Source organism: Frigoribacterium sp. Leaf263, from assembly GCF_001422285.1.
Classification (GTDB): Bacteria; Actinomycetota; Actinomycetes; order Actinomycetales; family Microbacteriaceae; genus Frigoribacterium.
In genome coordinates, this window is record NZ_LMMO01000003.1 from 745,207 (window position 1) to 802,877 (window position 57,671).

Genomic DNA, 57,671 nt, shown 5'->3' on the forward strand with positions numbered 1-57,671 from the left:
AGCGCGCGGACCACGTCGGGACTCAGTCCGCGGACCCTCGTCAGGTCGACCGGCATGCCGATCACCCGCCCTCCGCGGGCTGCCCGGGATGCACCCGGGGCTGGTCATCGCCCTCGGCGTCTGACGCGCCCTCGGCGTCCGGGTCTCCGCCCTCGGCCGGGTCCTGGGGATGCGGGGTCCGGCCGGGTCCGGCATCGACCGCGACCTCGTCGGTCGGCGCCCTGCCGGTCGCGGTCAGCACGGGGGAGCCGTAGTGGACCACCTTCGTGAGGGTCATCTCGTCGAGCAGCTCGGGCCCGTAGCCGAAGCCCGCCCCGCTCTCTCCGCGAGGCTGGGCGGAGCCGCCGGGGGCCCCGCCGAAGACGGCGTTGATCTTGACCGTGCCCACCGGCAGCTCGGCCACGGCGCGGTTGGCGTTCGCGATCGAGCCCGTGAGCACGGTCGCGGCGAGTCCGTACCGGTCGGCCGAGGCGAGGGCCAGGGCCTCGTCGAAGTCGGCGACCACCTGCACGGGCGCGACCGGGCCGAACGTCTCCTCCTGCATGATCGTCATCCTCGGACCGCAGTCGACCAGGACGGTCGCCGGGTACCACGCGCCCGGCCCCGACGGCACGGCGCCGCCCACGAGGGCGGAGGCGCCGCTCGCCAGGGCCTCGTCGACCTGGCGCTGCACCTCGTCGCGGAGCCGACGGTCGACGAGGGGGCCGAGCTCGTGCCGTCCGTTGCGACGCGTCGCCTCGGCCGCCAGGGCTTCGACGAACGCCGGCGCGATCTCGCGATGCACGAAGACGCGTTCGACGCTCGTGCAGATCTGACCCGCGTTGGCGAACGCGCCGACGGCGGCCTGCTCGGCGGCCCACACGGGATCGACGCCCGCGTCGACGATCAAGGCGTCATCGCCGCCGTTCTCGAGCACGACATGGGCGCCGGTGAGGGCGGCGACGCGGGCGATGCGGCGGCCGGTCGCGGTGGAGCCGACGTGCGCGATCGCGTCGACGTCGGGCTGCTCGGTGAGGGCGGCGCCGACCGCGCCGCCTCCGGAGACCGTCATGAGCACCTCGGGGGGCAGGACTCCGGAGAGGACCTCGCCGAGCATGCGGCCCACGTGCGGGCAGCGTTCGCTCGGCTTGTGCACGACGGTGCTGCCCGTGACGAGCGCCGCGCCGATGAGACCGCACGCGACCGCCACGGGGTCGTTCCAGGGCGTGATGACCGCGACGACGCCTCGGGGCTGATCGATGGTGAAGTCGGCCGCGTCGCGAGCACCCACGAGACTGCGGCCGCGGTGCAGAGGACCGATCTCGGCGTACTGACGCAGGGTGTCGGCGCCGGCGAGCACGCCGCCGAGAGCGTCGTCGAAGGGCTTGCCGGTCTCGCGTCCGTTCAGTGCCGCCATCTCGTCCGCACGCTCACGGAGCGCGGTCGCGGCCGCGTGCAGCAGGACCCCGCGGTCCGCCGCCGGGGTGCGCATCCAGGCATCCTGGGCCGACCGGGCCCGGCGCACGGCGTCGGCGACCTCCTCGCGGCCGGCCTCGACGACGCTGCCGACGAACGAGTCGTCGCGCGGGTCGAGCACGGTCAGGGTGCCGGTGCCGGTGCCGGTGCCGGTGCCGACCGCCGCCGCCGGGACGGCGTGCGGGGCCCGCTCGGCGAGACCGGTCGGGCCCGTCGTCGGGCGACTCACATCGGCACCGGGGTGCTGGGGGCGAAGGTGCTCATGAGGGCGTCCTCTCGTGTCGGTGCCCCTGCCCTACCCCGGCAGGGTCGGCCTCACACGTCACGATCCGCGTCGTCGCCGGCACGGCACGCAGGAGGCGCGGGTCGGGTGGGCGATCCCGCCCCGTCGACCCGCGCCTCCTCGGTCCGGCTACGCCTCGCGACCGGCCGGCATCTGCGTCTTCCGAGGGTCGGTCTCGGCGAGTCCCTCGAAGATCGACTCGATCCTCGACAGCACGTCGGCCTCGAGCGTGACGCCCGACGCCTTCGCGTTCGACTCGACCTGCTCGGGGCGCGAGGCGCCGATGATCGCCGAGGCGACGTTCTCGTTCGAGAGCACCCAGGCGAGGGAGAGCTGAGCCTGCGTGAGGCCCAGGTCGTCCGCGATGGGCTTCAGCTGGGCGACCGCGTCGAGCACGTCGTCGCGCATCCAGCGCTCGATCATCGCCGCGCCGCCCTTCTGGTCCGTCGCGCGGCTGCCCTCGGGCAGGGCGGCGCCCTTCGCGTACTTGCCGGTCAGCACGCCCTGGGCGATGGGCGACCAGACGATCTGCGAGATGCCGAGCTCCTTCGAGGTCGGCACCACCTCCTCCTCGATGACGCGCCAGAGCAGCGAGTACTCGGGCTGATTCGACACGAGCTGGATCTTGAGCTCGCGGGCGAGGGCGTGCGCCTCGCGCAGCTGCTCGGCGTTCCACTCCGAGACGCCGATGTAGAGGACCTTTCCCTGGCGCACCAGGTCGGCGAAGGTCTCCATCGTCTCCTCGAGGGGCGTCTCGACGTCGTAGCGGTGCGCCTGGTAGAGGTCGACGTAGTCGGTCTGGAGCCGCCTGAGCGACGCGTTGATCGACTCGGTGATGTGCTTGCGGCTGAGCCCGGTGTCGTTGTGCCCCTTGGGGCCGGTGGGGCCGTAGACCTTGGTGAAGATCTCGACCGACTCGCGCCGCTCGCCCTTCAGGGCCTCGCCGAGCACGACCTCGGCCTGGGTGTTCGCGTAGACGTCGGCGGTGTCGAACGTCGAGATGCCGACGTCGAGGGAGGTCCGGACGCAGGCGGCCGCCGTGTCGTTCTCGACCTGCGAGCCGTGGGTGAGCCAGTTGCCGAAGGTGAGCTCGGAGACCTTGAGGCCCGAGTTGCCGAGGTACCTGAATTCCATGGGGTGTGCTCCTTGTCGGGCGCGCTCCGATGCGCGCCGCCGTGCACGGTAGTCCGCACACCGTGGTTTGGCGACGCGTGTCGGCGGGCACGGGAGCATCGACAGAGAGAGGATCACCGTGAGCTGCGAACGACGTCGGCCCGTGCCCGGACTCCCGCCGCTCGGCGAGACGCTCCCCGACGTGCGGCGCATCGCCGTGCTGCGCGGCGGCGGGCTCGGCGACCTCGTCTTCGCCCTGCCGGCGATCGCCGCGCTGAGGGCGAGCTACCCGGGCGCCTCGGTGACCCTGCTGGGGTCGCCCGTGCACCGTGCGCTCCTGGCGGGCCGGCCCGAAGTCGTCGACGAGGTCGACGTGCTGCCCGTCGTGCCGGGCGTGGGCGATGCGTCGGGTACCGAGGTCGACGACGCCGCCACCGAGCGCTTCGTCGCGCGGCACCGCGCCCGGGGCTACGACCTCGCGGTGCAGGTGCACGGCGGCGGCCGCAACTCGAACCCCTTCCTGCTGCGGCTCCGGGCACGGCACACGATCGGCACCCGCACCTCCGACGCGGTGCCGCTCGAGCGCACGATCCCGTACGTCTACTACCAGCACGAGGTGCTGCGGGCCCTCGAGGTCGTCGCGCTCGTCGGGGCGGCCCCCGCCGGAGGCACCGTGCTGGCCCCGACCCCGGCCGAGCTCGAGCGCGGTGCCGAGCTGCTCGGCCGCTCGGGCCCCGACGGTGACGGCCGGCCGGTGGTCGCCCTCCATCCCGGGGCGAGCGACCCGAGGAGGCGCTGGTCGCCCGACCGCTTCGGTCACCTCGCGGCCCGGCTCGCGCACCACGGCGTGCGGGTCGTCGTCGTCGGCGAAGGCGAGGACGTCGCCCTGGCCGACCGGATCGTGGCCGTGGCGCGCGCGCGGGAGCCGCGCCGCGCCTCCCTGGTGGGCTCGCTCGCCGGCCGGCTGAGCCTCTCCGACCTCGTCGGGGTGCTGGCGTCGGTCGACGCCTTCGTGGGGAACGACAGCGGTCCGCGGCACGTGGCGGAGGCCGTCGGCACGGCGACGAGCTCGGTGTTCTGGTTCGGCAACGTGATCAACGCGGGTGCCCTCGGCCGCACCCTGCACCGCGTCGCCATGGCGTTCACCACGGCCTGCCCCGTCTGCGGCGTCGACATCACGCAGGTCGGGTGGACGGCGGAGCGCTGCGAGCACGACGCGAGCGTGGTCGACGCCGTCACGCTCGACGAGATGTGGGAGAACACTCGGGAGGTGCTCGACGGGGTGCTCGCCGACCGCGGGGAACGGGCCGAGCGCGAGGCCGTCGAGTGCGACCTCGACGAGCGCGAGGCCGTCGAGTGCGACGACGACGAGCGCGAGGTCGTCGAGTGCGACCTCGACGGGCGCGAGGTCGTCGACGGGGACGACGCCGGGGACGGTGCCCCGGGCCCGGCCCGGGGCGAACCGGTCGCCGAGACGGCGGCCCGCCCCGGGGGGACGCAGGTCGACCCGACGTACGGCCTGCGGGGCTGACCCCGCCGACGGCCCGGGGCGCGGGCCGTCGACGGGGTCGGGGTGACGCCTAGCGGGCGTCGACCGAGAACTCGACCGGGCCGTCGACGCCGATCATCGTGAGCTGGTAGGTCGACACGACGCCGGCGGGGGCGGGGACCCGGATCGTGCTGCGGTAGCCCTCGAAGCGACCGCCGGCGACGCAGTCGCCCGCCGCGTCGTGCACCAGGTAGGCCCCGAAGAACGGGCCGGTGATCGAGACCGAGGCGACGCCGTCGCGGATCTCGCCGACGACGACCTCGCCCGGCGTCGGCGTGACGGGCACCACGGGGGGCTGCTCGACGTCGCCGACGCGGTCGATGACGATCTCGTGGCTCTCGACCACGGTGTAGTCCTCGCGCAGGGCGAGCGTGTATGACGTCTGCTCGCCGGCCGGGGCGCTCAGCGACACGCGGTCGGTACCCGAGGCGCCGAAGCGGCCGCCGCCGGCCCAGCGGCCGTCGGCGTCGGAGACGCCCCAGTTGGCGCCGGCCGGTCCGGTGAGGGCCACCTGGGCGTAGCCCTGCCCGACGCTGGTGATCTCGAAGGACGCGCGGGCGTCACCGGGCGTGCCGGGCTGCTCGGGCTCGACCGGGGTCTCCGGCTCGACGGGGAGCTCGGGCTCGACCGGCACCTCGGGCGTCGGCGTGACGGGGTCGCCCGCCGTGCGGTCGATCACGATGTCGGCCTTGTCGACGACCTCGTAGTTCTCCCTGAGCTCGAGGGTGTACCGGGTCACCACGCCCGCGGGCACGTACAGGCTGATGTTGTCCGTGCCCGCCGACGAGAACACGCCGCTGCCGGCCCAGCGGCCGTGAGCGTCGACGACGCCGTAGCTCTTGCCGGCCGGGCCGGTGAGGACGACCTGCGCGTAGTCGTGCCCGATCGACGTGACGTCGTACGTCACGAGGCCCGCACCGGGGTCGGCCGGCGAGTCGTCGGTCGGGGGAGCGACCTCGCGGGGGTCGACGCTCCACTCGAAGTCGACGCGGTCGACGACCCGGTTCTCGTCGTCGAAGAGCGTCGCCGTCATCTGGAACGTGTACGCGCGGCCGTTCGCGATGCCGAGCTGGATCGTGTTGTGGCCCGACTCGTCGAGCAGCACGCGGCGGTTCTGGCCGTCGTCGTAGGTGAAGTCGACCATCGAGTTCGGCGTGCCCTGCACGTCGACGACGAGGAGGCCGCTGCTGACCTGGGTGGCGGTGAGGACGGGGACGGCGACGCGGCCCTCCTCGGCGGTGGCGGCCGCGGTGGCGGTGCCGGCGGTCGGCGCGGGCGCGGCGAACGCCGGGCCGGCCACGAGTGAGGCGAGGACGACGCCGGTGGCGCCGATCGTCGCGAGGCAGGCTTTCTTGGGGGGCATGGTGCTCCTTGGATCAGGCGTGCCGGAGTGGCACGCTGATCAGAATGCTACACATCGCATGTCGGCTGGTCGCGCGGACGCCCTCTCGCGGCCCCCGTGGTGTGGCCCGGCGAGGCGCCGGCCCGGGGTGCTCCGCATCGTGTCCCAGACGCGTGGCGCTCAGGGCCAGCTGTCCTCCTCGGGGTGGGTGACGACGAGTTCGCGGATCTCGCTCGTCGCGGGCATGCCGAGCACGTACAGCACGGCGTCGGCGACGTCGGCCGGGTCCTGCAGACGGGAGTCGTCCTGCGGCTTGTACTGCTCGTCGCGCGCGTCGAAGAAGCGGGTCCTCATGCCGGAGGGGATGAGCGTCGTCACGCCGACGACGCCCTTCAGCTCGGCCGCCAGCGAGCGGGTGAAGCCGACGACCCCGAACTTCGACGCGCAGTACGCAGTCGCGTCGCCCACGGCCTTGATGCCGAGCGACGAGGCCACCGTCACCACGCGCCCGCGGGACTCGCGGAGGTGGGGGAGGGCCGCCCGGACGGTGGACACCGTGCCGAGGAGGTTGACCGCGACGATCTTCTCCCAGGTCTCCGTGCTGATGCCGTCGAGGGGCGCCGGGGTGTCGATGCCGGCGGCCGTGACGACCGCATCGAGACCGCCGTGCGCCGCGGCCGCGGCGATCACGGCCGCCTCGACGGCCCTCGAGTCCGAGACGTCGACCTGGTGCGCGTCGATCCCCTCGGGGACGCCGTCGACCACGAGGTCGACCACGATCGGAGTGCCTCCGGCGAAGTGGACGGCACGGGCGACGGCCGCGCCGAGGCCGCTGGCGCCGCCCGTCACGAGGACGCGTCCGGGGCCTCGGCGGGCGGCCCGCGCCTCGGTGGGCGTGGGGACGGTGGTCGGGTCGGTCGTGGTCATGGTGGTTCCTTCCGGTGGGTGCACGACGTCACGGTGTGCGCGACGCGATGCGGGTTCGAGGGCGGGTGCCGGTCGCGGCGGGTCAGGTCGCGGCGGGCCAGGAGGCGCGGGTCAGGAGGCGCAGGTCGGGAGGCTCGGGTCATCCCACGCGGGCGAGGGCCGACGCGAGACGGGTCGTCGAGCGCCCCGGGTGGAACGGCACGGTGACGGTGCGCCCGCCCCAGCCCGCCACGAGCGACGCCTCGGGCAGGGTCTCGGCGTCGTAATCGCCGCCCTTGACCCAGACGTCGGGCCTCAGCCGGTCGAGCACGGCGTGCGGGGTGTCCTCGTCGAAGACGATCACAGCGTCCACGCACTCGAGCGCCAGCAGGAGGTCGACCCGGTCGCCCTGGCTCATGATCGGGCGCTCGGGGCCCTTCAGACGGCTCACCGACGCGTCGCTGTTCACGCAGACCACGAGGCAGTCGCCGAGCGCCCGGGCTGCTGCGAGCGTCCGGGCGTGGCCGGCGTGCAGCAGGTCGAAGCAGCCCCCGGTGGCGACGACCGTGCCGCCGCCGGCGGCGACGCGCCGGCACACGGCGAGGGCGTCGGCACCGGGCAGGACGACCGGTTCGGGAGGTGCGTCGTCCGCAGAACGGTCACCGCGCCTCCCGAGCGCCGACAGATCGAGAGCCGCCACCCCTCCGGCGGCGAGGAACGCCGCCGCCGCGTGGACGGCGCGGCCGAGCGCCTCGTCGAGGGGGAGCCCCTCGACGAGCGCCACGGCGAGGGCCGACGCGAGCCGGTCGCCGGCACCGCACGGGTCGACCGTGCCGATCGCGGGGGCCGGCACGTGGGCGGCGACCGCGGCGGTGTCGTGCGTGACGAGCACGGCGCCGCGCGACCCGAGCGTGACGGCGACGCTCGCGACGTCCCAACGGCGGCGGAGCGCCGCCCCGGCCGCCCCGGCCGAGGGGATGTCGTCCACCTCGGCCCGGTGCAGGGCCTGCGCCTCGCCCTGGTTCGGGGTGACGACGGTGCAGCCGGGCACGGGGCGCGCACCGCGGGGGTGCGGGTCCCAGACCACCGGCACACCCCGTCGGGCGGCCGTCCGCAGGGCGGCGCGGAGGGGCTCCGCGGCGGTGAGCCCCCGACCGTAGTCGGCGACGACGAGGGCGTCCGCCCCGAGCACCGCCTCGAGCATCTCGTCGGTGACCGTCGGCGGGGCGACGGGACCGCAGTGGTCGTCGACGCGGGCGATCGCGTGTCCGCCCTCGGCCCGGAGCCGTGTCTTGGTCGGCGTGCCGGCGCCGAGCGGACCCGCGACGACGGGCACGGCGCCCAGCGCGGCCCGGAGCTCGGCGGCGCCGTCGTCGTCCGCGAGGGCTGTGACGAGCGTGACCTCGACGCCGTCGAGGGCGAGCATCGCGGCGACCAGCCCGGCGCCGCCGGCACGTCGACTGCGTGCCGAGACGTCCACCACGGGGACGGGTCCGTCAGGACTGAGCCTCGTGGCCGTGCCGATCACGTCGACGTCCAGCAGGGTGTCGCCGACGACCACGACCCCGCTCACGGTCGCCCTCCGAGGCCCGTGCCGCGGCGATCGGGGCCGGCGACCCCGGTGCGCTCGATCTCCGCGTCGAAGACGAGGCAGAGGGCGTGGACCGCGATGAGCTGAGCCTCCTGCACGTTGGACGACGGCCCCGGCAGGGTGACGGCGTCGTCGCAGACGGATGAGAGCGGGTTCGGCCCGGGTCCCGTCAGCGCCCAGGTGGTGACGCCGATCTCCCGAGCGGCCTCGGCCGCCTCGACGAGGTTGCGGCTCGCGCCGCTCGTCGACAGCAGCACCAGGACGTCGCCCGCGCGACCGTGCCCCTGCACCTGCCGGGCGAAGACCCGGTCGTAGCCGTAGTCGTTGCCGATCGCCGTCACGGCGCTCGACTCCGCGTGCAGCGAGATGGCCGAGAACGACGGCCTGTCCGCGGCGAAGCGTCCGACGAACTCGCTCGTCAGATGCTGCGCCTCGGCCGCCGACCCGCCGTTGCCCGCCGCGAGCAGTCGGGCGCCGGCGCTCAGACGCGCGGCGAGCTCGACGCCCCAGTCGCGCAGATGGTCGGCCTCGTCGCCGAGCGCCCGGAGCACCGGGACGAGCGTGACGAGGTGCTCGCGCACGAGATCGGCGTGATCGGGTGTCGTGGTCGTCGGCGTCCCCGGAGGCGCGGCCTCCGGCGCCTCCTGGGGGCGGATCCCCGGACTGGTCGCGGTGCGCACGATGGTGAGGGGCCGGGTGCGGATGATCGAGGTCACAGGGTCGCTCCTGTCAGAGGCTCCCGAGCCGCCCGGGCCTCGGCGGCCGAGCGGCGGATGGTCGAGCGGTAGCTGGTGGCGGTCACTCCGGCGATGCGGTCCCACGAGTAGCGGGCCACTGCTCGCCGACGGCCCTCACGGCCGTAGCCCGCGGCCGTCGCGGGGTCGTCGAGCAGCGCCGAGAGCGCACCCGAGATCGCCTCGGGGTCCCGCGGCGGCACGAGCCGTCCCGTCGTGCCGTCGACCACGGTGTCGATGAGTCCGCCGACGCTGGCGGCCACGACGGGGACCCCGCAGGCCATCGCCTCGAGCGGGACGATGCCGAACGGCTCGTACCAGGGGGTGCAGACGAGCGCGTCGAGCGAGCGGAGCACGACGGGCAGCTCGCGCTGCTCGACCCGTCCGCGGAAGTCGACGCGGTCGCTCACGCCGAGCTCCGCTGCGAGCGCGGCCAGCGCCCGATACGTCGGGTCGTCGCTCAGCTGCGCGCGCGGGGGCCCGCCGATGACGAGCAGCTCGGCGTCGCGGCCGTCGGCGACCAGCCGGGCGAGGGCGGAGATCGCGTTGCCGTGGCCCTTGCGGGTGACCAGGCGACCGACGGTGGCCATCCTGACGGGGCGTCCCCGCGCCTCCTGCGGGCCGTCCGGGGTGAAGAGGCCGCTGTCGACGCCGCAGGGCGCCACGTCGATCCGGTCGGCGGGGACGCCGATGTGCCGCAGCTCGAAGACCTCGTCCGAGCAGGTGGCGATGACCGTGTCGACGTCGGCGCCGACGCGGGGCTCGAGCCACTCGCGATCGGGCGGGCTCGTGTCGAGCAGACCCTGGTGGCGCCGCTTGACGTGTCCGAGGGCGTGGAACGTCTGCACGACGGGCACCGGATCGCCGCCGCCGGCTCCTCGGATCGCGCGACGGCGGGCGGCGGCGACCGCGGCCAGACCGCTCATCCAGAAGTGCGCGTGCACCACGTCGGGGCGATCCTCCAGCCACGCTCGCTCGAGCCCGTCGGCGAGGGCGCGCATGTGGGGCAGCAGCTCGTCCTTGGGGAGGGGCGAAGCGGGTCCGGCGTCGACGTGCACGACGGTGACCCCCGACGGCATCTCGACGCGTTCCGGCAGGTCGGTGCCATCGCGCCGCGTGTAGACGACGACCTCATGGCCGCGCCGCACGAGGGCGGCCGAGAGCTCGGCGACGTGCACGTTCTGCCCCCCGGCGTCCACCCCGCCGAGGACGGCGAGGGGGCTGGCGTGCTCGGAGACCATGGCGATTCTCATGCGGGTGTCCTCTCCGTCGCCGGGATGGCGGGTCGGTCGGTGCGGTCGAGGCGGTCGGTCCGCCGGCGAGGCGGCCGTCCGGGGGCGGCGCGCGGCCCGCCCGCCACGACGCCGCCGAGGACGGCGTCCCAGTCGGTCAGGAAGCGCGCGAGGCCGAAGCGCTCGAGGGCGTGGGTCCTCGCCGCCTCGCCTGCGGCCCGGGCGGCGTCCGGGTCGGCGATCAGCTCGCGGGCGGCGCGCACGAGCTCGTCGAGGTCCGTCGAGAGGGCGCCGGCGTCCGGCGGGACGGCGCGCAGAGCCTCCGTCGTGGCGAGCGCGACGACCGGCATCCCCGCCTGCATCGCCTCGATGAGCGACAGCCCGAGGCTGGTCCAGCGGATCGGGTGCAGGTAGACGCGGCACCGAGCCAGTCGTCGGTGGAGCTCACGCGTCGGGAGGTCGCCGACGACCTCGAGCCGATCGGGCCCGAGTCCGGTGACCCGCGGAAGGTCGTCCGCCCCCATGCCGAAGACGTCGAGCGGGGCCGCTGCGGCGAAGCTCGGCAGCAGGTCGGTGCCGGTGACCCTCCCTCGGCGCACGGGGTCGTTGACGACGACGCCGAGTCGCGCGAGCTCGCCCGTGTAGAGGGGGCCCGGGTCGACGACTCCGTGCTCGACCACGGTGGTGGGGGCGTCGCCGCAGTCCCAGAACAGGGCGTTGAAGTGGGTGACGTGCACCACGAGCACGTCGTCGCGCTCGGCGAGGGGGTGTCGACTGTCGGGGACCGCGACCCTCGGGGCGTTGTGCTCGACGAAGACGGCCGGCACGCGCCCGGGGCCGTGGCCGAGGGGGCGGCCGAGCAGACGCTCGGCCTCGGCGAGCTCCTCGGTGCGCTGCAGCACGACGAGGTCGACGTCGGCGTCGTGGAGCGACTCCGGGGCGACCTCCGTCACGGAGTCCGGCCAGTCGCGACCGGCCCGGCCGAGTCCCCACGCGCCTCCTTCGCGGGTCGTCGGCAGCAGGTACTCGTGGTCGCCGCGCACGAAGGCGTCGGTCCAGCCGCCGTGCACGTGCCAGAGCAGGATCGTCAGGCGTCCGGTCATCGGGCGGCCTCCTCGGATTCGATCGGGCGGGACGCGCCCGCGGTCGTGAGGGGCCTCGTCCGGAGGGGAGCCGAGGAGGCGCGGGTGGCCTCCTCGAGGCCGTGGCGCCCCGGTCGTCCCGCGAGTCGCGTCACGGCCTCGGCCGCATCCGCGGCGGTGACGCCCGTCAGGCACGGATGCCCCGCGACGGGGCACTCGCGCGCGCGACTGCCCCGGCAGGCCGCCGACTGATCGCCGAGCAGCACCACGGGCACGCCGTAGGGAGCCCAGCGCGAGGCCGGCACGACGGGGGAGAAGAGACTGACGACGGGGGTGCCCACGGCGGCGGCGAGATGGGCAGGGCCGGTGTTGCCGGTGACGACGGCCGCCGCTCGCTCGAGGACGACCGCGAGGACCCCGAGATCGGTGCGCCCCGACAGGTCGACGCCGACTCGGCCCGCGACCGCGCGCGCCAGCGGCGCCTCGGCGGCTGCTCCCGTCACGACGACGATCCAGCCGGCCGAGGCCAGCGCCTCGACGGTCTCGCGGTTGCGGTCGACCGACCAGGCGCGCGAGGGGACGGCCGCCCCGGGATGCACGACCACGAACGGGGCGCCGCCGACGGTCTCGGCGAGCAGAGCCACGGCGGCTGCCCGCGCCGCTTCGCCCGGCTCGACGGCGAGGCGACCGTCGTCGCCCGCGGGCGATGCGAAGCCGGCCGCCTCGGCGATCCGTCGGGCCCGCTCGGGCTCGGGCTGATCCTCGTCGAGCGTCTCGCCGGGTCGGAGGCGGACGTCGAGCAGGCTGCCCGCGTAGTCGACGGAGGCTCCCGTGATGCGGACGACGCCCGCCAGCCGGAGCAGGAGGGCCAGCGGCAGGGGCGACTGGTGGAACGAGGTCAGGATCACCGCCTCCTCGGGGTCGACGTCGGCGAGCAGCTCGGCGAGCTCGTCGAGGCGGGCGTCCGAGACGGCGGGGGCCGGGTCGACGATCCACGGTGCCGCCCAGGTGAGGACCCGGTCGACGCCCGGCAGGAGGCGGGCGGCGGCGGCGCCCTGCGGACCGGCGAGCACGGTGACCTCGACGTCGGGCTGCGCCGCGACGGCGCGGATCGCGGGACCGGAGATCAGCACGTCGCCGGCGCTGTCGAGTCGCGCGACGAGCACGCGGCGGGTCATGCCGCACCGCCCGCGGGAGGAGCGGTCGACGCGAGGCCGTCGGGCACGAGGCCGCGGCCGGCGGTGTCGGCGGATGCCGGCCCGACGACGGGGCGGACGCCGCGCCCGGTGAGGTGCGCGACGGCGAGGTCGACCGCCCGCCGGATGTCGGCGGCGACCACGTCGGCGTCGTCGATCTCCTCCTGCAGGGTCACGGCCGTGGGCACGAGCACGGAGCGGGCCCCCGCGGCGCGCGCTGCGACGACGTCGCTGCCGATGTCGCCGATCACGACGCAGTCGCCCGGCTCGACGCCGAGCGCGTCCGCCGCGGTCAGCACCAGTCCCGGCGCCGGCTTGCGGCAGCCGCAGCCCTCCGACGCGGCATGAGGGCAGACGGCCCAGAAGTCCAGCCGACCGACGAGCTCGTCCACGCGGCGGTTGACCGCGTCGACCCGCTCCCGGGTCAGCGCACCCTCGCCGACGGCGGACTGATTGGTGACCGCTCCGACGGCGAGACCGGCCCGACGGACGGCGGCCACCGCCTCCCGGGCACCCGGCATGAGGACCACGCGGGCGGGGTCGCCGTTGCGCACCACGTCGACGACGAGCGTGCCGTCGCGGTCGAAGAGCACCGCACCGGCACGCGAGGAGGTGCGGCTCGAGCTGGTCATGACCGGTCCCTGCCCCGGGGCGCCCGCCGTGAAACGTGCCCCGGTCGCCTTCTTCTCCGAGCCCTCCTCCTCGCTTCCGCCCCGCCGCCGTCGGCGCCGCGCCGCAGGAGGAGGGCGCGCGCCACCCACGCCCTTGCGCCCTTCTGAGCGCTGCGCAACCCCTCGACACGTCGAGACGCCCGGTGGCAGCGTGGCCGCATGCGACGACTCCCCGACGCCGACGGCGCTCCCGAGCTCCTGGCCCTCAGGGCCCTCAAGCTCGGGGATCTGCTGGTCGCCGTGCCCGCCCTGAACGCCGTCGTCCGCGAGCGTCCCGAGCACCGGATCGTGCTCGCCGTCCCCGGGTGGCTGGAGCCGATCGCGGATCTCGTGCCCGGGCTCGACGTGCTCTGGCCGACACCGGGTCTCGACCATCCGCTCGGCATCGCGTCCGGGCGCCTCGACACGGTCATGAACCTCCACGGGAACGGCCCCGAGAGCCGGCGTGCGCTCGAGCAGCTCGACGCACGGGTGCGCCTCGGCCACGAGAGCCCCGGATGGACGGGCCCGACGTGGGAGGACGGCGTCCTCGAGCGGCATCGCTGGGCGCGGCTCGCGACCGAGCACGGGATGCCCGCCGACGAGGGCGACATCAGCATCGACCGGCCCTGCGTCCCGAGCCCCGCCCCCGGGGCGGTCGTCGTGCACGTCGGAGCCTTCTACGCCTCGCGGCACTGGCCGGTCGACCGCTTCGCCCGCGTCGTCCGGTCGTTCCGCGACGACGGGCATCGTGTGGTGCTGACCGGCAGCACCGCGGAACGGGCGCGGGCGCTCGATGTGGCCGCGTCCGCCGGTCTGACGGACGTCGAGGTGGCCGAGCACGTCCTGGCGGGCGCCATCGACCTCGCGCAGATGGCGTCCCTCGTCGCGGACGCCGCGCTCGTCGTGAGCGTCGACACCGGGGCGGCCCATCTGGCCTCGGCCTACTCGACGCCCTCCGTCGTCCTCTTCGGTCCGGCGCCGCCCGAGGAATGGGGGCCCCCGGCCACCGGGCCGCACGTGGTCCTCACCGACGCCGCCTCGCGCGTCGGCGACACGTTCGGCTCGGAACCGGATCCGGCGCTCCTGGCCGTCTCCGCCGCGGACGTCGTGTCCGCTGGTCGCGACGTGCTCCGCCGGGCGGTCCGATGAGCGGCGACGCCGACTTCTTCGCCTCTCTGACGGCCGACCTGCAGTCGGAGCCCGACCTGCGCGTCACCGTCCAGCGGGCCGTCGGCTACGTCCGGGCGCTGACGCGCTGCGACGACGCGGCGGTCAGGCTGCATCACGTGGCCGACGACGGACTCCCGTGCATCGTCGCCACGACGCGACGGGGCGAGCTGCTCGACCGGCTGCGCGATCATCATCCGTCGCCCGGCGTCGGGATCGCACGGCGAGGCGGCCGCGCGGCGGCGGACGTCGTCGCCGTCGGACGCGCACGCGAGCGGTCCGACCTCGTCGACGACACCTCCCTCGACGGACGATGGCCGGGCTGGTCGCGCGACCTCGCCGCCTCAGGGGTCGGGACGACGCTCACGCTGCCCCTCGCGGCGCGCGGAGACGACATCGGACTCCTCACCCTGTACGCGGCGATCCCCGGGGCCCTCCGGCGCGTCGACGACGAGCCTCTGCGACTCCTCGTGCGGCAGGTCGCCCTGGCGCTGGCCGCCTTGCGCGCCGCCGAGGACCTCGCCAGCGTGCGCGAGTCCCGGACCCTCGTCGGGCAGGCGCAGGGGATCCTGATGGAGCGCCACGGCCTCGACGCCGACACCGCCTTCGCGGTCCTCCGCCGATACTCGCAGCGCGGCAACGTCAAGCTGAGAGAGGTCGCCGCGCGGCTGGTCGAGACGCGGTCGCTGCCCGACGAGACGAGATCGGCGCCACCGGCGGAGGCGTCGGACGGGCCGCCGGCGCGTCGTCGAGCTGGTCGCGCAGCCGGGCGAGCACCTTCGTCAGCAGACGGGACACCTGCATCTGCGTGACGCCGAGCATCCGTCCGATCTCGGCCTGACTCAGCTCGTCGACGAAGCGCAGACGGACGATCACGCGGTCACGCTCGGGAAGGGCGGCGATCGCGCGGTCCAGCTCGCACCGCGCCTCCGCGTGCGGCCACGGGTCGTCGTCCGCGATGGTCTCGCCGACCGTGACACCCGACTCGGGGTCCACGACGACGTCGAGCGATCCGGCGAGGCGGTCGGCACGGGCCCGCAGCGCCTCATCGACCTCGCCCTCCGGCTCGCGCAGCTCCGCGGCGATCTCGGCGACGTCGGGGATCCGCCCGAGCGACTGCGCCAGGGAGGCGCGGGTCGTCAGGGCGGCGGAGCAGAGCTCCTGCAGACGGCGAGGGGGCCGCACGAACCACGTCGTGTCCCGGAGATGCCGCTTGACCTCGCCCGACACCGTGGGTGCCGCGAAGGCGACGAAGTCCTCGCCCACGGTGCAGTCGAAGCGGAGGGCCGCCTTGACGAGCCCGAGCCGCGCCACCTGACGGAGGTCCTCGCGTTCGACCCCCGCCGATGCGTAGCGGCGCGCCACGGCGTCGGCCACATCGAGGTGCGTCTCGACGACCCGGGCGACGAGAGATCGACGGGCGGCCTCCCGGTCCGTGGGCGGGTCCGCCTCCGAGAGGGCGTAGAGCGCGAGCGTCTCGACGCGGCGACGCTCCTCGCTCGGCGTCCGGGCCGACGAGACCCGATGAGCGTCCCCGGAGGGGACGACGGCGGTGGTGCTGGTGACGGTGGTGACGCTGCTGACGCTGCTGCTGGAGGTCCGCACGGCGTGGTCCTCGATCCTGCTGAGGCGGGGCGGCTCGTTGCTTGGCCGCCGTCGTGGTGGGTCGACCGAACCACCTCCCTCCCGGCGGAGCACCCCCCTTGCCATGACGATGCGCCGGGGGCTATCTTCCCGTCGGCCGTCGTCCCGCTCAGGCTTCCCGTACCCCGGGGTCCGCGCATCGGCCGACCGGGCGACGTGACGGGTCGCGAGCCCGCCGATCGGCGTATCGTGCCCCGCATGAGCACAGACGACAGCACCCCGTCCACCGCCCCCGACGGCTCCACCGAGAACATCACCGACGAGCAGGAGACCTACACGGACGACCTGCCCGACGGCAAGAAGGCCGGTCTCGTCGACGACGACAAGGACTCCGAGTCGACCGACGACTGACGCCGGGCACGACGGAGGCGCGGTGAGGGTCGGACCCTCGCCGCGCCTCCGTCGTCTCTCCGCTCCGGCGCCCCCAGGCGCCGGGCCTCGGGCGGACGAGGTCACCGGGCTCCGAGGGGATCCAGGAGAGCGCGCAGACGGACCTCGGCCCGGCGACGGTGCGGGAGTCGCGAGCGTCGCTCGACCAGGCGGTGGATCTGCGCCCAGGCGACCGAGTACGAACGGCAGAGCTCGTCGACCCGCCGTCGGTCGGTGACGCTCCACCCCGAGGCGCGGGCGATGTCGAGCGCCGTCCGCGCGGGGGTCGTGACCTGCACACCGGCCAGATCGACGATCTCGTCGCCGTCGATGGTCATCTCGCTGATCGCGACCCGACCGTCAGGACCCCGGTGGCGGGCCGCCGGGGGCACGATGCCGAAGTGCCGCCACGGTGGGCCTCCCGAGGCCATCAGGATCCACGCGGCGCTGTCGCGGGCGGCGATGACGTGACGACCGAAGAGGCCGGCGACCGAGGAGGCGCGCAGCACCGGATCATCCGGCGTCGCGATCTCCGCCCAGCAGTCCCCGATCGGGTAGACCTCCCCGTCGAGCGCGGCGACCCGCAGCTCCGTCTCGGAGAGCTGGGCCGCCGTCAGCAGGCGGGGGAGCGGGGCGGGCACGTCGCCAGCCTGCCCCACGGACGGCGAGACGACGAACCGCCCGGTCTCTCCCTGTGGAGAGCCGGGCGGCGTCGGTGCGGATCAGGAACCGAGTGCGTCGAGCCAGACCTTGCGGGCGTCGAGCGCCTCGCGGGCGTCCTTGACCTTGCGGGCGTCTCCGCCCGCCTCGGCTGCGGCGAGCTCGTCCTCGAGCTTGGAGATGGCGTCCTGCAGCTGGCTGGCGAGACCCTCGGAACGCGCCTTGCGCTCCGGATTGTTCTTCTGCCAGAACTCCTCGTCGAGCGTCCTGACGTGCGACTCGACCTTGCGGAGGCGATCCTCGACGGCACGCAGCTGCTCGCGCGGAACGCGGCCGATCTCGTCCCAGCGCAGCTGGATCGACGTCAGGGACTCCCGGGCGGCGACGCGGTCGCTGACCGTGAGGATCCGCTCGGCCTCGTCGAGGAGCGCGAGCTTCGCCTGGAGGTTGCCCTCGTACTCGACGTTGTCCTGAGCCACGACCTCGCCCTTGGCGGCGTAGAGCACATCGCCGGCGCGCTTGAAGCGGGCCCACAGCGCGTCGTCGTACTTCTTGCCGGCCCGGCCGGCGCGCTTCCAGTCGTCGAGCAGTCGACGGTAGTCGGGGATGCCGTCGGCGCCCTTGGCCGCGAGGGCGTCGGCCGACTCGACGAGCGCCTGCTTGCGCTGGCGCGCCTCACGGTGCGTGGCGTCGAGCTCGGCGTAGAACGCCTTGCGGTTCTGGTCGATCGTCGAACGCGCGGTCCGGAAGCGCTTCCAGAGCTCGTTGCCCTCGCCTTTGGGGATGCGCGGACCGTCCTGCTGGTGCTTCTGCCATCTCGCGAAGATCTCGTCGATCGTGGCGGTGACCTGCTTCCACTGAACCCGGGCCGGGTCCTGGGCGGCGAGCGTCTCGGCCTCGACGACGAGGGCGGTCCGCACCGCGACGGCCTCGGCCAGCGCCTCCTGAGCCTCGGCGCTCTGCTTCTGGGTCAGTTCTCCGACGGTCGAGTCGAGCGCGGCGACACGGGTCCGGAGCGCTTCGAGGTCACCGACGGCGCTCGGCTCGACGAGCAGCGCCTTGAGCTGGTTGACCGTCTTCGTCACGTCCGACGCCGAAGCGCCGCGAGCGACCCGCTGCTCGAGCAGCGTCACCTGACCGTTGAGCTCGGTGTACTTGCGTTCGTAGTAGGCGAGCGCCTCGTCGGGCGTCGCGTCGGGGTACTGACCGACAGCGCGTTCGCCCTCGGACTCCCGGACGTAGACGGTGCCGTCGTCGTCGACGCGGCCCCAGGGTGCCTGATCGTCAGTAGCCACTGTTGTCCCTTGCTGGATGTGCTCGTCACGAGGCCCAGGACGGGCCTCGATGATGGGACCCCAGCCTATTGCACCGGCGGCGACCGCGGCCTATTCGATGGTGGCGGCCGTGATGGTGGTCTCGACGACCGGGGGACCGTCCGTGGACTCCTGGCCCTCGGCCGGCGGCTCCACGCCGCCGTCGGCGATGGACGACGCGAGGCCGTCCAGGCCCGCGGTGACCGAGCCGACGACCGTGTACCCGCCGGTCGACGTGTCGAGGGTCGTCTCGCCGTAGGTGATGAAGAACTGCGTGGACTGCGAGTTCGGGTCGTCGCCTCGCGCCATCGCGATGGTGCCGGCCGGGTACGTCCCGTCGGAGGGCACGTTCTCGAGGGGGCCGAAGGTGAAGCCCGCGTCGCCCGTGCCGTCGCCGTTCGCCGAGCCGCACTGCAGGAACTCGGCCGAGGGGGCGTCGCTCAGCCGATGGCAGGCCGTGCCGTCGTAGAAGCCGCTGCGGATCAGGTCGACGAGCACCGACGTCGCCTGGGGGGCCTTCGTGCCGTCCAGGCTGATCTCGAGCGGGACGTCGTCGTTGAGGACGATGCTGCCCGTCCAGACGCGGTCCTCCGCGATGTCCGAGCTCGGCACCTCGCCCGTCGAGGTCGCCGAGGGGGTGGGCGTCGGAGCAGCGGTCGAGGCCGGCTGCTCGGCGCCGGGACCGGACGACGTGTAGACGACCTGCGAGACGACGGCCAGGGCGATGACGACGACGGCGACGATCCCCGCACGGACGTCGTCCCGTCGGCGGCGCGCCGTCTGCCCGGCGTGGATGCTCTTCCGGGCCTCGTCGAGACGTCGCCGTCGGCGGGTCTCGCGGTCGTCGTTCCTCGCTGCCACGTGTCCTCCATGCCCGTGCTGATGATCGACCCGAACTGTATCGGAGCCGCGCGGCGGGTCGCTGTCGGGGGCCCGGTCTACCATGGGTCCCCATGAGCCCGCTCCCGCAGAGCTCGACCCCACTGGCGGTCCGCATGCGCCCCACCAGCCTCGACGAGGTCGCGGGGCAGCGGCACCTGCTCCGGCCGGGCTCGCCGCTCGTGATGCTGGCGTCGGACGCCACGGGCGAGCAGGGGGCCGTCTCGGTCATCCTCTGGGGTCCGCCCGGCACGGGCAAGACCACGCTGGCGCAGGCCATCGCCCACACCTCCGGCCGGCAGTTCATCGAGCTCTCGGCGGTGACGGCCGGCGTCAAGGACGTGCGCCAGGTGATGGAGAAGGCGCTCACGAACCGCGACCTCTACGGGACGACGACCGTCCTCTTCCTCGACGAGATCCACCGCTTCACGAAGGCCCAGCAGGACGCCCTCCTACCCGGCGTCGAGAACGGCTGGGTGATCCTCATCGCCGCGACGACCGAGAACCCCTCGTTCTCGGTCATCACGCCCCTCCTGTCGAGGTCGCTCCTCCTGACCCTCGAGCAGCTGAGCGACGACGACCTCGGCGACCTGGTCAAGCGCGCGGTGCACGACCCCCGGGGCCTGGCCGACAGCGTGATCCTCGACGACGAGGCCCTGGCGACGATCGTCCGTCTCGCCTCGGGCGACGCTCGGCGCGCCCTGACGGCGCTCGAGGCGTCGGCGCAGTCGGCTGCGGCGTCGAGCCTGCGCATGCCGGGCGCACCGGGCGCGGACCCCGACGCGGACTACGACCCCGACGCCGACTACGACGACGACCCGGACGACGGCCGGCCCGTGATCACGGCGGAGACCGTGGCGCAGTCCGTCGATCGGGCGCTGCTGCGCTACGACCGCAACGGCGACGAGCACTACGACGTCATCAGCGCCTTCATCAAGTCCATCCGGGGCTCGGACGTCGACGCGGCGCTGCACTACCTCGCTCGCATGATCGAGGCCGGTGAGGATCCTCGCTTCATCTGCCGTCGCATCATCGTCTCGGCGAGCGAGGACATCGGCATGGCCGACCCGCAGGCGCTCACGGTGGCGGTCTCCGCGGCGACGGCCGTGCAGATGATCGGCATGCCCGAGGGGCGCATCCCCCTGGCCGAGGCCGTCGTCTATCTGGCGACCGCACCGAAGTCGAACCGGTCGTACAGCGCCCTCGACGCGGCCATCGCGGACGTCAGGGCGGGTCGGGTCGGCCGGGTTCCGAAGCACCTGCGCGACGCCCACTACCCGGGTGCCCGGCGCCTCGGCCATGGCAAGGGCTACCGGTACTCGCACGATTCGGAGCTGGGTGTCGTGGCCCAGCAGTACCTGCCCGACGAGCTCGCGGGGACGACCTACTACGATCCGACGACCCACGGCAACGAGAACGCCGTGACGACACGCCTCGAGAAACTGCGCCGCATCATTCGCGGAGAGTGACCGGCGCGTGTTAAGCTGATCGCCGCCTGGTATCGGTCTGTCACGCACGGCTGCAGTGACGACATTCGATCAAGGGTTCAGGTCTTTAGCCGACCGGTTCCCGCGGCATCATCCCTCGTGTTTCGTCGAGACCTCGACCTGTCCGTCCATCGGTCAGAGCGGCGCTCCGCCGCGTTCGAGCAGTTCCGACCGTCAGCTTTCACACGATCAGAGAAGGAAACCGTGTCCACCAAGTCACGTACCCGTAGCAAGACCCGTCTGTCGCGTGCCCTCGGCATCGCGCTGACCCCCAAGGCCGCCCGCTACCTCGAGAAGCGTCCCTACGCTCCCGGCGAGCACGGCCGCACCAAGCGGAAGACCGACAGCGACTACGCCGTCCGTCTCCGTGAGAAGCAGCGTCTGCGCGCCCAGTACGGCATCCGCGAAGCCCAGCTGAAGATCGTCTTCAACGAGGCCCGCAAGTCGGCCGGTCTGACCGGTGAGAACCTGGTCGAGCTGCTCGAGACCCGTCTCGACGCGCTGGTCCTGCGTGCCGGCTTCGCCCGCACCACGGCTCAGGCCCGTCAGATGGTCGTGCACCGCCACATCCTCGTCGACGGCAAGCTCGTCGACCGCCCCTCGTTCCGCGTGAAGCCGGGTCAGATGATCCACGTCGCGTCGAAGAGCGAGAAGATGGAGCCCTTCCAGGTCGCAGCGGCCGGCGGTCACGTCGACCTGCTTCCCAAGGTCCCGGGTTACCTCGAGGTCGAGATCGACAAGCTGCAGGCCCGCCTCGTGCGTCGCCCGAAGCGCGTCGAGGTCCCCGTGACCTGCGAGGTCCAGCTGGTCGTCGAGTACTACGCCGCCCGCTGACCCCAGCACCGACAGCACTCCGAGGGAGCGCGCCACGATCCGTGGCGCGCTCCCTTCGTCGTCGGCGTCCACCGTGCGCACGGTGGGTAAGCTGATGTGTCGTCTCGTGCGCCGTCCGCACGACCCCTGTGAGGAGTCCCCGTGAAGAGCCTGTTCCTGCTGAGCGTCGGCGTCGTCGTCGGCTTCACCGCAGCGCACCTGTACAACAAGACCCCACGGGGCAGCCGCCTCTTCGGCGAACTCGACGGCAGTCTGACCTCCTTCCGCGCAGCCCTCGTCGACGGCTATCGGTCGCGCGAGGCCGAGCTCCGTTCCGACACGGCGAGCTGATCCTCGCGCCCTCGCGCGCCTCCTCGCCCTCCCGCCACACCGATCACCCCACACCGGAGAACCATGCAGACCGCCGAGATCCGCCGCCGTTGGCTCGACTACTTCGGAGAACGCGGTCACACCGTCGTCCCCTCCGCCTCCCTCGTCAGCGACGACCCGAGCCTCCTCTTCACGGTGGCCGGCATGGTGCCGTTCATCCCGTATCTCACCGGTCTCGTGCCGACCCCCTACCCTCGCGCCACCAGCGTGCAGAAGTGCATCCGCACCAACGACATCGAAGAGGTCGGCAAGACCCCGCGGCACGGCACGTTCTTCCAGATGAACGGCAACTTCTCGTTCGGCGACTACTTCAAGGCGGAGGCCATCGGCTACGCATGGGAGCTGCTCACGTCGAGCGAGGCGGACGGCGGACTCGCCTTCGACCCCGCCGACCTCTGGGTCACCGTCTACGAGGAGGACGACGAGGCCATCGCCCTCTGGAAGGACATCGCCGGACTCCCCGACGAGAGGATCCAGCGGCTCGGCAAGGACACGAACTACTGGCACACCGGTCAGCCCGGCCCTGCGGGACCGTGCTCCGAGATCTTCTTCGACCGGGGTCCGGCCTACGGCGCCGACGGCGGCCCGGCGACCGACGACGACCGGTACGTCGAGATCTGGAACCTCGTCTTCATGCAGTACCAGATCGAGAACGTCCGCTCGAAGGTCGACTTCGACATCGTCCGCGAGCTCCCGAACAAGAACATCGACACCGGGATGGGCCTCGAGCGCGTCGCGTTCCTCAAGCAGGGCGTCGACAACATGTACGAGATCGACCAGGTCCGCCCCGTCCTCGACAAGGCCTCCGAACTGTCCGGGCGCCGCTACGGCGCTGTGCACGACGACGACGTCCGCATGCGCATCATCGCGGACCACATCCGCAGCTCGCTCATGCTGCTGTCCGACGGCGTGCGACCGTCCAACGAGGGCCGAGGGTACATCCTCCGCCGACTGCTCCGACGCAGCGTCCGATCGATGCGACTGCTCGGTGTGGACGGCGCGACCTTCCCCGAGCTGTTCCCCGCCTCGCGCGACGCGATGAAGTCCGCGTACCCCGAGGTCGAGGGCGACTTCGACCGCATCTCGCGGCTCGCCTACGCCGAGGAGGAGACCTTCCTGCGCACCCTCGCGGCGGGCACGGCGATCCTCGACGACGCCGTCGTCGACACCCGGGCCTCGAGCTCCGAGAAGACCCCGCGTCTCGCCGGCGACACGGCATTCCTGCTGCACGACACCTTCGGCTTCCCCATCGACCTCACCCTCGAGATCGCCGAAGAGAACGGTCTCACCGTCGACCGCGCCGCCTTCGACACCCTGATGTCGGAGCAGAGGTCGCGGGCCAAGGCCGACGCCAAGTCGCGGAAGGTCGCCCTGGCCGATCTCAGCGTCTACAGCGGGTTCCGCGCTGCGGGTGAGACCGTCTTCACCGGCTATGACGTCCTCGACACCCCGACCCGGGTGCTCGGCATCATCGTCGACGGCGCCTCCGTGGATCGAGCCGTCGCGGGCGACATCGCCGAGGTCATCCTCGCCGAGACGTCGCTCTACGCCGAGTCCGGGGGCCAGGACGCCGACGCGGGCGCCATCGTGGGTGCCGGCTTCGACCTCGAGGTGCTCGACGTGCAGAAGCCCGTCAAGGGGCTGATCAGCCACCGCGTGCAGGTGAGGTCGGGCGAGGTCGGCGTCGGCGACTCGGCCACGAGCGTCGTCGACCCCGTCTACCGGCGCGGCGCGACCCAGGCGCACTCGGCCACGCACCTCATCCACGCTGCGCTCCGCGAGGTTCTCGGGCCCGAGGCCCACCAGGCCGGTTCGTACAACAAGGCCGGCTACATGCGTCTGGACTTCAACTGGAATCAGGCGCTGAGTCCCGCCACCCGCAGCGAGATCGAGGAGGTCGCCAACCGGGCCATCCGCGACGACCTGGGGGTCGTCACGCGTGAGCTCCCCCTCGACGAGGCGCGATCCCTCGGCGCCATGGCCCTCTTCGGCGAGAAGTACGGAGAGACCGTCCGCATGGTCGACATCGGCGGCCCCTGGTCGCGCGAGCTCTGCGCGGGCACCCACGTCTCGACGAGCGCTCAGATCGGCATCATCAACCTCATCAGCGAGACCTCGGTCGGTTCGACGAACCGCCGCGTCGAGTCCCTCGTCGGTCTCGATGCGTTCCGGGAGTTCGCGACCGAACGCGCCATCGTGTCGCAGCTGACCTCGTCGCTCCGCGCGCCGCGCGAACAGCTGGCCGATCGCGTCGGCGATCTCGTCTCGAACCTGAAGTCGGCCGAGAAGCGGATCGCCGAGTTCGAGCGCGCCCACCTGGCGACGAGGGTGCCGGCTCTGGCCGACTCCGCAGCGTCCGTCGGCGACCTCACCGTCGTCGCGGACAGCGTCGGCACGCTCAAGTCCACCGACGAGCTGCGGTCGCTGGTGACGTCGGTCCGCGAACGACTGGGTTCCCAGACCGCGTCGGTCGTCGCCCTCGCGGCCGACGTCGCCGGCAAGCCCGCCGTCATCGTCGCGACCAGCGATGCGGCGCGACGCTCGGGTGCCAAGGCGGGAGCCCTCGCCAAGGGCGCCGCGGCGGTGCTCGGCGGCGGGGGAGGCGGCAAGGACGACCTCGCTCAGGGTGGCGGCTCGGACGTCTCCGCCATCCCTCGCGCGCTCGACGGCATCATCGCCGCCCTGCGCGGCTGAGGCGCGATGCGATCCGGAGTGCGTCTCGGCGTCGACGTGGGCAAGGCCCGCGTCGGCGTCGCCCGCACCGACCCGGGTGCGATGATCGCGACGCCCGTCGAGACCGTGCCCCGTGCCTCCTCGGGCACATCGGACGTCGATGCCATCATGCGTCACGTCCGGGAGCTCGAGGCGATCGAGATCGTGGTGGGACTGCCCCTGTCGCTGGCCGGTCGCGACACGGCCTCGACCGGCGACGCCCGCGCCTTCGCCGACGCCCTCGCCTCGGCCGCCGACGTGCCCGTCCGTCTCGTCGACGAGCGACTCTCGACCGTCAGCGCGCAAGGCGCCCTCCGCGCCTCCGGCCGCAAGGGTCGGACGCAACGATCCGTGATCGATCAAGTGGCCGCTGTTATCATTCTCCAGCACGCGCTCGATCTCGAGCGATCGAGCGGTCGCCCGCCCGGTCAGCTGGTGAGCGCCGCCGACGCCACCGACGGCGCTCGGACGGAACCCGACACCGACGAAGGACGTTGATTCGTGGCCGACGACCCCCCGATGGGACGACATCTTCACGTCGCAGCCCACTCCCGCCGACTCCCGACGTCGAGACGATCGGCAGCCTCCCGGCGAGTCGACGCAGTCCGACCCCGCCACCGAGAGGCCCGCACCCGCTGAGCCGATCGGGTCGCCGCTCCCCGAGTCGCGCAGGGCCCAACGCGAGCGTGAGCGGAGCGCCGCGGCTCGGGAGGTTGCGCCCACGCCGCCCTCGCCCGTGACGCCGTCAGAGGACCGCGAGCCCCGCGACGTCCGCCCCGAGCCGATGGCGGACGACGCGCCCGACGGGCGACGGGCGGGTCGTGAGCCGCGCGGGTCGCGCGGGCGCGACTCTCGAGAACCCCGTGAGCGCGGTCGGCACCGGGGCACGATCATCCTCGTGTCGATCCTCGTCGTGGTGCTCGCCGGAGGGACCGCCGGGGTCTACGCCGCCTGGGGCGCCATCGCCCCGATCGTGGCGCGGTTCAGCGGCGACGAGGCCCCGGCCGACTTCACCGGCTCCGGCAACGGCGAGGAGGTCGACTTCGCCATCGTCGACGGTCAGGTCGGTTCCGACATCGCGGCCAACCTCGCCGACAGCGGGGTGACGAAGAGCTACGAGGCCGCCTACGCGATCCTCCTCACCGACGAGACGCTCACCTTCCAGCCCGGCACCTACGCGCTGCAGAGGGAGATGAGCGCCCAGGCGGCGATCGACGCTCTGCAGGACGACGCGAACCGCATCGTCAACCGGCTCGTCATCCCCGAGGGCACGGCCGCCGTCGACATCTACAGCCTCCTCTCCGAGGCCACGGACATCCCGCTCGAGCAGATCACGGCCGCCGCGGCCGACGTCGCCTCCTTCGGGCTGCCGGCCGAGGCCACCTCCCTCGAGGGCTACCTGTTCCCGGCGACCTACGACCTCGATCCCGATCTGGACGCCCACGGCTACCTCCAGCTGATGGTCGACACGCAGGTCGCCCGCCTGACGGCGCTCGGGGTCCAGCCCGCGGACTACCAGCGCGTCATCACGCTCGCCTCCATCGTGCAGCGCGAGGCCGGTCTCGCGGCCGACTACCCCAAGGTGTCGCGGGTGTTCCTCAACCGCCTCGACGACGGCATGCTGCTGCAGTCCGACGCCACGGTCGCGTACGGGACCGGGAACACCCACCGGGTCACCACCACGGACGAGGAGCGCGGCGACGCGTCGAACCCGTACAACACCTACATGAACGAGGGGCTCCCGGTCGGGCCGATCTCGAACCCCGGCGACCTCGCGCTCGACGCCGCCGTCAAGCCGGCCGACGGAACGTGGCGGTACTTCGTGACCGTGAACCTCGACTCGGGCGAGACGACGTTCTCGACCACCTTCGCCGAGCACGAGGTCGCGGTGGCCCAGTGGCAGGCGTGGATGCGCGAGCACCCCGAGTACCAGTGATCTCCTCGTGAGGAGAGCGCCCCCGGTCGATCGGCCGAGGGCGCTCTCGCGCTGTGGGAGGATTGCTCCCATGCTTCGTTGGTTGACCGCAGGGGAATCACACGGCCCCGAGCTCATCGCCGTCCTCGAGGGGCTCCCCGCGGGGGTGCCCGTCTCGTCGAGCGCGATCAAGTCCGATCTGGCCCGCCGTCGTCTCGGCTACGGCCGCGGCTCGCGCATGAAGTTCGAGCAGGACGAGCTGCACATCTCCGGCGGCGTCCGGCACGGCCTCACCATGGGCGGCCCCGTCGCCCTGCGGGTCGGAAACACCGAGTGGCCCAAGTGGGTCGAGGTGATGAACCCCGAGCCGGTCGAGATCGGCGACGCCTCGCGGGGTCGGAGCGCGCCTCTGACGCGTCCCCGGCCCGGGCACGCTGATCTCGTCGGGATGCAGAAGTACGACTTCGACGAGGCCCGGCCGATCCTCGAACGCGCGAGCGCGCGTGAGACCGCAGCCCGCGTGGCCCTCGGCGCCGTCGCCCGGTCGTTCCTCTCCGAGCTCGGCATCGAGCTCGTCAGCCACACGCTCTCCATCGGCCCGGTCCGCGTCCCCGAGGGCTCGCCCCTCCCGCTGCCGTCCGACCTCGACCGCCTCGACGACGACCCTCTGCGGTGCTTCGACGAGGCGACGAGCGCGGCCATGGTCGACGAGGTCGAGTCCGCCAAGCGCGACGGTGACACGCTCGGCGGGGTCGTCGAGGTCCTGGCCTACGGCGTCCCCCCGGGCCTCGGCTCGCACGTGCACTGGGATCGCCGCCTCGACTCGCAGCTGGCGGCCGCCCTCATGGGCATCCAGGCCATCAAGGGCGTCGAGGTCGGCGACGGATTCGAGACCACCAGGAGGCGCGGGTCGGTCGCGCACGACGAGCTCCACCGGTCGGGCGGAGTCATCTCGCGCGACACCGACCGCGCCGGCGGCACCGAGGGCGGGATGAGCACCGGCACGGTCCTCCGCGTCCGGGCCGGCATGAAGCCGATCGCCACGGTTCCCCGGGCGCTCGCGACCGTCGACGTCACGAGCGGCGAGGAGTCCAAGGCCCACCACCAGCGCTCCGACGTCTGCGCCGTGCCCGCGGCGGGAGTCGTGGCGGAGTCCATGGTCGCCCTCGTCCTGGCCAACTCGGTGCTCGAGAAGTTCGGGGGCGACTCCCTCCGGGAGACGGCCCGCAACCTCCGCGGCTATCTCGACGCGATCCCCGAGAACCTGCGGACCGCCGACGTCAGCGAGCCGCACGAGTCCGACCGACCGTGACACGTCGGCCCGTCGTGCTCATCGGCCCGATGGGCGCCGGCAAGTCGAGCATCGGCAAGAAGCTCGCCCGCCGGCTCGGCTCCCCGTTCGTCGACAGCGACCGGGTCATCGTCCAGCGGCACGGCCCCATCCCCGAGATCTTCGAACGAGACGGCGAGGCCGTGTTCCGCTCTCTGGAGCGTGAGGTCGTCGCCGAGGCGCTCGGCTCCGACGGCGTCGTGTCGCTCGGCGGGGGAGCCGTCCTCGACGGGTCCACCCGCGCCTCCCTGGCGGGCCTGCCCGTCGTGATGCTCACCGTCAGCGCCTCCGCCGTCGAGTCCCGGCTCGCCGGCGGATCCCGCCCACTGCTCGCGCGAGGGGGGATCGACGCCTGGCGCGCGATCGCCGCCGAACGCGATCCCGTCTACCGCGACGTGGCCTCGGTCGTCGTCGACACGTCCCATCGCCCGGTCTCGTCGGTCGTCGACGACATCGTGGCCTGGCTCGACCCCGAGAGAGGTACCCCGTGACCGAACAGCCCACCACGACGACGATCCGCGTCGGAGGCGACGCCCCGTACGACGTCCACGTCGGGCGCGGCCTCGTATCGGGACTCCCGGCCCTCCTGCCCCCGCAGGCGAAGAAGGTGCTCATCGTGCACGCCCCGACGCTCGGCCGCAAGGCGAACGAGGTGCGCGAGACCCTCGTCGAGGCGGGGTACGAGGCGCTCATCGCCGAGGTCCCCGACGCCGAGGACGCCAAGCGCGTCGAGGTCGCGGCGTTCTGCTGGCAGGTCCTCGGGCAGGCCGACTTCACCCGGACGGACGTCGTCCTCGGGCTCGGCGGCGGGGCGATCACCGACCTCGCCGGATTTGTCGCCGCGACCTGGCTGCGCGGCGTCGCCCTCGTGCAGGTCCCCACGAGCGTCCTGGGCATGGTCGACGCCAGCGTCGGCGGCAAGACCGGCATCAACACGGCCGAGGGCAAGAACCTCGTCGGGGCCTTCCACCCGCCCATCGCCGTCCTGGCCGACCTCGACATGCTCGACACCCTGTCGAAGAACGAGATCCTCGCGGGCTTCGCCGAGATCGTGAAGGCCGGGTTCATCGCCGAGCCCGAGATCCTCGACATCGTCGAGGCCGACGTCGACCGCGCGACCGACCCGTCGACGCCCGAGTTCCGGCGCGTGGTGGAGCTCTCGATCGCTCTCAAGGCGCGGGTGGTGGGCGAGGATCTCACCGAGCAGGGGCTCCGCGAGATCCTGAACTACGGACACACCCTCGGGCACGCGGTCGAGCACGCCGAGCGCTACCAGTGGCGTCACGGCGCGGCCGTCTCGGTCGGAATGGTCTTCGCGGCCGAGCTCGCACGCCTCACGGGTCGGCTCTCGGACGAGGCGGTCGACCGCCACCGCCGGATCCTCGAATCCCTGACCCTGCCCGTCAGCTATCCGCTGGGCCGCTGGAACACCCTCCTCGCGACCATGCAGCGCGACAAGAAGGCGCGGGCGGGCATGCTCCGGTTCATCGTCCTCGATGGGATCGGCAGGCCGACCGTCATCCAGGGACCCGACCAGAGCCTGCTCTTCGCGGCCTATCAGGAGATCGGGTCCTGACCGGCCGGTAGCGCTGCCTCGCCCGTCGCCGCATGGGTGTCCGCTACACTCGTCGGTGGCCTCATCGGGCCGTCAACTCCCCGACTCCGAACGGATCCCTCGCGCATGGCGACTACCAACGACATCAAGAACGGTGCCGTCCTCAACCTCGACGGACAGCTCTGGAACGTGATCGAGTTCCAGCACGTCAAGCCGGGCAAGGGTGGGGCGTTCGTCCGGACCAAGATGAAGAACGTCATGTCGGGCAAGGTGGTCGACAAGACCTTCAACGCCGGCACGAAGATCGACTTCGCCAACGTCGACCGCCGCGAGTTCACGTACCTCTACGCCGAGGCCGACGGCTACGTCTTCATGGACACCAGCGACTACGACCAGATCAACGTGCCCGCCACGGTCGTCGGCGACGCCAAGAACTTCATGCTCGAGAACCAGAACGTCCAGATGGCGCTGCACGACGGCACGCCGCTCTACATCGAGCTGCCCGCCTCGGTCATCCTCGAGGTCACCTACACCGAGCCCGGTCTGCAGGGCGACCGGTCGACGGGCGGCACGAAGTCGGCCACCGTCGAGACCGGCTACGAGATCCAGGTCCCGCTCTTCCTCGAGAACGGCACGAAGGTCAAGGTCGACACCCGCGACGGCAGCTACCTCGGCCGCGTTAGCTAGTCGGGGTCGTCGACCGCAGTGAGTGCCCGTACCAAAGCGCGCAAGCGCGCCCTCGACGTCCTGTACGTCGCCGACATCCGCGAGATCAGCATGGCCGACGCCCTCGTCATGGAGACCACGCGGGCCATGGCCCAGCCCGAGCGGAACTCGAGCTGGGGTTACGCCCGCGAGATCGTGCAGGGCGTCATCGACCACCGTTCCGAGATCGACGAGCTCATCGAGACGTACTCGCAGGGCTGGTCGCTCAATCGCATGCCGACGCTCGACCGGGCGATCCTGCGCATCGGCATCTGGGAGCTCGGCCACAACGACGAGATCCCCGATCACGTGGCGATCAGCGAGGCCGTCGAGCTGGCGCAGTCGCTCAGCACCGACGACTCGGCGGTCTTCGTCAACGGTCTGCTCGGACGGATCGCCGCCAGCAGCTAGGCTGGATCCCGGTCGGATCGCGGCATCAGCGGCGATCCTCGAAATCCATGACATCCGACATCCTTTAAGTTCCGTCCCGAGAGGCGGGGAAGGGGGTCCGATTGAGCACACGCACCGTGCTGAGTCAGGCTGACATCACGCGCGCACTGACGCGCATCTCCCACGAGATCCTCGAGTCGAACCGCGGGGCCGCCGATCTGGTCGTCCTGGGCATCCCGACCCGGGGCGTCGTCCTCGCCGAGCGGATCGCGGCGTCGCTCGAGAGCATCTCCGGCGGATCGGTGCCCGTGGGCACCGTCGACGTGACCATGTACCGCGACGACCTCCGGCGACAGCCGACCCGCGCCTCCCGCCCGACGTCGTTGCCCGTCGGCGGCATCGACGGCAAGACGGTCGTCCTCGTCGACGACGTCCTGTACTCGGGGCGCACCATCCGGGCTGCGCTCGACGCGCTCAGCTCGCTCGGGCGTCCCCGTGCCGTCCGACTGGCCGTGCTGGTCGATCGCGGGCACCGCGAACTGCCGATCCGCGCCGACTTCGTGGGCAAGAACCTGCCGACCTCGACGTCCGAGCGCATCTTCGTGCGCGTGCTCGGCGTCGACGACGACGAGCTCGTGGCGATCGAAGGAGGCGCGTCGTCGGTCGACGACGCCACCGGCGGGGAGACGTCGTGAGGCATCTGCTCAGCACGGCCGACCTCGCTCTGGACGACGCCCTGCGCATCCTCGACATCGCCGAGGACATGGCCGACGTCAGCACGCGCGAGGTGCGGAAGCTGCCGACGCTCCGAGGCACGACGGTCGTCAACCTCTTCTACGAAGACAGCACCCGCACCCGCATCTCGTTCGAGGCGGCGGCGAAGCGGCTCAGCGCCGACGTCATCAACTTCGCAGCGAAGGGATCGAGCGTCTCGAAGGGGGAGTCCCTCAAGGACACCGCGCAGACCCTCGCTGCCATGGGGGCGGACGGCATCGTCATCCGCCACCCGTCCTCCGGCGCGCCGCGGGTCCTCGCCGACAGCGGCTGGGTGGAGGCCGCGGTCGTCAACGCCGGCGACGGCACCCACGAGCACCCGACGCAGGCTCTGCTGGACGCCTTCACGATGCGGCGCCGGCTCCATGGGGCGGCCAGTCGGGGTCGCGACCTCGACGGACTCCGCGTCGTGATCGTCGGCGACATCCTGCACTCGCGGGTCGCCCGGTCGAACGCCTGGCTCCTGCGGACACTCGGGGCGCACGTCTCCGTCGTCGCGCCTCCCACGCTCCTCCCCGTCGACGTCAGCCGGTTCGGCGTCGACGTCTACTACGACCTCGACGAGGCGCTCGCCCGCGTCCGGCCCGACGTGGTGATGATGCTGCGCATCCAGCAGGAGCGCATGAACGAGGCGTTCTTCCCGAACGCCCGCGAGTACGCCCGATCCTGGGGCCTCAGCGCCGCCCGCTTCCGCTCACTGCCCGCGACCGCGATCGTGATGCACCCCGGCCCCATGAACCGCGGCCTCGAGATCAGCGACGAGGCCGCCGACTCACCCCGTTCGACCGTCCGCGAGCAGGTCGCCAACGGCGTCGCCGTGCGGATGGCCGTGCTCTACCTGACCCTCGCCGGCGACCGGGAGGACTCCCTGTGACCACCACGACCACCCACCTGATCCGCGCCGTCGAGACGGTCGAGGGAACGCGCACCGACGTGCTCGTCCGCGACGGAGTCGTCGTCGAACTCGGGTCGGGCCTCAGCGCCGCGGGCGCGTCGATCGTCGACGCCGACGGCCTGCTGGTCCTGCCCGGGCTCGTGGACCTCCACACGCACCTCCGCGAGCCGGGCGGCGAAGGCAGCGAGACCGTGCTCACCGGTTCGCGGGCCGCTGCCGCCGGCGGCTTCACCGCGGTGAACGCCATGGCGAACTCGTCGCCCGTCGCCGACACCGCCGGCGTCGTCGAGCAGGTCCAGGCGCTCGGCGACCGTGCGGGTTACGTCACCGTCCGGCCGATCGGCGCCGTGTCGCGGGGGCTCGAGGGGACGCACCTCTCCGAGATCGGCGCCATGGCCCGCTCACGAGCCGCCGTCCGGGTCTTCTCCGACGACGGCCACTGCGTCAGCGATCCGCTGCTGATGCGCCGGGCCCTCGAGTACGTGAAGGGCTTCGGGGGAGTCGTCGCCCAGCACGCGCAGGAACCCCGACTGACCGTCGGCGCCCAGATGAACGAGGGTGCGCTGTCGGCAGAGCTCGGCCTCGCGGGCTGGCCCGCCGTCGCCGAAGAGGCCATCATCGCGCGCGATGTGCTCCTCGCGGATCACGTCGGTGCCCGGCTGCACGTCTGTCACGTCTCGACGGCGGGCAGCGTCGAGGTGATCCGGTGGGCGAAGTCCCGCGGAATCGACGTCACCGCCGAGGTCACGCCCCACCACCTGCTGCTGACGGAGGACCTCGTCGCCGGCTACGACTCGCGGTTCAAGGTGAACCCGCCGCTGCGCGGACACGACGACGTCGAGGCCCTCCGGGCCGCCCTCGCCGACGGGACGATCGACATCGTGGCGACCGACCACGCGCCCCACACCTCCGAGGCGAAGTGCTGCGAGTGGGACTCCGCCGCCAACGGCATGGTCGGGCTCGAGACCGCGCTGCCGGTCGTGCAGCGCACCATGGTCGACACGGGCCTCATCGGCTGGGCCGACGTCGCCCGGATCATGTCGACGACGCCGGCCGTGATCGGGCGCGTGGCGGGCCAGGGTCGGCCGTTGGCGGTCGGCGAGCCGGCCGAGCTGACGCTCTACGATCGGAGCGTGACCCGCACCTTCTCCGTCGACCATCTGGCGGGCAAGAGCGTGAACTCGCCCTTCATCGACTACGACCTGCCGGGCCAGGTCATGGCGACCTTCCACCAGGGCTATGCCACCGTCGAGTCCGGTCGGGTCGTCGAGACCGAGACGGTGGCGCGCGCCGCGGCGGGGGTCGCCGCCCGTCGGCTCGCGATCGAGACGGGGGCGTCGACCCGATGACCTACTGGTGGATCGGCCTCGGCATCCTCGTCCTGCTCGCCGCGCTCATCTGGCAGATGGCGCGCTCATGGCGTGCTCGGGGGCGGCGTCAGTCCGACATCGCGCTCCCCGAGATCGCCCCCTCGGCGCTCGGATCGACCCGGGTCGAGACGGACGGCTTCTACGTGGCCACCTCCCGAGCGGGTGATCCGCTCGACCGCATCGTCGTCGGAGGCCTCGGCTTCCGCGGTCGTGCGGTGGTCTCCGTCCACCCCGAGGGGGTCCGCCTCGAGATCGCCGGCGAGCCCGCGAAGCTGATCCGCGCCTCCTCGATCCGCGACGTCGGACGGGCCACCTGGACCATCGACCGGGTCGTCGAAGAGGGTGGTCTCGTCCTCATCGCCTGGACCCTCGGCGAGACCGACGTCGACACCTACCTGCGCATCCTCGACGACCCGACCGCCGTCGTCGACCGCGTCCGCGAACTCATCCCCACGGCCCCCCGGGCCGAGACCAGCACTGGAGAGAAGCCTTGACCGAAAAAGCCGTCCTTGTCCTCGAAGACGGATCCCGCCACGTCGGGCTCGCCTACGGCGCCGTCGGCCGCACTCTCGGCGAGGTCGTCTTCGCCACCGGCATGACCGGCTACCAGGAGACTCTGACCGACCCCTCGTACGCCGGCCAGATCGTCGTCATGACGGCACCGCACATCGGGAACACCGGGGTCAACGACACGGATCCCGAGTCCCGCCGCATCTGGGTCGCCGGTTACGTCGTCCGCGACGCCAGCCGGGTCGTCTCCAACCATCGCGCGCAGGGCAGCCTCGACGACCAGCTCGTCGGCGACGGCGTGGTGGGCATCCGCGGCATCGACACCCGGGCCGTGACCCGCAGGCTCCGCGACGCGGGTTCCATGAAGGGCGGCGTGTTCAGCGGCCCCGACGCCGAGCTCGATCCCGCCGAGCAGCTCGCCCTCGTCACGGCGGGGGCCGGCATGCGCGGTCTCAACCTCTCGAGCCGGGTCTCGACCCTCGAGCCCTACGTCGTCGAGCCCGTCGGCGAGCGCATCGGCTCGGTGGCCGTCCTCGACCTCGGCGTCAAGACGTCGACCCTGCGGTACCTCGCCCAGCGCGGCTTCGAGGTGCACGTCCTGCCGCAGTCCACGACGCTCGACGAGCTGCGCGCGCTCGGACCCGACGCGCTCTTCTACTCCAACGGCCCCGGCGACCCGGCGGCGAGCGACTCGCAGGTCGAGCTGCTCCAGGGGGCGCTGCGCGACGGCCTGCCCTACTTCGGCATCTGCTTCGGCAACCAGCTCTTCGGCCGCGCGCTCGGCTTCGGCACCTACAAGCTGCCCTTCGGTCACCGCGGCATCAACCAGCCCGTGCTCGACAAGACGACGAACCGCGTCGAGATCACGAGCCAGAACCACGGCTTCGCGGTCGACGCGCCCATCGAGGGCGTCCTCGACTCTCCGGCCGGATTCGGTCGCGTCGAGGTCAGCCACTACAGCCTCAACGACCAGGTCGTCGAGGGACTCCGCGCTCTCGACATCCCGGCCTTCTCCGTGCAGTACCACCCCGAGGCCGCCGCCGGCCCGCACGACAGCAACCACCTCTTCGACCGCTTCCGCGAGGCGGTCGTCGCACGATCCCACGGCGAGTCCGTCGACTTCGGCTCCGACATCGAAAGCAGCAACTGATGCCCAAGCGCGCTGACATCAACTCCGTCCTCGTCATCGGCTCCGGGCCGATCGTCATCGGCCAGGCGGCCGAGTTCGACTACTCCGGCACGCAGGCCTGCCGTGTGCTCCGTGAAGAGGGGGTGCGCGTCATCCTCGTCAACCCGAACCCGGCGACGATCATGACCGACCCCGACTTCGCCGACGCGACCTACATCGAGCCCATCACGTCCGAGGTGCTCGAGGCGATCATCGTGAAGGAGCGCCCCGACGCGATCCTCCCCACCCTCGGCGGACAGACGGCGCTGAACGCGGCCATCAAGCTCGACGAGGAGGGGATCCTCGCCAAGCACGGCGTCGAGCTGATCGGCGCCAAGGTCGAGGCCATCAAGAAGGGCGAGGACCGCCAGCTCTTCAAGGACCTCGTGCTCGAGTCGGGCGCCGACGTCGCCAAGTCGTACATCGCGCGGACGGTCGAGCAGGCCGTCGACTACGCCGAGGACCTGGGGTACCCCCTCGTCATCCGACCGTCGTACACGATGGGCGGTCTCGGCTCCGGCTTCGCCTACACGCGCGACGAGCTCGTCCGCATGGTCACCGATGGCCTGCACCAGAGCCCCACCACCGAGGTCCTCCTCGAAGAGAGCATCCTCGGCTGGAAGGAGTACGAGCTCGAGATGATGCGCGACACGGCCGACAACACCGTCGTCGTCTGCTCGATCGAGAACGTCGACCCCGTCGGGGTCCACACCGGCGACAGCATCACCGTCGCGCCGGCGCTCACCCTGACCGACCGCGAGTATCAGAACCTGCGCGACATCAGCATCGACATCATCCGTCGCGTCGGCGTCGACACCGGCGGGTGCAACATCCAGTTCGCCATCGACCCGTCGAACGGCCGGGTGATCGTCATCGAGATGAACCCGCGCGTGTCGCGCTCCAGCGCCCTCGCGTCGAAGGCGACGGGCTTCCCCATCGCGAAGATCGCCGCGAAGCTGGCTCTCGGGTACCGCCTCGACGAGATCCCCAACGACATCACGAAGGTGACCCCCGCCTCCTTCGAGCCCACGCTCGACTACGTCGTCGTCAAGGTCCCGCGCTTCGCGTTCGAGAAGTTCCCGGCCGCCGACACGACCCTCAGCACGACCATGAAGAGCGTGGGCGAGGCCATGGCCCTCGGTCGCAACTTCTCGCAGGCGCTGCAGAAGGCGCTGCGCTCGCTCGAGAAGCGCGGCTCGAGCTTCCACTGGCAGGGCGAGCCCGGAGACAAGGAGGCGCTGCTCGCGTTGGCCGCGACGCCGACCGATGGTCGCATCGTCACGGTCCAGCAGGCCCTCCGCGCGGGTGCGACGGCCGACGAGGTCTTCGAGGCCACGAAGATCGACCCGTGGTTCGTGGATCAGATCGTGCTCATCAACGAGGTCGCCGAGACCGTGGCGAGCGCGGGGTCCCTCGACGCCGAGACGATCGCCTTCGCGAAGGACCACGGTTTCAGCGACGTGCAGCTGGGTCAGCTGCGCGGCGTGTCCGAGCAGCAGGTGCGCGACGAGCGCCACGGGCTCGGCGTCCGTCCCGTCTTCAAGACGGTCGACACGTGCGCGGGGGAGTTCCCTGCCCTGACGCCGTACCACTACTCGAGCTACGACGTCGAGACCGAGGTCGTCGCGAGCGATCGCCGCAAGGTCATCATCCTCGGCTCGGGTCCGAACCGAATCGGGCAGGGGGTCGAGTTCGACTACTCGTGCGTGCACGCCAGCTTCGCGCTCGGCGACGCCGGCTTCGAGACCATCATGATCAACTGCAACCCCGAGACCGTCTCGACCGACTACGACACGAGCGACCGGCTCTACTTCGAGCCGCTGACCCTCGAGGACGTCCTCGAGGTGGTTCACGCCGAGAGCGCGAGCGGCGAGCTCGTCGGCGTCGTCGTGCAGCTCGGCGGTCAGACCGCGCTGGGCCTCGCGAAGGGGCTGGAGGCGGCCGGCGTCCCCATCCTCGGCACGACACCCGACGCGATCGACTCGGCCGAAGAACGGGGCCTCTTCCAGGGCATCCTCGACGCGGCGGGTCTCCTCGCACCTCGGAACGGCACGGCCACCGACTACGAGAGCGCCGTCGCGGTCGCCGAGGAGATCGGCTATCCCGTCCTGGTCCGCCCGTCGTACGTGCTCGGCGGGCGCGGCATGGAGATCGTCTACGACAGCCCCTCGCTGGCCGACTACTTCGTGCGCGTCGAGGACCAGGCGATCATCGGACCCGATGCTCCGCTGCTGGTCGACCGGTTCCTCGACGACGCCGTCGAGATCGACGTCGACGCCCTCTACGACGGCACCGAGCTGTACGTCGGCGGCATCATGGAGCACATCGAGGAGGCCGGCATCCACTCCGGCGACTCGAGCTGCACGCTCCCGCCCGTGACGCTCGGCAAGGGCGAGATCGATCGGGTCCGCGCGGCGACCCTCGAGATCGCCCGCGGGATCGGGGTGTCGGGTCTGCTCAACGTGCAGTTCGCGATCGCCGCCGGCGTCCTGTACGTCATCGAGGCGAACCCCCGCGCGAGTCGCACCGTCCCCTTCGTCTCGAAGGCCCTCGGCATCCCCCTCGCGAAGGCGGCGTCGCTGATCATGGTCGGACAGAGCGTCCGCGAGCTGGTCGACAACGGTCTGCTGCCCGCTCTCGACGGCTCGGACGTCCCTCTCGACTCGCCGATCTCGGTGAAGGAGGCGGTGCTGCCCTTCAAGCGCTTCCGCACGAAGGACGGTCAGATCGTCGACAGCGTGCTCAGCCCCGAGATGCGTTCCACGGGCGAGGTCATGGGCATCGACCGCGACTTCCCCCGGGCGTTCGCCAAGAGCCAGACCGCGGCCTACGGCGGGCTGCCGACCTCGGGCACCGTCTTCGTCAGCGTCGCGGACCGCGACAAGCGGGCGATCGTCCTGCCGGTGCTCCGCCTGCAGCAGCTGGGTTTCCGCATCCTCGCGACGGAGGGGACGGCCACCGTCCTCGTCCGCAACGGCATCACGGCCGACACGGTGGCCAAGTTCAGCGCCGGCGGGCACTCGGTGGTCGACCTGATCAACGCCGACGAGGTGGACATCGTCATCAACACGCCGAGCGGGTCGAGCGCCCGCGCCGACGGGTACGAGATCCGGGCCGCGACCGTGGCCGCCGACAAGGCGCTGTTCACGACCATCGCCCAGCTGGGTGCGGCCGTGGCCTCGATCGAGGCAGTGCAGAGCGAGCTCGAGGTGACGAGCCTTCAAGACTACGGTCTGGCGCGGGCGGCCCGCCGGTGACGGCGGGCACGGTCCTGCCGCCGTTCGGTGAGCGCCTCGTCGAGGTCGTCGGACGCTCCGGCCCGCTGTGCGTCGGCATCGACCCGCACGGGCACCTCCTCGATGCCTGGGGGCTGTCGCGCGGCGCCGACGGCGTCCGCGAGTTCGGTCTGCGGGTCGTCGAGGCCGTCTGGCGAGGAGGCGCGGGGATCGTCAAGCCGCAGGTCGCGTTCTACGAGCGCTGGGGTTCGGCCGGCTTCGCCGCGTTGGAGGACGTCCTCGACGCCGCGCGTCAGGCCGGGCTGCTGGTCGTCGGCGACGCGAAGCGAGGTGACATCGGCAGCACGATGGACGCCTACGGGGACGCCTGGTTCGACACCGGCTCGCCCCTCCGCGTCGACGCGCTGACCGTGTCGCCGTATCTGGGGTTCGCCTCGATGACGGGTCTGGTCGCGAGGGCGCGTCGTTCGGGCGCGGGCCTCTTCGTGCTCGGGGCGACATCGAACCCGGAGGCGCGGGTCACCCAGTCCGCGCGGCGCACCGACCCGGACGGCACGGTCCGCACCGTCGCGGGCGGTATCGTCGACGACGTGCTGCACGACAACCAGAACGCCGGAGAGACCCGGTTCGGCTCGGTGGGGCTGGTGCTCGGCGCGACGGTCGACCTGGTCGACGCCGGGATCGACGTCGACCTCCTGACCACCACGCCAATCCTCGCGCCCGGATTCGGTCATCAGGGCGCCCGCTACCGCGACATCCCCTCCCTCTTCGGGTCGGCCTCGCGGTCCGTCCTCGTGTCGACGTCGCGGGCTCTGCTCGACCGGGGTCCGGCCGGGCTCGCCGACGCCGTCCGTCGTGACTCGGATGAGATCCGCCGATGCCTCGTCTGACGCCGCCGCCGGTGGACCGCGCCGCGGCCGCTCGTGCCGCCGTCGCCGCACGGAGGGGCCGCGCCGCCGTGAAGTCGGCGGTCGCCGACCGTCGGCGACCGGCCCTCGACGTGGCCGAGGCCGCGTGGGCGGGGGAGCCCACGGCACCCGAGGCGACCCTCCGGGTCCGCGAACTGCTGACGAGCATGCCCGGCATCGGTCCCACCCGCGCCGCACGCATCATGGCCGAGCTCGGGATCGCCGAGTCGAAGCGGGTCGGCGGCCTCGGCGTCCGTCAGCGGCGGACGCTGGGGGACTGGCTCGCGCACCGCGAGGTCCGCGGTCGTCTGCGCTCGCGTCTCGTCGTGCTGGCCGGGCCGACGGCCGTGGGCAAGGGCACGGTGTCGGCGCACATCCGCGACAACTACCCCGACGTCCATCTGTCGATCTCCGCCACGACGCGCGCACCGCGGCCGGGTGAGGTCGACGGCGTCCACTACTACTTCGTGGACGACGCCGAGTTCGACCGCATGATCCGCGACCGGGAGCTGCTCGAGTACGCGACGGTGCACAACTCCTACCGGTACGGCACACCCCGGCCCCCCATCGACGCCGCGCTCCGCGACGGTCGGAGCGTCCTTCTCGAGATCGATCTGCAGGGAGCGCGACTCGTGCGGGCCGCCATGCCCGAGGCCGTGCTCGTCTTCCTGCTGCCGCCCACCTGGGACGAACTGGTCCGCAGACTGATCGGCCGGGGCACGGAGGACGCCGCCGAGCAGCACCGTCGACTCGAGACGGCCAAGGTCGAGCTCGCCGCTCAAGACGAGTTCGACGTCAAGGTCGTGAACCACGACGTGGCCGAAGCGGCCCGCGAGGTCGTAGAATTGATGACTGCGTCCGACGACGCGCCTCCGCGCGACTGATCGACGCCACGACTTCCCCCTCGGCCTGCCCGGTCGGCACGCCGAGACAACGCACCACGAACGAGGAGTAACCATGGCCGACAAGAACAAGGGCATCATCGATCCCCCCATCGACGAGCTGCTCTCGAAGGTCGAGTCGAAGTACGCGCTCGTCATCTTCGCCTCCAAGCGCGCGCGTCAGATCAACGACTACTACGCGGACCTCCACGAAGGCAGCCTGTTCGACAACGTCGGACCCCTGGTCGACAGCACGATCGACGACAAGCCCCTCTCCGTCGCGATGCACGAGATCAACGAGGACAAGCTCGAGGTCAAGCCGCTGGCGACGCCGGTCGACTGATCGCAGCGCCTTCGGGCGTGACGTCACAGTCCGACCACTGTCAGGGGTCGGTTCTAGACTCGTACGAGGCCCCCGGGAGACGATCCCGCGGGGCCTCGTCACGTCCACCGGTCCGACGCCAGAGTCGCGCCGCCCACCAGCCCACGAGGGGATCCCCTTGACCACGAACGACCACCACCACGCGAGCACGTCGACTCCGAGCGGCCTCCGGCTGTTCACCTCCGAGTCGGTGACCGAGGGTCATCCCGACAAGATCTGCGACCAGATCTCCGACGGCATCCTCGACGCTCTGCTGGCGGTCGACCCGGCGAGCCGCGTCGCGGTCGAGACCATGGTGACGACCGGCCTGGTCCACGTGGCCGGCGAGGTGACCACCAAGGGCTACGTCGACATCCCCACCATCGTCCGCGATCTGATCGTGGGCATCGGCTACGACTCGTCGGCCGTCAGCTTCGACGGGCGGACCTGCGGTGTCGAGGTGTCGATCGGCTCGCAGTCGCCGGACATCGCTCAGGGTGTGGACTCCGCGCTCGAGGCCCGCGGCGGTGACGACGACGAGCTCAATCGTCAGGGTGCAGGCGACCAGGGCATCATGTTCGGCTACGCCACCAACGAGACCCCCCAGTACATGCCGCTGCCCGTCTGGCTGGCCCACCGCCTCGCCGAACGTCTCGCCGGGGTGCGAAAGTCGGGCGAGCTCGACTATCTGCGACCCGACGGCAAGACGCAGGTCACGGTCGGCTACGACGGCGTGGTGCCGGTCACGGTCGACACCGTCGTGCTGTCCACGCAGCATTCTCCGACGGTCTCGAGCGAGCAGCTCGAGCGCGACGTGATCGAACACGTGATCCGGCCGGTCCTGGCCGACGCGGGCCTCGACTCGACCGGCACCCGATTCATCATCAACCCCACCGGGCGGTTCGAGATCGGGGGGCCGCAGGGCGACGCCGGGCTCACCGGTCGCAAGATCATCGTCGACACGTACGGCGGCGCGAGCCGACACGGCGGTGGTGCCTTCTCCGGAAAAGACCCGTCGAAGGTCGACCGGTCGGCGGCGTACGCGATGCGGTGGGTCGCGAAGAACGCCGTGGCCGCCGGCCTCGCCGACCGTCTCGAGCTGCAGATCGCCTACGCGATCGGTCGGGCCGCTCCGGTCGGTCTCTACGTCGAGACATTCGGCACGGGCCACGTGTCCGATCAGGTCATCATCGACGCGGTCGGCGCGGTGTTCGACCTCCGACCCGCCGCGATCATCCGTGATCTCGACCTGCTCCGTCCCATCTACGCCGCGACGTCGACCTACGGTCACTTCGGCCGTGACCTCCCCGACTTCACCTGGGAGGCCCTCGACCGCGTCGACGCGCTGCGGGCCGCCGCCGGGCTCTGATCGGTGAGCGCACTCGGCCGGTCGAGGTCGTCATGACCCTGCTGCCCGATCCGACCCCCCGTCGCGTCGTCGCCCGTGTGCTCGTCGAGTCCCCGCTGCCTCAGCTCGACCGGCTCTTCGACTACAGCGTGCCGCCGCGGCTTCGCGACGTGATGGCTCCCGGGATCCGGGTCAAGGTGCCGCTTCGCTCGGCCGGACGCATCGCCGACGCCTTCGTGGTCGATCTGGTCGACGGCTCGGACCACGTCGGCGAGCTGAGCGAGGTCGAGGACGTCGTCTCCGAGGTGTCCGTCCTCGCCCCCGAGGTGTGGCGTCTCGCCCGTGCCGTCGCCGACCGCGCGGGAGGCTCGGCCAGCGACGTCCTCCGGCTGGCCGTACCGCCCCGGCAGGTGCGGGTCGAGAAGGCCTGGCTGGCCGGTCCGGCGGCCGAGACGGCGTCGGGCGCGGACGCCGACTCGGCTCCGCCGGCCGAAGCCGATCGAGCCGCCGCACCCGCCGAGATCACGGGCTATCGCGCCGGGGGCCTGCTCGATCTCGTGCCGGCGCGCGGGAGAGCCGCCGTGGACGCCATCCCGCTGCTCGTCGAGCTGGCCGAGGGCGGGGGATGGGTGGGGCACTGGGCCGTCACCGCCGCCCAACTCGCGGCGGTCGCGCTGGCGTCCGGGGACAACGCGATCGTCGCGGTGCCCGACTACCGTGACGAGGACCAGGTGCTGCGCGCCCTCGGCGCCGTCGTCCCCGCCGATTCCATCGTCCGTCTCGACTCCCGACAATCCAATGCGGACCGCTACCGGGCCCTTCTCCGCGCACGCGGGGACGACCCGGTCGTCATCGTCGGGAACCGATCGGTCCTCCTCGCGCCCTCCGTCCGGCTGGGCGTCATGGTCGTCTTCGACGACGGCGACCCGCTGTTCTCCGAACCGCTGAGCCCCTACGTCCACGCACGCGACACCGCCCTCGTCCGTCAGACCCAGCAGGGCTCGGCGCTCGTCTTCCTCGGGCACGCTCGCAGCACCGACGTCCAGCGACTGGTCGAGGTCGGATTCCTCGCCGAGGTGCGGCCCGATCCGCGCTATCAGCCGAAGGTGATCCCGACCTCCCAGCAGGCTGCGCACGACGGCTTCGCCGCACGGGCGCGCATCCCCTCCACGGCCTGGTCCGAGGCTCGGGCCGCGGTCGAGCACGGACCGGTGCTCGTCCAGGTGGCCCACCCCGGCTACTCGCCCCGTCTCGCCTGCACGGAGTGCGGCGACACGGCCCGCTGCCTCCGCTGCAACGGTCCGGTCGTCCAGCGACAGCAGGGTGCTCAGCCCGCATGCTCCTGGTGCGGAGCACTGGCCGCCGGGTGGCGCTGCCAGACCTGCGAGGGCACCGTCATGAAGCCCGTCGGCGCCGGCGCCGCCCGGACGGCCGACGAGCTCGGCAAGGCGTTCCCCGGTGTCAGAGTCGTCGTCGCCGACGGCACCCGACCGATCACGCACGTCGACGGCGAACCCGCGCTCATCGTCGCCACCCGCGGTGCCGAGCCGATCGCGGCCGGCGGCTACCAGGCGGTGCTGCTGCTCGACGGCGAGCGGATGCTCGCGCGCGAGAGTCTGCGCGTCGCCGAGGACTGCCTCCGCTGGTGGGCCAACGCGACGGCCCTCGCCGCCCGACGCGCCCCCGTCGTCCTCGTCGGGGTCGGCGGCGCCCTCGCCTCGGCCCTCGCCACCTGGGAGCTCGCCCGCTTCGCCTCGTCCGAGTTGTCGGATCGCCGTCAGCTGCGGTTCCCGCCCGCCGTCCGGGTGGCGACCGTGACGGGCACCGTCGACACGGTGGCCAGGGCGTTGTCCGAGCTCCCGAGCGACGTCCGGGGCGAGACCCTCGGCCCGGTGGACGTCCCCGAGGCGGGCGTCCGGGCCATCGTCCGGTTCGACGTGGGCAGGGGGGCCGAGGTGGCGCAGGTCCTGCGCTCCCAGGTCATCAGGGCGGCGACCGAGAGGCGCAAGGCGATCGGTCAGAAGCGCGGTCGCCCCGTCTCTACACTCAGAGTGCGGTTCGACGACGTCGAACCGTTCACCGACTGAACTCAGGAACCCTCGTGCGTCTCGTCTTCGCCGGCAGCCCCGCCGCCGCTCTGCCCTCCCTGCTCGCTCTCGCGGAGAGCGAGCACGAGATCGTCGGGGTGCTCACCCGCAGCGACACCCCCCAGGGGCGCAAGCGCGTCCTCACCCCGACACCCGTCGCCGCCGAGGCGGAGCGGCTGGGGCTGCCGGTCATCAAGACCCGCCGCATGACCGACGAGGTGTCCGCCCGACTCGCGGCCCTCGAACCCGATCTCGGTGTCATCGTCGCCTTCGGGGCGCTCCTCCGCGAGCCGGTCCTGTCGCTCCCGCGTCTCGGGTGGGTGAACCTCCACTTCTCCCTCCTGCCGCGCTGGCGCGGCGCCGCACCCGTGCAGCGCGCGCTCATGGCCGGCGACGTGACGACCGGGGCCGCCGTGTTCCAACTCGTCGCCGACCTCGACGCCGGCGACGTCTACGGAACCCTCGAGCACCGTCTGACGGGAGACGAGACCGCGGGCGCGCTGCTCGACGAGCTGGCGGTCTCGGGCGCGACGCTCCTCGGCCGGACCGTCGACTCCCTGGCCGCCGGAACAGCCGTCGGCGTGGCGCAGACGGGCGTGGTCAGCGTCGCCCCGAAGCTGACCATCGACGATGGCGCCCTCGATCTCCGTCGACCGGCGCGCGAGGTCCTCGACCGCTACCGGGGCACGACCCCGGAGCCCGGCGCCCACGTCCCCTTCGACGGAGCCCGGCTGAAGGTGCTCGAGCTGAGAGAACCCTCACCCGAACCCGCACCGCAGGGCGGCGACGACGCCGGCCGCGACGCAGCCTCGAGTCCGCCCGGACCGGGCGCCCTCGTCCGGTCGGGGCGATCGATCCTCGTCGGCACGGCGACCGGGCCCCTCGAGCTCGTCAGCGTCCAGCCGGCCGGCAAGAGGCCGATGGCGGCCGCCGACTGGTTCCGCGGGCTCCCTGATCGAGGCGCACCGCACCTCCTCGTCTCGCCCCTCCCCGAAGGAGATCACGAATGAGCCGGGTCCAACCCGCCCGCCGCGTCGCCCTCGACGTCCTCCGAGCGGTGTCCGACGATGACGCCTACTCGAACCTGCTCCTGCCGTCGCGCATCGCACGGGCCCGTCTCGACGCGGCCGATGCCGGTCTGGCGACCGAGCTGACCTACGGAACCCTGCGACTCCAGGGCTACTACGACCGCGTGATAGCCATCGCCGCGCGCCGCGCCGTCGAGAAGATCGACCCGGCGCTGCTCGACGTCCTCCGTCTCGGGGTCCACCAGCTGCTCTCGACGAGGGTCGCCACCCACGCCGCCGTCGACGAGTCCGTCGAGCTGGCGCGCGAGGTCGGCAGCAGGTCGGCCACCGGCTTCGTCAACGGCGTCCTCCGGACGGTCTCACGCACGACGCCCGACGCCTGGCGCGAGCGGGTCCTCGCCGGCGCGGTCGGTGTGGACGACCGTCTGTCCGCCGAATGGTCGCACCCCGCCTGGGTCGTGCGGGCGTTCCGCCAGTCGCTGACCGCCGAGGCGCGGGGCGACGAGCTGGTCGATCTCCTCGAGGCGGACAATCAGGCCCCACGGGTCAGTCTCGTCGCGCTGCCGGGTCTCGCCGAGGTCGCCGAGCTCGGCGGCCCGGGGGGCGTGCTGTCGCCGGTCGCGGCCACGAACGTCGGCGGCGACCCGTCGAATCACCCCGCCGTGCGCGAGGGTCGAGCGCGAGTGCAAGACGAGGGATCGCAGCTGGCGGCACTGATGCTGAGCCGGCACCGGCCCGTCGTCGGCGATGAGCGGTGGCTGGACATGTGCGCCGGTCCCGGGGGCAAGGCGGCCCTGCTCGGGGCCGAGGCCGCTCGCGGCGGGGCGAGGCTCCTGGCCAACGAGCTCGTGCCGGCGCGCGCGGGCCTCGTCCGGCAGGCGCTCGAGTCGGTTCCCGGCGAGATCGAGGTGCTCGAGGGCGATGCGACGCGCTTCGGCTCCGACCGGCCCGGGTCGTTCGACCGCATCCTGCTCGACGCCCCCTGCACCGGGCTCGGGGCCCTGCGGCGGCGCCCCGAGGCCCGCTGGCGGAAGCAGCCTCGTGATGTCGGCGAGCTCACCGAGCTCCAGGCGCGCCTCTTCACCAGCGCGGTGGACGCTCTGGCGCCGGGGGGCGTGCTCGCCTACGTGACCTGCTCGCCCCACGTGGCCGAGACCCGGGCGATCGTCGAGACGGGCGTCCGCGGACGCGACGAGCTCACGGTGGTCGATGCGACGGAGACCGCCCGGCGCGTCGTCGGCTCGCCAGTCGATCTCGGCTCGGCTCCGTACGTGCAGCTCTGGCCGCATCGCCACGGGACCGACGCGATGTTCGTGGCCCTCATCGAGAAGCGCCGCTGACGCCGGCCGCGTCGGTAAGATCGTCGGGTGCCCGTCCGCATCAGCCCCAGCATCCTGTCCGCCGACTTCGCGAACCTCGAGCGCGACCTGCATCGCATCGCCGACGCCGACCTGGTCCACGTCGACGTGATGGACGGCCACTTCGTCCCGAACCTCACCCTCGGGCTCCCCGTCGTGGAACGCCTGCAGCAGGTCAGTCCTCTGCCCCTCGACATCCACCTCATGGTGGACGACGCCGATCGCTGGGCTCCCCGCTACGCCGAACTCGGTGCGTTCTCCGTGACGTTCTCGGCCGAGGCCGCCGCGGACCCCGTCGCGACGGCCCGGGCCGTCCGCAGCTCCGGGGCGCGAGCCTCCGTCGCGGTCAAGCCCGGAACGGACATCGAGCCCTATCTCGCGACCCTCGACGAGTTCGACATGATCCTCGTCATGACCGTCGAGCCCGGGTTCGGCGGCCAGTCGTTCATGACCGAGACCATGCCGAAGCTCGCCCGCGCGCGTGCAGCGGTCGACCGCTCGGGTCTCGACGTCTGGCTCGAGGTCGACGGCGGCATCGACGTCTCGACGATCGTCACCGCCGTGGCGAACGGCGCGGACACCGTCGTGGCGGGTTCGGCCGTCTACGGCGGAGACCCGGCCGAGCGCATCGCCGCGCTGCGGGCGGCCGCCGCGACGGTACCCTTGACCTCGTGAAGACCTTCGACGAACTGTTCATCGAGCTCAGCGACAAGGCCCGCGATCGTCCGGAGGGCAGCAAGACCGTCGCCGAGCTCGACGCCGGCGTTCACCAGATCGGCAAGAAGATCGTCGAGGAGGCGGCCGAGGTCTGGATGGCCGCCGAATACGAGGGCGACACGGCCACGGCCGAGGAGATCTCGCAGCTGCTGTACCACCTCCAGGTGCTGATGGTGGCCAAGGGCTTGACCCCCGCCGACGTGTACCGACATCTCTGATCCGTCTCCGCACCCCTCCTCGATCGTCCGCAGCCGACGATCCGACGACACCAGGCCCCGACGGGCCGACCAGATCGGACACCGACAGACCATGCTCCGCGTAGCCGTGCCCAACAAGGGCTCCCTCAGCGAGACCGCAACAGCCATGCTCGGCGAGGCCGGGTACACCGGTCGCCGTGACACCCGCACCCTGCACGTCGAAGACCCCCGCAACGGCGTCGAGTTCTTCTATCTCCGGCCGCGGGACATCGCCACCTACGTCGGCTCGGGCGCTCTCGACGTCGGCATCACCGGGCGCGACCTCCTCCTCGACTCGCACTCCACGGCGCACGAGGTCGCCCCTCTCGAGTTCGGCGGCTCGACCTTCCGGTTCGCCGGCCCTCCCGGTCGCTTCACCGACCTGCGGGAGCTCCAGGGCACCCGAGTCGCGACGAGCTACGCCGGTCTCGTGGGGTCGTTCCTCGCCTCGCACGGCGTCACGGCCACCCTCGTCGGCCTCGACGGAGCGGTCGAGAGCGCGGTCAGACTGGGTGTCGCCGACGCGGTCGCCGACGTCGTCTCGACGGGAGGCACCCTGCGTGCCGCCGGTCTCGAGATCTTCGGGCCGGTCATCCTCGAGTCCACCGCGGTCCTCATCGCCTCCGACGAGACCGTCGACGGTCTGGCCGTCCTGCACCGTCGACTGCAGGGCGTCCTCGTGGCGCGCCAGTACGTGATGATGGACTACGACATCCCGGTCTCGAAGCTCGACGCCGCCACGACGGTCGCTCCGGGGATGGAGTCCCCGACGATCTCCCCGCTCCACGACGCCGACTGGGCCGCCGTCCGCGTCATGGTCCGGCGCACCGACACCAACCAGGTGATGGACGCCCTCTACGACCTCGGCGCTCGCGCGATCCTGGTCAGCCCCATCCACGCCGCGAGGCTCTGAGATGACGAGCGCCGACCCCACGCTCGCCGTCCGCGTCATCCCGTGCCTCGACGTCGCGGCCGGGCGGGTCGTCAAGGGGGTCAACTTCCTCGACCTGCGTGACGCCGGCGACCCGGTCGAGCTGGCCCGCACCTACTACGAGCAGGGTGCCGACGAGATCACGTTCCTCGACGTCACGGCGACGGTCGACGAGCGGGCGACGATGTACGAGGTCGTGCGGGCCACCGCCGAGCAGGTCTTCATCCCCCTCACGGTCGGAGGCGGGGTGCGCTCCACCGACGACGTCGCTCGACTGCAGGCAGCCGGCGCCGACAAGATCGGCATCAACAGCGCTGCCATCGGCCGTCCCGACCTGGTCGGCGAGATCGCCGATCGCTTCGGCGCGCAGGCCGTCGTGCTCTCCCTCGACGTCAAGCGCTCGACCCGGACCCCGTCGGGCTTCGTCGTCACGACCCACGGCGGTCGGACCGAGACCGATCTCGACGCCCTCGAGTGGGCCCGCGAGGCCGTCGAGCGAGGGGCGGGCGAGCTGCTCGTCAATTCGATCGACGCCGACGGCACGCGCGAGGGCTTCGACCTCGAGCTGGTCGGTCTGATGCGCGGCGTCAGCCGGGTCCCCGTCGTCGCTTCAGGAGGCGCGGGTTCGGTCGAGCACTTCGCCCCGGCGATCGAGGCGGGTGCCGATGCGGTGCTCGCCGCCTCCGTCTTCCACACGGGCCAGTTGACCGTCGACGACGTCAAGCGCGAGCTGGCGGCGTCGGGCATCCTGGTCCGCCGTTCCCAGGAGCACTCATGACCGACGCCCTCACACGCGAATCCGTCGCCCCCGTCGTCGCCCGGGCGCGCTTCGACGCCGACGGACTCCTCCCCGCGATCATCCAAGAGGAGACCTCGAGAGACGTGCTCATGATGGGATGGATGGACGCCGAGGCCCTCACGCGGACTCTCACCGAGGGCCGCGTCACGTTCTGGTCCCGTTCCCGTCAGGAGTACTGGCGAAAAGGCGACACCTCGGGTCATGCGCAGTTCGTCCGCGCCGCCGCCCTCGACTGCGACGACGACGTCCTCCTGGTGACGGTCGAGCAGATCGGCGCGGCCTGTCACACGGGCGCTCACTCCTGCTTCGAGGTGGGCCCCCTCCACCCCGTCACGGCCGCTTCGATCGACGGCGGAGATCGTGGCTGACCGCGCCACCACCTCCCGCTCGGAGTTCGACGCCGCCCTCGACGGGCACCGCGTCGTCCCCGTCGTCCGCGATCTCTTCGGCGACGGGGAGACTCCCGTCGGCGTCTACCGGAAGCTCGCGGCCGGGCGCCCCGGCACGTTCCTCCTCGAGTCGGCCGAGCAGGGCGGCATCTGGTCGCGCTGGTCGTTCATCGGGGTCTCATCGTTCGGGGTCCTCACGACCCGCGGCGACGAGGTCGAGTGGATCGACTACGGCATGTCGCGCGACCGCGCTCTCGGCGACGCGACCGGTCGCCCCCTCGAGGTGCTCTCGGCTCTCTTCGAGCGGTGGGCGACACCCCGTCTCCGCGACATCCCGCCCCTGACGGGTGGTCTCGTCGGCTTCATCGGCTGGGAGGCCGTTCGCGAGCTCGAGTCGCTCCCCGATGCGCCGCCCGCCGAATTCGAGGTCCCGGCGCAGGCCCTCAGCTTCGTGAGCGAGCTGGTCGCCCTCGATCATCGCACCGGCGCCGTCCTCCTCATCGCGACGGTGCTGAACGATCGGACCGACTCGGCCGACGCGCTCTGGAGCGGAGCGCAGGCTCGACTCGACGATCTCCAGAGCCGGCTGGCCGAACCGAGCGAGGCGCATCTCTCCGACGTCGATCTCACCGTCGCCCCGGCGCCCGTCCGGCGTTCGAGCGATGACGAGTACGCCGCGGCCATCGAGCGGTCCAAGCGGTACATCCGCGACGGAGACGTCTTCCAGGTCGTCATCTCGCAGCGCTTCGATCACGAGCTGACGGCCGATCCGCTCGACGTCTACCGGGTCCTCCGGACCCTCAACCCGAGCCCGTACATGTACCTCGTCAGCCTCGACGACGTCGATGGCCGCCCGTACTCGATCGTCGGGTCCTCGCCCGAGGCGCTCGTCAAGGTCGACGGGCGACGCGCCTACACGCACCCCATCGCGGGCTCGAAGCCCCGCGGAGACACGCCTGAGGACGATCAGGCCTTCGCCGACCAGCTGGCCTCCGACCAGAAGGAGCGGGCTGAGCATCTCATGCTGGTCGATCTCGCCCGCAACGACCTGCTCAAGGTCTGCACACCGGGGTCGGTCGAGGTGACGGAGTTCATGCAGGTGGAGCGCTTCAGCCACATCATGCACCTCGTCTCGAGCGTCGAGGGCGATCTCGCGCCCGGGCGCAACGCGATCGACGCCTTCCGTGCGACGTTCCCGGCCGGCACGCTGTCGGGCGCCCCCAAGCCCCGGGCGCTCGAGATCATCGACGAGCTGGAGCCCGCGCAGCGCGGCGTCTACGGGGGAGTGGTCGGCTACTTCGACTTCGCCGGATCCGCCGACGTGGCCATCGCCATCCGGACGGTCCTGCTGCAGGGCGGGGTCGCGCGGGTCCAGGCCGGGGCGGGCCTGGTCGCCGACAGCGACCCCGTCGCCGAGAACGAGGAGGCGCGCAACAAGGCGGCGGCTCCCTTGCGTGCCGTGGCCGTGGCCAACGCCATGACGAGGCTCACCTGATGCCCGCCCGACGCCTCAAGCTGTACACGATCCTCCTCGGCGTCCTCCTCGCCGGAGTCGTCCTGCTCGCGTGGACGCAGCCCTGGTTCGAGCTGGTCATCCGCCTGCCTCAGGGCGGCACCGCCCCCGTCACGGCCGGGGGCGACGTCGCCGGCGGCGCCTTGTCGGCGCTCTCGCTCGCCAGCCTCGCCCTCTTCGCCGCCCTCAGCATCGCCGGGCGGGTCTTCCGGATCGTGCTCGGCGTCCTCCAGACCCTCCTCGGGGTGTCCGTGGCCCTCGGCGCCGGAACCTCCCTCGCGGATCCGATCGGCGCATCGGGCGCGCCGATCACGACGGCCACGGGCGTCGAGGGCGCGTCCTCGCTCGTCGATCTGGTCGACTCGGTCTCCGCCACCCCCTGGCCCTGGATCGCCCTCGTCGTCGGCGTCCTGTCGGCTCTCCTCGGCGTGGCGGTCGTCGTGCTCTCCGGGGCCTGGCCCCAGGCGACTCGGAAGTACTCGGCGACGCGGCTCGTGGCGGCGGACCCGGCCACGGACCCCGCCGCCGCGTGGGACACCCTCTCCGGCGGAGACGACCCCACCGAGGATCCCGCCTCCCCGGGCCGCAGCCGGTAGACTCGAGCAGTCCCATCTTGATCCAAGGAGCACCGTGAGCATTCAGACGAAGCCCGACGACCGCCACGAGGCCGCCGAAGACCTCGGTCACGGCAATTCGCCCGCCGCCTGGACGGCTGTGATCATCATGCTGGTCGCCTTCTCGATCGGAACCGCCGCCTTCTTCCTCGCGATCCCGTGGATCGTCTGGGCCTCCGCCGGCCTCGTCGTCGTGGGTCTCGTCGTCGGGCTCGTGCTGAAGCGCGTCGGCTACGGCGTGGGCGGTCACCGCTACGTGCCGAAGGCGCACAACTAAGTGCTCGACGATCTCTACGCCGGGGCTCTCGCCGATGCCGAGGCTCGGCGTGAACTGGTGTCGCTCGCGGACGTCGAGGCCGCGGCCCTCGCACGGCCCCCGGCCTTCGACGCCGTCGCCGCACTCCGCCCCGCCGACCGGGTGAAGATCATCGCCGAGGTGAAGCGGGCGAGTCCCTCACGGGGCGATCTCTCCGACATCGCCGATCCGGCCTCGTTGGCCGTGTCGTACGCCGCCGGCGGAGCCAGCGCGATCAGCGTCCTCACCGAGGGTCGGCGTTTCAAGGGGACCCTCGCCGACCTCGAGGCGGTGCGCCATGTCGTGGACGTCCCCGTGCTCCGCAAGGACTTCATCGCAGATCCTTACCAGGTCTTCGAGGCGAGGGCGGCCGGGGCCGACCTCGTCCTCCTGATCGTGGCCGGGCTCTCCCAGCCGCGACTGCTCGAACTGCACGACCTCGTCAGGTCCCTCGGCATGACCGCCCTGATCGAGACCCACTCCGCCGACGAGGTCCGTCGTGGTCTCGACGCCGGCGCGGAGCTCCTCGGGGTCAACGCCCGCGACCTCACGACGTTCGAGCTCGATCGCGACCTCTTCGGCCGACTGGCCGACGGCATCCCCTCGGGCGTGGTGCGCATCGCCGAGTCCGCCGTCGCGTCTCCCGACGACGTCGCCCACTACCGTCGCGCCGGCGCCGACGTCGTGCTCGTGGGCGAGGCTCTCGTCACGCACGGCGATCCCGTCGACGCACTCACCCGCTTCCTGGAGGTCTGAATTGGCACTGCGCGATGAGACGGGGCCCTACTTCGGCTCCTTCGGCGGACGATTCGTCCCCGAGTCCCTGGTTGCGGCTCTCGACGAGCTCGACGCCGCGTACAAGGCCGCGGCGGTCGACCCCGAGTTCCAGGCCGAGCTCCGGGCCCTGCACGCGACCTACACCGGTCGTCCGTCGATCATCACCGAGGTCCCTCGCTTCGCCGAGCACGCCGGGGGAGCGCGGGTGATCCTCAAGCGCGAAGACCTGAACCACACGGGTTCGCACAAGATCAACAACGTGCTCGGACAGGCCCTCCTCGCCCGCAAGCTCGGCAAGACCCGCCTGATCGCCGAGACCGGCGCCGGCCAGCACGGCGTCGCCACGGCCACCGCCGCCGCCCTCTTCGGGATGTCGTGCGTCGTGTACATGGGGCAGGTCGACACCGAGCGTCAGGCGCTCAACGTCGCCCGCATGCGCCTCCTCGGAGCCGAGGTCGTCTCCGTCACGACCGGTTCCCGGACCTTGAAAGACGCCATCAACGACGCGATGCGCGACTGGGTCGCCAGCGTCGACACCACCCACTACGTGCTCGGCACGGTCGCGGGTCCGCATCCCTTCCCGGCGATGGTGCGCGATTTCCACAAGATCATCGGCGAGGAGGCCCGCGAACAGGTGCTCGCACTCACGGGTGCGCTCCCCGACGCCGTCACGGCCTGCGTCGGCGGCGGGTCCAACGCCATGGGCATCTTCCACGCGTTCCTCGACGATCCCTCGGTCGAGCTGTGGGGATACGAGGCGGGCGGCGACGGGGTCGAGACCGGGCGTCACGCGGCCTCGATCACCCTCGGTCGCATCGGCAATCTCCAGGGCACCAAGTCCTATCTCATGCAGGATGAAGACGGACAGACCCTCGAGAGCCACTCGATCTCCGCCGGTCTCGACTATCCGAGCGTCGGTCCCGAGCACGCGTGGCTGTCCGAGAGCGGGCGGGCGCACTACGAGCCGGTCACCGATGCGGAAGCCATGGCGGCGTTCAAGCTCCTCACTCAGACCGAGGGCATCCTCCCCGCCATCGAGACGGCTCACGCCCTCGCGGGCACGATCAAGCTCGGCCAGCGTCACCCGGACTGGACGATCCTCGTCTCCATGAGCGGTCGAGGCGACAAAGACGTGGCGACGGCCAGCCGCTACTTCGGCGTCCTCGATGAAGAGGCGCAGCAGCTGTGAGCGCCGAGCAGGTCTCGGGCAGCAAGGTCGCGGCCGCGATCCGAGCCCGTCGCGACGCGGGTTCCGGTGCGGTCATCGGCTATCTGCCCGTCGGCTTCCCTGATCTGGCCACGAGCATCGAGGCGGCGGTCACGCTGGCCGAGAACGGGATCGACGTCATCGAGCTGGGCATGCCCTACTCCGACCCGGTGATGGACGGCCCCGTGATCCAGGCCGCCACGCAGAAGGCTCTCGCCGAGGGCTTCCGGGTCCGCGACGTGTTCACCGCCGTCCGCGAGATCACATCGCGTGTCGACGCCCCCGTCGTCGTCATGACCTACTGGAACCCGGTCGAGCAGTACGGCGTGCAGCGCTTCGCCGACGACCTCGCCGCGGCCGGCGGAGCAGGGCTCATCACCCCCGATCTCATCCCCGACGAGGGCTCCGCCTGGATCTCGGCAGCCGAGGCGGCGGATCTCGATCGGGTCTTCCTCGCCGCCCCGTCCTCGAGCGACGCCCGGCTGCGTCAGTCGGTCGAGGCCAGCCGCGGCTTCGTCTACACCGTCTCGACGATGGGCATCACGGGCACGCGCACCGACGTCGACTCGGCAGCCCACACCCTCGTCGACCGGCTGCGCGCAGCCGGTGTCGAGTACGCCTGCGTGGGTCTCGGCATCTCGACGGCCACGCAGGTCCGCGAAGTGCTCGAGTACGCCGATGGAGCCATCATCGGCTCGGCGTTCGTGCGCGCCCTCGCCGACGGGGGTCTCGAATCCCTGGCGGCCGTCGCCGCCGATCTGTCGTCTGGCGCGGCCGTCTCGAGCTGACTCCCGCTCGCGCTAGAGTCGTTCCGCGTCGGCCCGCCGACACCCCGTGTTCCCCGTGAAAGGCGTTACCGCCCGTGTTCGTTCCCCTGAGCATCCCGAGTCCGTCCGCCGACTGGCAGTACTTCGACGTCACCTCGTGGATCAACGAGACCTTCGGCGCCTCGCTGCCCGGGTCGCTGCGCATCCACGCCTACGCCCTCTGCATCCTGGCCGGCATCGTCATCGCGGGCATCATCACCAATCAGCGCCTCAAGCGCCGCGGCGCCGAGAACGGCGTGGTCATCGACGTCATGCTCTTCGCCGTCCCGATGGGCATCATCGGGGGCCGGGTCTTCCACGTGATCACGCATCCCGGTGACTACTTCTCGTCACCGGACCAGTACATCCACGTCCTCTTCATCTGGGAGGGCGGGCTGGCCATCTACGGGGCTCTGCTGTTCGGGGCCGTCGGCGTCTGGCTCGGCTGCCGGTACTCGGGTCTGCGCTTCTGGACCTTCGCCGACGCCCTGGCTCCCGGGCTCCTCGTGGCCCAGGCGTGCGGTCGCCTCGGCAACTGGTTCAACAACGAGCTGTTCGGCATGCCGACCGACCTGCCCTGGGGTCTCGAGATCGATTCCAGCAATCCGGCGTACCCGACCGGACTGCCCGAAGGCACGCTCTTCCACCCGACCTACCTCTACGAGATCGTGTGGATGCTCGCCGGGGTGGCGATCCTGCTCCTGATCGAGCGCAAGACGACGCTCGAGTGGGGCAAGGCCCTGTCGTTCTACCTCGTCTGGTACGGCATCGGCCGCGCCTGGTTCGAGTCGATCCGAACCGATCCCAGCCTCCTCTTCTTCGGCATCCGGACCAACGTCTGGATGAGCTTCGCCGCCATCGTCCTCGGCATCGTCATCTACGTCGTCGCGACGCGTCGACACCCCGGTCGCGTACCCGGCGCGTACGCCCCGGGGCGGTCGCCGATCGAACGCGACACTGAGCTAGACTCGCGACGCACGGAGGCGGACGACGACGAACCCGAACTGGTCGCCGTCGGAGCATCGGACGACGACGCCGATACCACACACCGCTCCTGAGGCACACCGCCTCCAGGATCACCGCACCAGGCCAGGGCAGTCACGACTCGACCGAGTCAGACCGACCTCCAGCCGGAGCCGCCTCCGCATCGAGAACCACCTCACGACCGCCACAAGCTGTCAGGGCAACTCCGCTGAGCCGAAGCACCACCGGACAACCGAACCACCGTCCGTCGGCGACCGACGCACGCCGCACCTCCGCGGCGACGTCCAGTGACACGGGCCGACGACGTCCCGACTCCTACAGGATCTCTTCGTGAGGACGGATTCCATGGCCCCCACGCCAGCCCACCAGCAGTTCAGCACGGTTCCCGCCGCCGCCGGTCTCTACGACCCGCGCAACGAGAAGGACGCGTGCGGCCTCGCCATGGTCGCGACCCTCCGGGGCACGGCCGGGCACGACATCATCGACGCGGCGCTCGGAGCGCTCCGCAACCTCGAACACCGCGGTGCGATCGGCTCCGACGCCGGCACGGGTGACGGCGCCGGCATCCTCTGCCAGATCCCGGACGCCTTCTTCCGCGACGAGGTCGCCTTCGAGCTGCCCCGGGCGGGGGAGTACGCCGTGGGCATCGCCTACCTGCCCCTCGACGAGCAGGAGCGCGCCGAGCTCAAGACCGGGATCGAGCGCATCGCGGACCTCGAGCACCTCGACGTCCTCGGCTGGCGCGACGTGCCGGTGCGTCCCGACGAGCTGGGCACCCTGGCACGCAACGCCATGCCGGCCTTCGAGCAGATCTTCCTCGCCAGCCGTCAGCGGGATGCCGACGGGAACCGCCTCTCGGGAGTCGAGCTCGACCGGCGGGCGTTCCGTCTCCGGAAGCGGGCCGAGCGCAAGCTGTCGGCGTACTTCACGTCACTGAGCAGCCGCACCATGGTCTACAAGGGCATGGTGACGACGCTCCAGCTGGAGCCCTTCTACCCCGACCTGAGCGACGAGCGCTTCGCCTCGAAGCTGGCGATCGTGCACTCGCGGTACTCGACGAACACGTTCCCGTCGTGGCCGCTCGCTCAGCCCTTCCGGATGATCGCCCACAACGGGGAGATCAACACCGTGCGCGGCAATCGGAACTGGATGCGGGCGCGCCAGTCGCAGCTCGAGTCCGAACTGATCGGCGACCTCAAGCCCATCCTCCCGATCGTCAGCCCCGGTGCCAGCGACTCCGCCTCGTTCGACGAGGTCGTCGAGCTGCTGAGCCTGACGGGACGCTCGCTCCCACACGCGATCATGATGATGGTGCCGGAGGCCTGGGAGAACCAGGTCGACATCGACCCCGAGCTGCGCGACTTCTACGAGTACCACTCGATGCTCATGGAAGCGTGGGACGGCCCGGCGGCGATCACGTTCACCGACGGATCGGTGGTCGGCGCGACGCTCGACCGGAACGGCCTGCGTCCCGGTCGCTATCTCGTCACCGACGACGGCCTGGTCGTGCTCGCCAGCGAGATCGGCGTGCTCGACATCGACCCCGCGAAGGTCGTCCGCAAGGGTCGACTCCGACCCGGCAAGATGTTCCTCGTCGACACCGAGGCCGGTCGTCTCATCGAAGACGACGAGATCAAGCGCGAGCTCGCCTCCTCGGCTCCGTACGGCGAGTGGCTCTCCGAGGGGCGCATCCACCTCTCCGAACTGCCCGACCGCGAGCACATCGTCCACACGCCGGCCTCCGTCACGCGGCGCCAGCGGACCTTCGGCTACACCGAAGAGGAGGTGCGGATACTCCTGGCGCCGATGGCGAAGACCGGGGCCGAGCCCCTCGGGGCCATGGGGAGCGACACTCCGATCGCCGTCCTCTCCGAGCGCCCGCGCCTCCTGTTCGACTACTTCACCCAGCAGTTCGCGCAGGTCACCAACCCGCCGCTCGACTCCATCCGCGAGCAGGTGGTGACCTCTCTCAAGCTCGGTCTCGGTCCGGAGCGCAACCTCCTCTCCGCCACGC

55 protein-coding genes and 1 pseudogene (2 of these 56 only partly in view) are annotated in these 57,671 nt (G+C 71.9%); 41 read left to right on the forward strand and 15 right to left on the reverse strand.

Going from position 1 to position 57,671, the window contains the following annotated elements:
• From rfaE2 to ASF17_RS07465, 3 genes are all read right to left on the reverse strand, one after another.
• Nucleotides 1-56 carry the start of a D-glycero-beta-D-manno-heptose 1-phosphate adenylyltransferase gene (rfaE2, locus tag ASF17_RS07455; RefSeq protein WP_055798459.1) on the reverse strand. 1,540 nt of this gene lie to the left of the window's left edge, so only the first 56 of its 1,596 coding nucleotides appear in the window; the start codon lies at nt 54-56; the stop codon falls past the left edge of the window.
• Between the two features lie 5 nt (nt 57-61).
• On the reverse strand, nt 62-1,684 hold the full coding sequence (locus tag ASF17_RS07460; protein WP_200913447.1) for an aldehyde dehydrogenase family protein: 1,623 nt from the start codon (nt 1,682-1,684) through the stop codon (nt 62-64).
• A gap of 183 nt (nt 1,685-1,867) precedes the next feature.
• The gene (locus ASF17_RS07465; protein ID WP_055797281.1) at nt 1,868-2,872 is read right to left on the reverse strand and encodes an aldo/keto reductase family protein; all 1,005 of its coding nucleotides are present in this window, start codon (nt 2,870-2,872) and stop codon (nt 1,868-1,870) included.
• Nucleotides 2,873-3,014: 142 nt separating this feature from the next.
• Here ASF17_RS07465 and ASF17_RS07470 point away from each other — a divergent pair, with 142 nt between their 5' ends.
• Nucleotides 3,015-4,382: a glycosyltransferase family 9 protein gene (locus ASF17_RS07470; RefSeq protein ID WP_082475140.1), complete on the forward strand. Its 1,368-nt coding sequence runs from the start codon at nt 3,015-3,017 to the stop codon at nt 4,380-4,382.
• 49 nt (nt 4,383-4,431) lie between these two features.
• Here ASF17_RS07470 and ASF17_RS07475 read toward each other — a convergent pair whose 3' ends face one another.
• The 8 genes from ASF17_RS07475 to ASF17_RS07510 all read right to left on the reverse strand — a co-directional run bounded on the left by ASF17_RS07475 (nt 4,432) and on the right by ASF17_RS07510 (nt 13,115).
• Complete coding sequence (locus ASF17_RS07475) at nt 4,432-5,763, reverse strand: hypothetical protein (RefSeq protein ID WP_055797284.1); 1,332 nt, start codon at nt 5,761-5,763, stop codon at nt 4,432-4,434.
• Nucleotides 5,764-5,922: 159 nt separating this feature from the next.
• A complete protein-coding gene (locus ASF17_RS07480; RefSeq protein WP_082475141.1) occupies nt 5,923-6,669 on the reverse strand; it encodes an SDR family oxidoreductase in 747 nt (248 codons plus the stop codon).
• Between the two features lie 139 nt (nt 6,670-6,808).
• Nucleotides 6,809-8,221 (reverse strand): PfkB family carbohydrate kinase, encoded by a 1,413-nt coding sequence (locus ASF17_RS07485; RefSeq protein ID WP_055797288.1) that lies wholly within the window; start codon nt 8,219-8,221, stop codon nt 6,809-6,811.
• The gene (locus tag ASF17_RS07490; protein ID WP_442855737.1) at nt 8,218-8,955 is read right to left on the reverse strand and encodes a D-sedoheptulose-7-phosphate isomerase; all 738 of its coding nucleotides are present in this window, start codon (nt 8,953-8,955) and stop codon (nt 8,218-8,220) included. Before ASF17_RS07490 ends, ASF17_RS07485 begins: the two co-directional genes overlap by 4 nt.
• Nucleotides 8,952-10,226 (reverse strand): glycosyltransferase, encoded by a 1,275-nt coding sequence (locus ASF17_RS07495; RefSeq protein ID WP_055797291.1) that lies wholly within the window; start codon nt 10,224-10,226, stop codon nt 8,952-8,954. Before ASF17_RS07495 ends, ASF17_RS07490 begins: the two co-directional genes overlap by 4 nt.
• A complete protein-coding gene (locus tag ASF17_RS07500; protein WP_082475223.1) occupies nt 10,223-11,296 on the reverse strand; it encodes a glycosyltransferase in 1,074 nt (357 codons plus the stop codon). Before ASF17_RS07500 ends, ASF17_RS07495 begins: the two co-directional genes overlap by 4 nt.
• An 8-nt stretch (nt 11,297-11,304) precedes the next feature.
• Nucleotides 11,305-12,465, reverse strand: coding sequence for a glycosyltransferase family 9 protein (locus ASF17_RS07505; protein ID WP_082475142.1), 1,161 nt, complete (start codon nt 12,463-12,465; stop codon nt 11,305-11,307).
• Nucleotides 12,462-13,115 (reverse strand): D-glycero-alpha-D-manno-heptose-1,7-bisphosphate 7-phosphatase, encoded by a 654-nt coding sequence (locus tag ASF17_RS07510; RefSeq protein WP_082475143.1) that lies wholly within the window; start codon nt 13,113-13,115, stop codon nt 12,462-12,464. Before ASF17_RS07510 ends, ASF17_RS07505 begins: the two co-directional genes overlap by 4 nt.
• 198 nt (nt 13,116-13,313) lie before the next feature.
• Here ASF17_RS07510 and ASF17_RS07515 point away from each other — a divergent pair, with 198 nt between their 5' ends.
• Both ASF17_RS07515 and ASF17_RS15250 read left to right on the forward strand, forming a co-directional pair.
• Nucleotides 13,314-14,285, forward strand: coding sequence for a glycosyltransferase family 9 protein (locus ASF17_RS07515; RefSeq protein ID WP_055797295.1), 972 nt, complete (start codon nt 13,314-13,316; stop codon nt 14,283-14,285).
• Nucleotides 14,282-14,917, forward strand: a pseudogene (locus tag ASF17_RS15250) (GAF and ANTAR domain-containing protein); the annotation flags it as partial. The gene ASF17_RS07515 and the pseudogene ASF17_RS15250, both read left to right, overlap by 4 nt.
• A gap of 28 nt (nt 14,918-14,945) precedes the next feature.
• Here ASF17_RS15250 and ASF17_RS15970 read toward each other — a convergent pair.
• Complete coding sequence (locus ASF17_RS15970; RefSeq protein ID WP_055797304.1) at nt 14,946-15,908, reverse strand: sigma-70 family RNA polymerase sigma factor; 963 nt, start codon at nt 15,906-15,908, stop codon at nt 14,946-14,948.
• Nucleotides 15,909-16,145: 237 nt separating this feature from the next.
• Here ASF17_RS15970 and ASF17_RS07530 point away from each other — a divergent pair, with 237 nt between their 5' ends.
• Nucleotides 16,146-16,298 (forward strand): hypothetical protein, encoded by a 153-nt coding sequence (locus tag ASF17_RS07530; protein ID WP_156357340.1) that lies wholly within the window; start codon nt 16,146-16,148, stop codon nt 16,296-16,298.
• A gap of 101 nt (nt 16,299-16,399) precedes the next feature.
• On the opposite strand, the gene ASF17_RS07535 is transcribed toward ASF17_RS07530, so the two are convergent.
• From ASF17_RS07535 to ASF17_RS07545, 3 genes are all read right to left on the reverse strand, one after another.
• Nucleotides 16,400-16,957, reverse strand: a complete 558-nt coding sequence (locus tag ASF17_RS07535; protein WP_156357341.1) for a hypothetical protein — start codon at nt 16,955-16,957, stop codon at nt 16,400-16,402.
• 81 nt (nt 16,958-17,038) lie between these two features.
• Complete coding sequence (locus tag ASF17_RS07540) at nt 17,039-18,271, reverse strand: DUF349 domain-containing protein (protein ID WP_055797314.1); 1,233 nt, start codon at nt 18,269-18,271, stop codon at nt 17,039-17,041.
• Between the two features lie 90 nt (nt 18,272-18,361).
• Complete coding sequence (locus tag ASF17_RS07545) at nt 18,362-19,150, reverse strand: peptidylprolyl isomerase (protein ID WP_055797317.1); 789 nt, start codon at nt 19,148-19,150, stop codon at nt 18,362-18,364.
• Nucleotides 19,151-19,242: 92 nt separating this feature from the next.
• Here ASF17_RS07545 and ASF17_RS07550 point away from each other — a divergent pair, with 92 nt between their 5' ends.
• The 37 genes from ASF17_RS07550 to gltB all read left to right on the forward strand — a co-directional run.
• Entirely contained in the window at nt 19,243-20,637 is a 1,395-nt protein-coding gene (locus ASF17_RS07550) for a replication-associated recombination protein A (RefSeq protein WP_082475146.1), read from the forward strand.
• Nucleotides 20,638-20,859: 222 nt separating this feature from the next.
• On the forward strand, nt 20,860-21,489 hold the full coding sequence (gene rpsD / locus ASF17_RS07555; protein ID WP_055797325.1) for a 30S ribosomal protein S4: 630 nt from the start codon (nt 20,860-20,862) through the stop codon (nt 21,487-21,489).
• A gap of 141 nt (nt 21,490-21,630) precedes the next feature.
• Nucleotides 21,631-21,819: a hypothetical protein gene (locus tag ASF17_RS07560; protein WP_055797328.1), complete on the forward strand. Its 189-nt coding sequence runs from the start codon at nt 21,631-21,633 to the stop codon at nt 21,817-21,819.
• 63 nt (nt 21,820-21,882) lie between these two features.
• Nucleotides 21,883-24,552 (forward strand): alanine--tRNA ligase, encoded by a 2,670-nt coding sequence (gene alaS, locus ASF17_RS07565; RefSeq protein WP_055797330.1) that lies wholly within the window; start codon nt 21,883-21,885, stop codon nt 24,550-24,552.
• Between the two features lie 6 nt (nt 24,553-24,558).
• Nucleotides 24,559-25,068, forward strand: coding sequence for a Holliday junction resolvase RuvX (ruvX, locus tag ASF17_RS07570; RefSeq protein WP_055797333.1), 510 nt, complete (start codon nt 24,559-24,561; stop codon nt 25,066-25,068).
• A 400-nt stretch (nt 25,069-25,468) separates the two neighbouring features.
• Nucleotides 25,469-26,506 carry an endolytic transglycosylase MltG gene (gene mltG, locus ASF17_RS07575; RefSeq protein ID WP_055797339.1) on the forward strand — a complete coding sequence of 346 codons (1,038 nt, stop codon included), beginning with the start codon at nt 25,469-25,471 and terminating at the stop codon, nt 26,504-26,506.
• 70 nt (nt 26,507-26,576) lie between these two features.
• On the forward strand, nt 26,577-27,797 hold the full coding sequence (aroC, locus tag ASF17_RS07580; RefSeq protein ID WP_055797342.1) for a chorismate synthase: 1,221 nt from the start codon (nt 26,577-26,579) through the stop codon (nt 27,795-27,797).
• The gene (locus tag ASF17_RS07585) at nt 27,794-28,306 is read left to right on the forward strand and encodes a shikimate kinase (protein ID WP_235476424.1); all 513 of its coding nucleotides are present in this window, start codon (nt 27,794-27,796) and stop codon (nt 28,304-28,306) included. The genes aroC and ASF17_RS07585 overlap by 4 nt, the downstream gene beginning before the upstream one ends.
• The gene (aroB, locus tag ASF17_RS07590; RefSeq protein WP_055797344.1) at nt 28,303-29,391 is read left to right on the forward strand and encodes a 3-dehydroquinate synthase; all 1,089 of its coding nucleotides are present in this window, start codon (nt 28,303-28,305) and stop codon (nt 29,389-29,391) included. The genes ASF17_RS07585 and aroB overlap by 4 nt, the downstream gene beginning before the upstream one ends.
• A gap of 105 nt (nt 29,392-29,496) precedes the next feature.
• Nucleotides 29,497-30,057 (forward strand): elongation factor P, encoded by a 561-nt coding sequence (efp, locus tag ASF17_RS07595; RefSeq protein WP_055797347.1) that lies wholly within the window; start codon nt 29,497-29,499, stop codon nt 30,055-30,057.
• An 18-nt stretch (nt 30,058-30,075) separates the two neighbouring features.
• Nucleotides 30,076-30,486 (forward strand): transcription antitermination factor NusB, encoded by a 411-nt coding sequence (gene nusB / locus ASF17_RS07600; protein ID WP_055797350.1) that lies wholly within the window; start codon nt 30,076-30,078, stop codon nt 30,484-30,486.
• A gap of 101 nt (nt 30,487-30,587) precedes the next feature.
• On the forward strand, nt 30,588-31,160 hold the full coding sequence (pyrR, locus tag ASF17_RS07605) for a bifunctional pyr operon transcriptional regulator/uracil phosphoribosyltransferase PyrR (RefSeq protein ID WP_055797353.1): 573 nt from the start codon (nt 30,588-30,590) through the stop codon (nt 31,158-31,160).
• The gene (locus ASF17_RS07610; RefSeq protein WP_055797356.1) at nt 31,157-32,113 is read left to right on the forward strand and encodes an aspartate carbamoyltransferase catalytic subunit; all 957 of its coding nucleotides are present in this window, start codon (nt 31,157-31,159) and stop codon (nt 32,111-32,113) included. Before pyrR ends, ASF17_RS07610 begins: the two co-directional genes overlap by 4 nt.
• Complete coding sequence (locus ASF17_RS07615) at nt 32,110-33,483, forward strand: dihydroorotase (RefSeq protein ID WP_082475148.1); 1,374 nt, start codon at nt 32,110-32,112, stop codon at nt 33,481-33,483. The genes ASF17_RS07610 and ASF17_RS07615 overlap by 4 nt, the downstream gene beginning before the upstream one ends.
• Entirely contained in the window at nt 33,480-33,998 is a 519-nt protein-coding gene (locus ASF17_RS07620; protein WP_055797360.1) for a PH-like domain-containing protein, read from the forward strand. Before ASF17_RS07615 ends, ASF17_RS07620 begins: the two co-directional genes overlap by 4 nt.
• A complete protein-coding gene (gene carA / locus ASF17_RS07625) occupies nt 33,995-35,164 on the forward strand; it encodes a glutamine-hydrolyzing carbamoyl-phosphate synthase small subunit (protein ID WP_055797364.1) in 1,170 nt (389 codons plus the stop codon). The genes ASF17_RS07620 and carA overlap by 4 nt, the downstream gene beginning before the upstream one ends.
• Nucleotides 35,164-38,439 carry a carbamoyl-phosphate synthase large subunit gene (gene carB / locus ASF17_RS07630; protein ID WP_055797366.1) on the forward strand — a complete coding sequence of 1,092 codons (3,276 nt, stop codon included), beginning with the start codon at nt 35,164-35,166 and terminating at the stop codon, nt 38,437-38,439. The genes carA and carB overlap by 1 nt, the downstream gene beginning before the upstream one ends.
• Nucleotides 38,436-39,308 (forward strand): orotidine-5'-phosphate decarboxylase, encoded by an 873-nt coding sequence (gene pyrF / locus ASF17_RS07635; RefSeq protein WP_235476425.1) that lies wholly within the window; start codon nt 38,436-38,438, stop codon nt 39,306-39,308. Before carB ends, pyrF begins: the two co-directional genes overlap by 4 nt.
• On the forward strand, nt 39,296-40,210 hold the full coding sequence (gene gmk, locus ASF17_RS07640; protein WP_055797369.1) for a guanylate kinase: 915 nt from the start codon (nt 39,296-39,298) through the stop codon (nt 40,208-40,210). Before pyrF ends, gmk begins: the two co-directional genes overlap by 13 nt.
• A gap of 73 nt (nt 40,211-40,283) precedes the next feature.
• The gene (gene rpoZ / locus ASF17_RS07645; RefSeq protein ID WP_055797372.1) at nt 40,284-40,550 is read left to right on the forward strand and encodes a DNA-directed RNA polymerase subunit omega; all 267 of its coding nucleotides are present in this window, start codon (nt 40,284-40,286) and stop codon (nt 40,548-40,550) included.
• A gap of 157 nt (nt 40,551-40,707) precedes the next feature.
• Nucleotides 40,708-41,937, forward strand: coding sequence for a methionine adenosyltransferase (gene metK / locus ASF17_RS07650; protein WP_055797374.1), 1,230 nt, complete (start codon nt 40,708-40,710; stop codon nt 41,935-41,937).
• Between the two features lie 32 nt (nt 41,938-41,969).
• Nucleotides 41,970-44,003: a hypothetical protein gene (locus ASF17_RS07655; protein WP_055797378.1), complete on the forward strand. Its 2,034-nt coding sequence runs from the start codon at nt 41,970-41,972 to the stop codon at nt 44,001-44,003.
• Nucleotides 44,004-44,017: 14 nt separating this feature from the next.
• A complete protein-coding gene (locus ASF17_RS07660) occupies nt 44,018-45,013 on the forward strand; it encodes a methionyl-tRNA formyltransferase (RefSeq protein ID WP_055797381.1) in 996 nt (331 codons plus the stop codon).
• Nucleotides 45,010-46,371, forward strand: a complete 1,362-nt coding sequence (locus ASF17_RS07665; RefSeq protein ID WP_055797384.1) for an RsmB/NOP family class I SAM-dependent RNA methyltransferase — start codon at nt 45,010-45,012, stop codon at nt 46,369-46,371. The genes ASF17_RS07660 and ASF17_RS07665 overlap by 4 nt, the downstream gene beginning before the upstream one ends.
• Nucleotides 46,372-46,398: 27 nt before the next feature.
• Nucleotides 46,399-47,064: a ribulose-phosphate 3-epimerase gene (gene rpe / locus ASF17_RS07670; RefSeq protein WP_055797388.1), complete on the forward strand. Its 666-nt coding sequence runs from the start codon at nt 46,399-46,401 to the stop codon at nt 47,062-47,064.
• Nucleotides 47,061-47,324: a phosphoribosyl-ATP diphosphatase gene (locus tag ASF17_RS07675; protein WP_055797391.1), complete on the forward strand. Its 264-nt coding sequence runs from the start codon at nt 47,061-47,063 to the stop codon at nt 47,322-47,324. The genes rpe and ASF17_RS07675 overlap by 4 nt, the downstream gene beginning before the upstream one ends.
• A gap of 91 nt (nt 47,325-47,415) precedes the next feature.
• The gene (gene hisG, locus ASF17_RS07680; RefSeq protein WP_055797395.1) at nt 47,416-48,255 is read left to right on the forward strand and encodes an ATP phosphoribosyltransferase; all 840 of its coding nucleotides are present in this window, start codon (nt 47,416-47,418) and stop codon (nt 48,253-48,255) included.
• A 1-nt stretch (nt 48,256) separates the two neighbouring features.
• Nucleotides 48,257-49,051 (forward strand): imidazole glycerol phosphate synthase subunit HisF, encoded by a 795-nt coding sequence (hisF, locus tag ASF17_RS07685; protein ID WP_055797398.1) that lies wholly within the window; start codon nt 48,257-48,259, stop codon nt 49,049-49,051.
• A complete protein-coding gene (hisI, locus tag ASF17_RS07690) occupies nt 49,048-49,440 on the forward strand; it encodes a phosphoribosyl-AMP cyclohydrolase (RefSeq protein WP_055797401.1) in 393 nt (130 codons plus the stop codon). The genes hisF and hisI overlap by 4 nt, the downstream gene beginning before the upstream one ends.
• Complete coding sequence (locus ASF17_RS07695) at nt 49,433-50,956, forward strand: anthranilate synthase component I (protein WP_235476428.1); 1,524 nt, start codon at nt 49,433-49,435, stop codon at nt 50,954-50,956. Before hisI ends, ASF17_RS07695 begins: the two co-directional genes overlap by 8 nt.
• On the forward strand, nt 50,956-51,570 hold the full coding sequence (locus ASF17_RS07700; protein WP_055797407.1) for a Trp biosynthesis-associated membrane protein: 615 nt from the start codon (nt 50,956-50,958) through the stop codon (nt 51,568-51,570). The genes ASF17_RS07695 and ASF17_RS07700 overlap by 1 nt, the downstream gene beginning before the upstream one ends.
• A 40-nt stretch (nt 51,571-51,610) precedes the next feature.
• A complete protein-coding gene (locus ASF17_RS07705) occupies nt 51,611-51,865 on the forward strand; it encodes a DUF6704 family protein (protein WP_055798481.1) in 255 nt (84 codons plus the stop codon).
• The gene (gene trpC / locus ASF17_RS07710) at nt 51,866-52,639 is read left to right on the forward strand and encodes an indole-3-glycerol phosphate synthase TrpC (RefSeq protein ID WP_055797411.1); all 774 of its coding nucleotides are present in this window, start codon (nt 51,866-51,868) and stop codon (nt 52,637-52,639) included.
• A 1-nt stretch (nt 52,640) separates the two neighbouring features.
• Nucleotides 52,641-53,849 carry a tryptophan synthase subunit beta gene (trpB, locus tag ASF17_RS07715; protein WP_055797414.1) on the forward strand — a complete coding sequence of 403 codons (1,209 nt, stop codon included), beginning with the start codon at nt 52,641-52,643 and terminating at the stop codon, nt 53,847-53,849.
• Nucleotides 53,846-54,655, forward strand: coding sequence for a tryptophan synthase subunit alpha (gene trpA / locus ASF17_RS07720; protein WP_055797416.1), 810 nt, complete (start codon nt 53,846-53,848; stop codon nt 54,653-54,655). Before trpB ends, trpA begins: the two co-directional genes overlap by 4 nt.
• A gap of 74 nt (nt 54,656-54,729) precedes the next feature.
• Nucleotides 54,730-55,731 (forward strand): prolipoprotein diacylglyceryl transferase, encoded by a 1,002-nt coding sequence (gene lgt, locus ASF17_RS07725; protein ID WP_055797418.1) that lies wholly within the window; start codon nt 54,730-54,732, stop codon nt 55,729-55,731.
• Between the two features lie 271 nt (nt 55,732-56,002).
• On the forward strand, nt 56,003-57,671 hold the start of the coding sequence (gltB, locus tag ASF17_RS07730) for a glutamate synthase large subunit (RefSeq protein ID WP_055797420.1). It continues 2,909 nt past the right edge of the window; only the first 1,669 of its 4,578 coding nucleotides appear in the window; the start codon lies at nt 56,003-56,005; the stop codon falls past the right edge of the window.

Excerpts from the sequence above, each read along its gene's own strand:
- ASF17_RS07480 (WP_082475141.1), bottom strand. The coding sequence starts at position 6,669 with ATGACCACGACCGACCCGACCACCGTCCCCACGCCCACCGAGGCGCGG.
- hisI (WP_055797401.1), top strand. The coding sequence starts at position 49,048 with ATGACCGACGCCCTCACACGCGAATCCGTCGCCCCCGTCGTCGCCCGG.
- carB (WP_055797366.1), top strand. The coding sequence starts at position 35,164 with ATGCCCAAGCGCGCTGACATCAACTCCGTCCTCGTCATCGGCTCCGGG.
- ruvX (WP_055797333.1), top strand. The coding sequence starts at position 24,559 with ATGCGATCCGGAGTGCGTCTCGGCGTCGACGTGGGCAAGGCCCGCGTC.
- ASF17_RS07505 (WP_082475142.1), bottom strand. The coding sequence starts at position 12,465 with ATGACCCGCCGCGTGCTCGTCGCGCGACTCGACAGCGCCGGCGACGTG.
- hisG (WP_055797395.1), top strand. The coding sequence starts at position 47,416 with ATGCTCCGCGTAGCCGTGCCCAACAAGGGCTCCCTCAGCGAGACCGCA.
- ASF17_RS07465 (WP_055797281.1), bottom strand. The coding sequence starts at position 2,872 with ATGGAATTCAGGTACCTCGGCAACTCGGGCCTCAAGGTCTCCGAGCTC.
- ASF17_RS07620 (WP_055797360.1), top strand. The coding sequence starts at position 33,480 with ATGACCTACTGGTGGATCGGCCTCGGCATCCTCGTCCTGCTCGCCGCG.
- ASF17_RS07475 (WP_055797284.1), bottom strand. The coding sequence starts at position 5,763 with ATGCCCCCCAAGAAAGCCTGCCTCGCGACGATCGGCGCCACCGGCGTC.
- alaS (WP_055797330.1), top strand. The coding sequence starts at position 21,883 with ATGCAGACCGCCGAGATCCGCCGCCGTTGGCTCGACTACTTCGGAGAA.
- hisF (WP_055797398.1), top strand. The coding sequence starts at position 48,257 with ATGACGAGCGCCGACCCCACGCTCGCCGTCCGCGTCATCCCGTGCCTC.
- ASF17_RS07510 (WP_082475143.1), bottom strand. The coding sequence starts at position 13,115 with ATGACCAGCTCGAGCCGCACCTCCTCGCGTGCCGGTGCGGTGCTCTTC.
- ASF17_RS07530 (WP_156357340.1), top strand. The coding sequence starts at position 16,146 with ATGAGCACAGACGACAGCACCCCGTCCACCGCCCCCGACGGCTCCACC.
- ASF17_RS07550 (WP_082475146.1), top strand. The coding sequence starts at position 19,243 with ATGAGCCCGCTCCCGCAGAGCTCGACCCCACTGGCGGTCCGCATGCGC.
- ASF17_RS07495 (WP_055797291.1), bottom strand. The coding sequence starts at position 10,226 with ATGAGAATCGCCATGGTCTCCGAGCACGCCAGCCCCCTCGCCGTCCTC.
- ASF17_RS07655 (WP_055797378.1), top strand. The coding sequence starts at position 41,970 with ATGACCCTGCTGCCCGATCCGACCCCCCGTCGCGTCGTCGCCCGTGTG.
- rpoZ (WP_055797372.1), top strand. The coding sequence starts at position 40,284 with ATGGCCGACAAGAACAAGGGCATCATCGATCCCCCCATCGACGAGCTG.
- ASF17_RS07665 (WP_055797384.1), top strand. The coding sequence starts at position 45,010 with ATGAGCCGGGTCCAACCCGCCCGCCGCGTCGCCCTCGACGTCCTCCGA.
- gmk (WP_055797369.1), top strand. The coding sequence starts at position 39,296 with ATGCCTCGTCTGACGCCGCCGCCGGTGGACCGCGCCGCGGCCGCTCGT.
- aroC (WP_055797342.1), top strand. The coding sequence starts at position 26,577 with ATGCTTCGTTGGTTGACCGCAGGGGAATCACACGGCCCCGAGCTCATC.
- ASF17_RS07515 (WP_055797295.1), top strand. The coding sequence starts at position 13,314 with ATGCGACGACTCCCCGACGCCGACGGCGCTCCCGAGCTCCTGGCCCTC.
- ASF17_RS07700 (WP_055797407.1), top strand. The coding sequence starts at position 50,956 with ATGCCCGCCCGACGCCTCAAGCTGTACACGATCCTCCTCGGCGTCCTC.
- efp (WP_055797347.1), top strand. The coding sequence starts at position 29,497 with ATGGCGACTACCAACGACATCAAGAACGGTGCCGTCCTCAACCTCGAC.